This window comes from Pantoea sp. 22096, from assembly GCF_052045955.1.
Lineage (GTDB): Bacteria > Pseudomonadota > Gammaproteobacteria > Enterobacterales > Enterobacteriaceae > Pantoea > Pantoea alfalfae.
On sequence record NZ_JBQEPW010000009.1, the window covers coordinates 1 to 56,588 of the forward strand.

Genomic DNA, 56,588 nt, shown 5'->3' on the forward strand with positions numbered 1-56,588 from the left:
TGGCGTAAAAGATTCGTTTCGTGCACCAAGATTTGCCTGGCGGCTTTAGCGCGGTGGTCCCACCTGACCCCATGCCGAACTCAGAAGTGAAACGCCGTAGCGCCGATGGTAGTGTGGGGTCTCCCCATGCGAGAGTAGGGAACTGCCAGGCATTATATAAGTGAAGAAGCCCCGCACGCGAGTGCGGGGCTTTTTTACGTCTGCAGATCGTGAAAAACACGAAAACCTCTCTGCTTCAGCGCTTTTGCAGCCAGTCAGCAATAAAATCTGCAACGTTGTCCGGACTGTTTATATCCAGAACCGGCACATTTAGCGCTAATTTCTGGTCGCTGGCGACAGCGATCACTTGCCCATCAAGCAGTTCCTCGATCTCACCCTTGATCCCGGCACGCCAGACAACAATTTTAGGCACCGATTCCTCTTTAAAGCCCTCAACCAGCACTATCTCCAGCACAGAGTGATCCATGCGGCTGAGCAGATAAGGCAGATCAATCGACGGCTTTTCCGGTGTCTCACACATCAATGCCCATCGCTCTCTGTTAGCTACAATCACCTGACTGGCTCCTGCTTTTCTGAGCAGATAGCTATCTTTGCCTGGTGTATCTACGTCCATCTCATGATGCGTGTGCTTAATCAGCCCGGCGCGAATCTCTTTATTAAGAAGAATCGGTATCACCTGCTGTAATAGTGTCGTTTTGCCGGTTCCACTCCAGCCGACAATCGCGAGTAAAGGTAATGACATATCAACCGCTCTACTTCAGGTCATCAGGTGTATTGATATTGCGGAAAGCAGATTCATCATCATCCAGCTGAACAGCATGGCCGCCGTGGTCGCGCAGGAAGTGCATCAGACGTCGTTCACCGGCGTGAAGATAGTCATGAAGAGGTGCTGCCATCTCCCGATGAATCAGCGCCAGCGTCGGGTGGTCGCGTGATTGTGAGCGAACCCAGACTGCAGGGGCGTTTCCCCGTTGTTCAGCCAGTTTTTCAACGAAGTTAAGAGGAACGGCAGGCGTATCACAGGAGCAAAACGCAGCCCATTCACCGTCGATGGTTATTAATGCACTGTAGATACCAGCCAGCGGACCCGGATAGCCATCAAAAACATCCTGCACAACCCGACACCCGCTTAACTGATAGCGATCAATATTACGATTGGCATTAATCATGACAATGTCGACTTGTGGCCTGAGCCGTTCAAGGACATGCTGATAAAGCGGCCTGCCATCCAGTTGCACTAATCCTTTGTCCTGACCACCCATACGACGGCCCTGACCTCCGGCCAGAATGATGCCGGTCAATCTTGTCATGACTGTGCCCTCGCTGATGACGCACTGTGAATAACGGAGAAACCTCAATGAAATGCCATCGTTTAAACGAGTTGATCGAACTGCTGCAACCCGCCTGGCAAAAAGAGCCTGACCTGAATCTGGTCACATTTTTGCAGAAACTGGCGCAGGAATCTGGTTTCCGTGGCCCGTTAAGTGAATTAACTGACGATGTATTAATTTACCATCTCAAAATGCGTGACTCCGCCAGCGATGATGCGATCCCAGGCCTGAAAAAAGACTATGAAGTTGATTTCAAAACTGCACTGCTCCGCGCACGGGGTGTCATTAAACAGGACGAGTAATGTTATCCTTGGCAGCTAAATGTTAGGGCAACTACAGGTAATATGATGAGCGACGCTGCTTTCAACTTCCAGACATTAAATCCCGACGTATTGCTTGATGCGCTCTGGGATACAGGAATTCGCGTCGAATCAGGTCTGACAGCCCTGAACAGCTATGAGAACCGGGTTTACCAATTCAGCGATGATGAAAAACGTCGCTATGTTGCGAAGTTTTATCGCCCACAGCGCTGGCGTGCTGAACAGATTGATGAAGAGCATCAGTATGCGCTCGATCTGCTGGCTGACGAGGTGCCCATCGCAGCACCACTGCGGTTAAAGGGTGAGACCCTGCACAGTCACGCTGGCTTCTTCTTTGCCGTATTCCCCAGCCTGGGCGGACGACAATATGAGACAGACAACGAAGATCAGATGGAGTGGGTAGGCCGCTTCCTGGGCCGCATTCATCAGACCGGGCGTAAAGCGCTGTTCAGGCATCGGCCTGCCATCGGTCTGGATGAATATCTGCATGAACCCCGGCAGGTGCTGGAGCACTCTCTGTTAGTGCCTGCATCGCTTAAAGTCGCACTGCTACAGGCTATCGATAAGCTGGGAAACACGTTGCAACAACAGTGGCACACCACGTGGCAGCCGCTACGATTACATGGCGACTGCCATCCGGGTAATATCCTGTGGCGCGATGGACCGCTGTTTGTGGATCTGGATGATGCCCGTAATGGCCCGGCCGTGCAGGATCTCTGGATGCTGATCAGCGGCGATCGTCAGGAACAGCGTATTCAATGGGATATACTGCTGGAGGCGTACAGTGAGTTCAGTGATTTTGATATTAATGAATTGTCACTGATTGAACCTTTACGCGCCATGCGCATGGTTTATTATCTGGCCTGGGTTGTCCGACGCTGGCAGGATCCCGCTTTTCCGCGCGCTTTCCCCTGGATGACAGATGAAGATTTCTGGCGCAGGCAAATTTCACTCTTTACCGAGCAGGAGAAGCTGTTGCAGGAACCTCCTCTGCAGCTGACACCGCAATATTAACGACGTAGTCAGGAGAAGTTTTCACGATGAAAAAAATTTGGTTTGCACTGATGGGTTTAGTGCTGGCATTCAGCGCGTCTGCTGCCCAGTTCACTGAAGGTAAACAATATGTGAGTCTGCCAAAACCTGTGGCCAGTGAACCTCAGGTGTTGGAGTTCTTTTCCTTCTTCTGCCCGCACTGCTATCAGTTTGAGCGTATTTATCACGTCAATGACGCGGTGAAAAACAACCTGCCTGCTGACACCAAAATGGTGAAATACCACGTCGATTTCCTCGGTGGTGATATGGGGCCGGTTGTGACCCAGGCCTGGGCTGTTGCAATGGCGCTGGGTGTTGAAGATAAGGTGACAGCCCCGATCTTCGATGGCATTCAGAAAACGCAGACAATCACCGATCCTGCCAGTCTGAAAGAAACTTTTGTCAAAGCAGCCGGTATCTCCGCTGCTGAATACGATGCTGCGTGGAACAGCTTCGCCGTAAAAGCGCTGGTTGCGCAGCAGCAGAAAGCGGCTGCGGATGTTGACCTGCGTGGCGTGCCAGCGATGTTCGTGAATGGCAAATATATGGTGAACAACGGCGGTCTGGATCTCAGCTCTATGGATAATATGGTCGCAGACTATGCGAACGTCGTGAAATTCCTTTTAAGCCAGAAGTAATCTGCTTTACCACCCCATCTGACGCCAGCTCTGCTGGCGTTTTTTTATGCCATTGAACAGCGGCGCAAATTTTGTCCATCTCCAGGGCATAAATTTAATATCCACACAAGGGATCGCGTAATTAAAAATGGCGATCGGGTCACGGAAATTAAATAAGCCAATGAAAATTATGGATTTTATTAAAGGCTAAATCCTTTGAGATCCTGAATAACAGCGCGTTATAATTTTTACGCACAAAGTTATCCACAGAACGATCGTTGCGATCTTCCCTCCAGAACCGTCAAAAACGTGACATATCCTACGCCTTAGTTCACCATTTCCGCCAGCTTGTGGCATCCTTATAGACCAACCCATAGCAACGAAGACAACACAGACTTATGGCGCAAATAGCAGAAAATCCCCTCATTCTGGTCGATGGCTCATCCTATCTTTATCGCGCATATCATGCGTTTCCGCCGCTGACCAATAGTGCAGGTGAACCCACTGGCGCCATGTACGGCGTGCTCAACATGCTGAAAAGCCTGCTGGCGCAATATAATCCTAGTCACGTTGCTGTGGTGTTCGATGCCAAGGGCAAAACCTTCAGGGACGAGCTGTTCGAGCATTATAAATCTCATCGTCCGCCGATGCCTGACGAACTGCGTGCGCAAATCGAGCCGCTGCATGAGATGGTGCGGGCGATGGGTCTGCCGTTGCTGGCTGTGAGCGGCGTTGAAGCCGATGATGTCATCGGTACACTGGCGCTGGAAGCGGAGAGAAAAGGCCTTTCAGTACTAATCAGCACAGGTGACAAAGATATGGCGCAGCTGGTCACGCCAGCCATCACGCTGATTAACACCATGAGCAATACCATTCTGGGACCGGAAGAGGTTGAGCAGAAATATGGTGTGCCGCCAGCTTTGATCATCGATTTTCTGGCCATGATGGGCGACAGCTCAGATAACATCCCTGGCGTTCCCGGCGTGGGTGAGAAAACGGCACAGGCTCTGCTGCAGGGCCTGGGCAGCATGCAGACCATTTATGACAATCTGGACAAGGTAGCCGATCTCGGCTTTCGTGGTGCCAAAACCATGGCGACTAAACTTGAGCAGAATCGTGATGTAGCCTTTCTCTCTTATCAGCTGGCGACAATTAAAACCGACGTTGAGCTGGCGCTGCCCTGTGAAGAGCTTACGGTCACTGAACCCGATGTCGAAGCATTGCAGGCACTGTTCAGCCGGTACGAATTCAAACGCTGGCTGAGCGACCTGCAGGATGGGAAATGGCTGCAGGGCAAGAAGAGCAATACTCAGGCGCAGAAATCGCTCTCCGATGAGCCGGTTCCTGTGGCTGAAACCAGCAGCGTATTACCGACCGAGAATTATGTCACCATTCTGGATCAGGATCTTTTCGACAGCTGGCTGGAGAAGCTGAAAAACAGCGAGGTTTTTGCCTTTGATCTGGAGACCGACGCGCTGGATACCCTGAGCGCTAACATCGTGGGCATCAGCTTTGCGGTTGCGCCCGGCGAAGCCGCCTATCTGCCGGTTGCACACGACTATCTCGATGCGCCTGATCAGCTGGATCGCGCGGCCGTTCTGGCACAGCTCAAGCCCCTGCTGGAAGATGACAGCGCCTGGAAAGTGGGCCAGAACCTGAAATACGATCGTGGCGTGCTGAAGAATTACGACATTGAACTGGCCGGTATCAAATTCGACACCATGCTTGAGTCCTATATTCTTAACAGCGTGGTGGGCAAACATGACATGGATAGCCTGGCTGCTCGCTGGCTTAACCACAAAACGGTCACCTTCCAGGAGATCGCTGGTAAAGGCAAAAATCAGCTGACGTTCAATCAAATCGCATTGGAGCAGGCATCCCATTATGCTGCCGAAGATGCCGATGTGACCCTGCAATTGCATCTGAAAATGTGGCCAGAGCTGGAGAAAGAAGCGGGCCCGAGAAAAGTCTTCGAGCAGATTGAGATGCCGTTACTGACGGTAATTTCCAGGATTGAGCGCAATGGCGTGTTAATCGATCAGGCTATTCTGGCGCAACACTCGAAAGAGCTGACTGCCCGACTCGCTGAGCTTGAATTAAAAGCGCATGAGCTGGCGGGAGAACCCTTTAACCTCTCATCCACCAAACAGCTTCAGGTGATTCTGTTTGAAAAACAGGGTATCAAGCCCACTAAGAAAACACCGGGTGGGGCACCGTCAACCAGCGAAGAAGTGTTAGCTGAGCTGGCACTCGACTATCCGCTGCCCAAAGTGATTCTGGAGCATCGCGGCTTATCCAAACTTAAGTCGACCTATACGGATAAATTACCGCTGATGATCAACCCGCTGAGCGGGCGCGTACATACCTCTTATCATCAGGCCGTTACCGCCACCGGTCGCTTGTCATCTGCCGACCCGAATCTTCAAAACATTCCGGTACGTAATGACGAAGGACGCCGAATCCGTCAGGCCTTTGTGGCGGCCAAAGGCTATCGCATTGTGGCGGCAGACTATTCGCAAATCGAACTGCGTATCATGGCGCATCTTTCTCAGGATAAAGGATTACTGGACGCTTTTGCCCAGGGCGAAGATATTCACCGTGCCACGGCATCCGAAGTGTTTGGTGTACCACTGGATAAGGTCAGTGCAGAACAGCGCCGTAGTGCGAAAGCGATCAACTTTGGTCTGATCTATGGCATGAGCGCATTTGGTCTGTCGCGCCAGCTGAACATTGGCGCAGGCGAAGCGAAAAAGTATATGGATCTCTACTTTGAACGCTATCCGGGCGTACTGCGCTATATGGAGAACACCCGCCAGCTGGCGGCAAGTAAAGGCTATGTCGAAACGATTGAAGGCCGTCGGCTGTGGCTGCCCGATATTAAATCCAGCAACGCGATTCGCCGGAAAGCTGCAGAACGTGCCGCGATCAATGCGCCAATGCAGGGAACGGCAGCGGATATTATCAAGCGGGCGATGATTGCTGTTGATGAGTGGCTGGAACAGCAAAACGACAATAGTGTCAGAATGATCATGCAGGTTCACGATGAACTGGTGTTCGAAGTGAAAGCGGAGGCCGTTGAAGCAGCCAGCCAGAAAATCCGTGCGTTGATGGAAGGTAGCGTGCAGCTCGACGTGCCTTTACTGGTTGAAGTCGGTGTGGGTGACAACTGGGATGAAGCCCACTGATTCACGGCTTCAGGTCGGTTCCACAGAGCGGAATCGACCCTTATTCAGGTATAAGTAAATCGTTTAATTCCCTGGTTTAGACCGGCCAGCGCTGGTACTGAGATTAAGCGTTTTTATAACTGCTTATCGGCTAAACACTTTTTTCGTTATTTAACTACATCGCAACGCTATTTTTGTGATGTGTATGGTAAAAAAAGCCCTGCCTGATGTAAGTAAGCAACAAAAAAGCCTTTGTCACGCACAGAAAATCAGGTAAAGTTCGTCGCGTAGGGTACAGAGGTAAGATGTTCTATCTTTCAGACCTTTTACTTCACGTAATCGGATTTGGCTGAATTTAGCCGCCCCAGTCATTCTGTGACTGGGGCGTTTTTTATTGGGCTTTTTGCACCGCCAGCTTCAGCGGCACCGGGTTGCCAGTTACTCTTCCCCGTCCGGATCCTCAACCGCCGGTTCAAGCGTATTAAACCAGCTGTCCAGCTTCTGACGAACCTTATCCACGCCGATTTTCTTCAGCGAGGAGAAGAGCTCTACCTGCACATCACCAGCGAATTCGAGTGCAGCTTCACGCACGACATTGAGCTGCGCTTTACGGGCACCTGAGGCCAGTTTGTCTGCTTTAGTCAGAAGTAACAGCACCGGAATACCGCTTTCCACTGACCACTGAATCATCTGTCGATCAAGGTCTTTCAGCGGGTGACGGATATCCATCAACACGACCAGTCCTTTCAATGCCTGACGTTTTTGCAGGTATTCCCCTAACGCACGTTGCCACTTGAGCTTCATCTCTTCCGGCACTTCGGCATAACCGTAACCGGGCAGGTCGACCAGACGCTTACCCTCTTTCACTTCGAAAAGGTTAATCAGCTGCGTACGTCCCGGCGTTTTACTGGTACGTGCCAGACCCTTCTGATTGGTTAACGTATTCAGCGCACTCGATTTTCCCGCGTTCGAACGGCCAGCAAAAGCCACTTCAATTCCGGTATCGGCAGGCAGATGACGGATATCCGGCGCGCTCATGACAAAGTGGGTAACGTGATAATTCAATTCAGACAAGGTAACACTCCAGAAAACGCATTAAGGCAATGGCGGCGATTATACGCGTTATGGCGCGAAAGTGCTCAATCACATCTCGATAACAAAGTGTGTAAGAGATTTGCCATTCAGGCTGCGGGTTATTTCGCTTTTTACTTTAATTACTAAAAATAAAAAGCATTAAAATTCATGGTTTTGACTGTTATTGTTCTTTTTTTGAACTAACTATTTTTGCCATCGACTTGAGGCTTTTACCAGTTGGTCTACATTATTGTGCAGTGAACGGCAGCACACATCAGGATGATGCGCTCAGGGATGTCAGGAAGGCAACGAGCGGTGGAATGGAAACGGTCAGGGATACGGCCAGACAGGGATAAGGAAAAGCTCAGGAGTTGAGCAGGCGCGGGATTAACCGGGATGTTACGAGCCGAAAAGGACTTAAAACATGATTCCTTCTTACGAAGGTATGAAATAAGGCGACAGCTTGAGCTGTCGCCTTTTTTCTTTGCCTGGTTTCTGCTAGATTTCGCCGCAATTCTATACTGAATAAAAAAGCCGGGACTGAATACTATGAAGCAACCTGCACGAGCTGCTAACGGCAAACCTGCCGTCAAAGCCAAACGCAAATCGCGTGACGATATCAACCATGAAGCACGCGATCGCAAACGTGATAAAAAGCATCGCGGACACGCATCTGGCAGCCGTGCTAATCCGGCTGCGTCCGAAAGCAACGGCGGACGCCAGGAGAGCAGCGTAAAAGATCCGCGTATCGGAAGTAAAAAACCGGTAGCTCTGATTGCTGAGGGGAAAACCGCAGCCGTTAAACCAAAGAAAAGCGTGGCAAAACCGGCATCTGAGAAGAAAGTGCGTCTGACACCCGAAGAAGAGCTGGCGAAGCTGGAAAATGACGAGCGTCTGGATGCGCTGCTGGATCGTCTGGAAAATGGCGAAACGCTGTCGGCAGAAGATCAGGGCTGGCTGGATGCTTCGCTGGACCGTATCGACGAACTGATGGAGCAGTTAGGCATTGTGATGGATGATGCCGACGATGAGCAGGCTGAAGAAGATATGTACCGTCTGCTGAAGGGCAACTAAGCAGATTTGATCGGCATGCGGTTTCCGCGTGCCGTACTTATCAGGTAAACAACAATGTTTTGGCCTGGATCAATTTTCGCGCTACTGGCGACATGTTATCTGCTGTGGTTATTGTTTAAACTACGACGCCTGTCGCGGCTGAAGCAACGTTTACGTCGGGTCTCGACCCGCTCACCTTTCATCTCCTCTTCTTCGCGACCTTCTCTCAGACGACGTCACCGGAAGGAGTGAGCATGCCATCGCAGCAGATTGAGTGGGATCAGGCGTTAATTGAAAAGTACAATTATGCCGGCCCGCGTTACACCTCTTATCCCACCGCGCTGGAGTTCAGCGAGCACTATGCACAAGGCGATTTTCAGCGAGCCGTGACGCGCTACCCTGATCGTCCGCTCTCGCTCTACGTCCATATTCCCTTCTGCCATCGTCTCTGCTACTTCTGCGGCTGTAATAAGATTGTGACCCGTCAGCGCCACAAAGCGGACCGTTATCTGGATGTGCTTGAGCAGGAGATTATTCAGCGTGCGCCGCTATTTCGTCAGCGTCAGGTCACGCAGCTTCACTGGGGCGGCGGCACGCCAACCTTTCTCGACAATGCGCAGATTTCGCGGCTGGTGGGTTTGCTCAAGCAGCATTTCAGCGTGGCTGATGAGGCCGAAATGTCGATCGAAGTTGATCCCCGGGAAATAGAGCTGGATGTGATTGATCACCTGCGATCGCTGGGATTCAATCGTCTGAGCATGGGAGTACAGGACTTCAATAAATCGGTGCAGGAACGGGTTAACCGGGTGCAGGACGAAGAGGTAATTTTTGGCCTGATGGCGCGCGCCCGTGAACAGGGCTTCAGCTCTGTCAGCATCGACCTGATCTATGGCTTACCCCTGCAGTCGCCAGCCAGCTTTGCCTGGACGCTGGAGCGGGTACTGGCACTCAATCCCGATCGCCTTAGCGTGTTTAACTATGCGCATCTGCCAGCGATGTTCGCGGCACAGCGTAAAATCAAAGAGGACGAACTGCCATCTGCTCAGCAAAAGCTGGATATCTTACAGCAGACCATCGCGACGCTGACTCAGCAGGGCTACCAGTTTATCGGGATGGATCACTTTGCAAAGCCGCAGGATGAGCTGGCCATCGCGCAGCGAAAAGGGCAGCTGCATCGCAATTTTCAGGGATACACGACACAGGGCGACAGCGATTTGCTGGGGCTTGGCGTTTCAGCCATCAGCATGATTGGCGACAGTTATGCGCAGAACCAGAAAGACCTCAACACCTGGTACAAGAGTGTTGAACAGCAGGGGAATGGCCTGTGGCGCGGCATCGCCTTAACCGACGATGATTGCCTGCGTCGTGACGTGATTAAAACGCTGATCTGTAACTTCTCGCTGGATTTTGCCGCGACAGAAGCGCAATGGGGAATCTGCTTCAGCGACTATTTTGCTGAGGATCTGGCGTTGCTGAAACCGTTAATTGCCGACGGGCTGGTAGTACAAACGGCTGGCGGGCTGGAGGTGACGGGGATTGGCCGCTTACTGATTCGTAATATCTGCATGTGTTTTGATCGTTATCTGCGTCAGAAAGCGCGTCAGCAGCAGTTCTCACGCGTTATCTGAAGAAACGGGCTGGCAACCACTCCAGCCCGTACTGAACCGCTTATTCCATGCCAAGCTCTTTCAGCTTGCGCGTCAGCGTGTTTCGTCCCCAGCCCAGCAGACGTGCTGCTTCCTGCTTATGGCCTTGCGTATGACGCAGCGCAGTAGTGAGCAGCGTACGCTCCATCTCTGGCTGGGCTTCTGACAGCAGATTCTGATGACCGGAACGCAGGGCGCGGTCGGCCCACTGTGCCAGCAGGGTTGCCCAGCTGTCAGGCAGCGACTGCACCGGATTTTCCGGGGTACTGGATTCAAACAGTTCCCCGGGCAGATCCTGAATCAGTACTTCCTGGCCCGCCGCCATCACGGTCAGCCAGCGACAGGTGTTCTCCAGCTGACGGACGTTACCGGACCAGTGAAGCCGGGTTAAGGCGGTCTCGGTTTCCGGATGCAGAATCTTCGCTTCCACTCCCAGCTCTCGGGCCGCCACCTGCAGGAAGTAACGTGCCAGACGCGGGATGTCCTCACGACGCTCACGCAGCGGTGGCAGATGCACGCGAATCACATTCAGGCGGTGAAAAAGATCCTCACGGAACTTGCCTTCCTGTACGCGTAATTCCAGATTCTGGTGGGTCGCCGCGATAATACGCACATCCACTTTGACCGGTGCATAGCCACCAACGCGATAGAACTGACCATCGGCCAGCACGCGCAGCAGACGGGTCTGCACATCCAGCGGCATATCACCGATCTCATCCAGAAACAGCGTGCCGCCATCCGCCTGCTCAAAACGGCCCTGACGGATCTGGTTTGCGCCGGTAAAGGCACCTTTCTCGTGACCGAACAGTTCGGACTCAATCAAATCTTTGGGAATCGCCGCCATGTTCAGCGCAATAAAAGGCGCTTTGGTACGCGGACTGTGGCGATGCAGCGCATGAGCTACCAGCTCTTTACCGGTACCGGATTCGCCGTTGATCAGCACACTGATCGACGAGCGCGATAACCGGCCGATGATACGAAACACATCCTGCATCGCCGGCGCTTCACCAATGATATCGGTGGTGGGTCCGCTGACAGGCTGATTACGCGGCTGCTGCTGCTCCTGATAGTGACTGATAGCACGCTCGACCAGCGCAACGGCTTCATCGATATCAAACGGTTTAGGCAGGTAATCAAAGGCCCCCTGCTGATAAGCGCTGACGGCTGCGTCCAGATCCGAATGCGCCGTCATTATGATGACCGGAAGCATCGGATGACGCTGTTTAATCTGTTTCAGCAGCGCCAGGCCATCCATACCGGGCATGCGAATATCTGACAGTAAAACGTCCGGGGTCTTGGTTGAGAGGGCATCCAGCACCTCGCTTGCGCTGTCAAACGTCGCGCAGCTCAAACCGGCTCCAGTGAGCGCGCGTTCAAGCACCCAGCGGATGGAGCTATCGTCATCGACGATCCAGACTATCCCTCGTTGCATAGAAACCTCACTGGCGAATAGGCAGGTAAACCGAAAATTCGGTGTGTCCCGGCCAACTGTTAAATTCTATTTTTCCTGAATGTTGATCAATCAGGCTACGGGCGATGGAGAGGCCTAAACCGGTTCCGCCTTCACGTCCGCTGACCATCGGATAAAACAGCGTATCCTGCAGCTGGGCCGGAATGCCGGGGCCATCATCTTCAATATCAATACGTGCCACCAGGCGATAACGCGTGCCGTGCAGCGTCAACTGAAAAGCGGTGCGGGTGCGGATAACAATGGTGCCACCGTCGTCGCCCAGCGCCTGAAGTGCGTTGCGAACCACGTTAAGCAGCACCTGTTCTATCTGGTCAGGGTCATGCGGCAGTTCCGGCAGGCTGGGGTCGTAATCCCGTACCAGCGAAACATTCTCCGGCAGCTCCATCGACACCAGATTGACCACCCGTTCGGCCACCTGATGAATGCTCTGCGTGATGTGCATGCCTGGCTGCTGCGGTCCTAACAGACGATCCACCAGATTTCGCAACCGGTCGGCCTGTTCAATAATCACTTTGGTGTATTCATTTAGTGACGGATCGGGCAGGGCGCGGGATAGAAGCTGTGCCGCGCCGCGTAATCCGCCCAGCGGATTTTTAATCTCATGGGCCAGACCGCGAACCAGGTCGCGAGCAGCCACCTGCTGCGCATGCTGTAACTGCTCCTGACTGAGGCGACGCTGATTATCCATCGGCGCCATTTCCATCAAAATTAAGCCATCGGGTAACCGCTGGGCGGTCAGCGACATAATATGTGCGCGACCATCTACCACCAGCGTGACCTCACTGTCAGTAAATCCCTGGCCAGCTTCAAGACTCTCGCGCATCACCTCAATATTCAGCGAAAAGTAGCCGGTTAATTCCGGTAATGGTGTGCCGAACAATTTGCGTGAGCTTTGCGCCAGTAATTGCTGCGCCGCCGGATTGGCGTAATGAATAACCAGATCGTTATCCACTAACAAAATACTGTTGATTAACGCGTTGAGAATCTGCCCTGCATCGGGCAGAGAGCCAGTTGCCATACAACGTTCCTCTGCACCAGTCAGGTGCATTTTAGTCTTTAAGCCGAAAAGAGGGCGAATGAACGGTGAATTCGCGGAGAAAAAAGCCCATCCGAAGATGGGCTAAAAGTTTCCACGGCAACAAAAACGTCTGACCAGTTAAACGCTGTAGTAAAGCTCGAACTCAACCGGGTGTGGCGTCATGCGAACGCGATCCATCTCGGCTTTACGCAGTTCGATGTAAGCATCGATCGATTCGTCTGTGAATACACCGCCACGGGTCAGGAACTCGCGGTCTTCGTTCAGTGCATTCAGCGCTTCTTCCAGAGAGCCTGCAACTTTTGGAATCTCAGCTTCTTCTTCCGGTGGCAGGTCATACAGGTTCTTATCCATCGCGTCACCAGGATGGATTTTGTTGATGATGCCATCCAGGCCAGCCATCAGCAGCGCGGTGAACGCCAGGTATGGGTTAGCTGCTGGATCCGGGAAGCGCGCTTCAATACGACGGGCTTTCGGGCTGGCAACAACCGGGATACGGATTGAGGCAGAACGGTTACGGGCAGAGTAAGCCAGCATAACCGGTGCTTCATAACCCGGGACCAGACGCTTGTAAGAGTTGGTTGTCGGGTTCGCCAGGGCGTTGATCGCTTTCGCGTGCTTGATGATACCGCCGATATAGAACAGCGCCATTTCAGACAGGCCGCCGTACTTATCGCCGGCAAACAGGTTCTGGCCGCCTTTAGAGAGTGACATGTGGCAGTGCATGCCTGAACCGTTGTCGCCAAACATTGGCTTCGGCATGAAGGTCGCCGTTTTGCCGTAAGCGTGCGCAACGTTGTGAACGACATATTTGTAGATCTGAATTTCGTCCGCTTTTTTGGTCATGGTATTGAAGCGGGTTGCCACTTCGTTCTGACCTGCGGTCGCCACTTCGTGGTGATGCGCTTCAACAACCAGGCCCATCTGCTCCATGGTCAGACACATGGCAGAACGGATGTCCTGGGATGAGTCAACCGGTGGAACCGGGAAGTAGCCGCCTTTCAGACCTGGACGGTGACCTTTGTTACCGCCTTCGTACTCTTTACCTGTGTTCCATGCCGCTTCGATATCGTCGATAGCCACATGTGAGCCGGACGTTGATGAACCGAAACGGATGTCATCGAACAGGAAGAATTCGGGTTCTGGTCCAAACAGCACGGTGTCCGCGATGCCGGAAGAGCGCAGGTAATCTTCAGCGCGCTTGGCGATAGAGCGTGGATCGCGATCGTAGCCCTGCATGGTGCCTGGCTCAAGAATGTCACAACGGATGATCAGCGTAGAATCTTCGAAGAAAGGATCCATGACTGCCGTGGTGGCGTCAGGCATCAGCACCATGTCTGATTCGTTAATGCCTTTCCAGCCGCCAATAGACGAACCATCGAACATTTTGCCTTCTTCGAAGAAGTCAGCGTTAACCTGGTGAGCAGGGATCGTAACGTGCTGTTCTTTACCTTTGGTATCGGTAAAACGCAGGTCAACAAACTTAACTTCATGCTCGTTCATCATCGAGAGAACGTGTTCAGCGGACATACTCAACTCTCCTGGAAATGGTCTTTCATTATCTACATGGCGAGGAAACGTCGTTTCCGGAATGCGTTTGGGAAAACCACTCCCTGACTCATCTCTTCCGGCACGCTCTTCAACCGACATCTGACTGGCGTTTACGCTTGTATCAGACAAAGCGAATTCTGTGCCAACTTTTTTGATGTTGCTTAAATCGCCTTGTGATGCACCTTTTTGTCATAAAGCGCCTGCACCACGATGGTCTTAGCGCACCATTATGGTGCTTAACAGTGATTTGATAGCACTGTTTTGGTGCACAGGACCAACTTAGTGCATTTTCTGCACCGGGAACAGGGCAAATTTGCGTCGATGCAATAAACTTTCAGTGAAAAGTGTGATCCTGTTCAGTCTTCCGCTTAATCCGTGTACAATACCGCGCTATTTCTAATGCCTGAGGCAAAGCTGTGATCGAAAATTTGCGTAACATCGCCATCATCGCGCACGTTGACCATGGAAAGACCACCCTGGTTGACAAACTGCTGCAACAATCCGGTACTTTTGATGCCCGTACCGAAGCAACCGAGCGCGTGATGGACTCCAATGATTTGGAGAAAGAGCGTGGGATTACCATCCTCGCAAAAAACACCGCCATTAAGTGGAATGACTACCGTATCAACATCGTTGATACCCCAGGACACGCCGACTTCGGTGGTGAAGTTGAGCGCGTCATGTCCATGGTGGACTCGGTGCTGCTGGTTGTAGATGCGATGGATGGCCCTATGCCGCAAACCCGCTTCGTGACCAAAAAAGCGTTCGCGCATGGTCTGAAGCCGATTGTGGTTATCAACAAAGTAGACCGCCCGGGTGCGCGTCCGGATTGGGTTGTGGATCAGGTATTTGACCTGTTCGTAAACCTGGATGCCACTGACGAGCAGCTCGACTTCCCTATCATTTTCGCCTCTGCGCTGAATGGTATTGCGGGTCTTGAGCACACCGACATGGCTGACGATATGACCCCGCTGTATCAGGCGATCGTTGACCACGTTGCGCCTCCGCAGGTTGAGGCTGATGCCCCACTGCAGATGCAAATCTCTCAGCTGGACTACAACAACTACCTGGGCGTGATCGGCATCGGCCGTATCAAGCGCGGTAAAGTTAAGCCTAACCAGCAAGTCACTATCATCGATAGCGAAGGCAAAACCCGTAACGCTAAAGTCGGTAAAGTCCTGACTCATCTGGGTCTTGAGCGTATCGACAGCGACCTGGCAGAAGCGGGCGATATCATTGCTATCACCGGTCTGGGCGAGCTGAACATCTCTGACACTATCTGTGACACGCAGAATGTGGAAGCGCTGCCAGCCCTGAGCGTCGATGAACCAACCGTAACCATGTTCTTTAACGTCAACACCTCACCGTTCTGCGGTAAAGAAGGTAAATACGTGACTTCACGTCAGATCCTTGAGCGTCTGAACAAAGAACTGGTTCACAACGTGGCATTGCGTGTTGAAGAAACTGAAGATTCTGACGCCTTCCGCGTATCAGGTCGTGGTGAGCTGCACCTGTCAGTTCTGATCGAAAACATGCGTCGTGAAGGTTTCGAACTGGCGGTATCCCGTCCGAAAGTTATCTTCCGCGAATTCGAAGGCCGTAAACAGGAGCCATTTGAGAACGTCACGCTGGATATCGAAGAAACGCATCAGGGTTCCGTTATGCAAGCCATGGGTGAGCGTAAAGGCGATCTGAAAAACATGGATCCGGATGGCAAAGGCCGCGTACGTCTCGACTACGTGATCCCAAGCCGTGGCCTGATTGGCTTCCGTAACGAATTCATGACCATGACGTCCGGTACCGGTCTGCTCTACTCTACCTTCAGCCACTACGACGATATCCGTCCAGGTGAAGTGGGCCAGCGTCAGAACGGCGTACTGATCTCTAACGGTCAGGGTAAAGCCGTAGCGTTCGCTCTGTTCGGTCTGCAGGATCGCGGTAAGCTGTTCCTGGGTCACGGTGCAGAAGTCTATGAAGGCCAGATCATCGGTATTCACAGCCGTTCTAACGACCTGACCGTAAACTGTCTGACCGGTAAGAAGCTGACCAACATGCGTGCTTCCGGTACTGATGAAGCAACGACACTGGTTCCACCGCAGAAAATGACGCTGGAACAGGCGATCGAGTTCATCGATGATGACGAACTGGTTGAAGTAACACCGCTGTCAGTGCGTATCCGTAAACGTCACCTGACGGAAAACGACCGTAAACGTGCTTCACGTGGTCCTAAAGACGCATAAATGCGCCTTTAACAGATAAAAAGCCCCGCATGCGGGGCTTTTTTTTGCCTGAAACTCCGGCTTCTTCAGTCGGGCCAGTAAATATTTGGGTGCGTTTTATCCATCTTCTGGCGTTTACGCTTTTCTCTCCACGCGTGCCTGTTCAGCCTGCACTTTTGCCGCTAGAGTGAATACTCCAGGGAACAGAAGGAGACACACCATGCTGTATATCTTTGATTTGGGCAATGTGATTATTGATATCGACTTTAACCGCGTGCTGGGTGTCTGGAGTGACCTTAGCCGTGTGCCACTGGCCTCGCTGCAAAGCCATTTCCAGATGGACGAAGCGTTTGAACAACACGAACGTGGTGAGCTCAGCGACGAAAACTTCGCGCTTGCACTGTGTGAAAAGCTGGAAATCGCGCTGAGTTATGAACAGTTTACTGCTGGCTGGCAGGCGGTCTTCGTGGACGTACGTCCTGAAACCCTGGCGCTGATGAACCGGCTGCGACTTGAAGGTCATCGGGTGGTGATCCTCTCTAACACGAATAAGCTGCATTGCGAATTCTGGCCGACGCAGTATCCCGACGTACAGCAGGCGGCAGACAAACTCTATCTCTCGCAGGAGCTGGGTATGCGTAAACCGGAAGCCCGGATTTATCAGCATGTGCTGGACGCGGAGGGTGTGACTGCCGATCAAACGGTGTTTTTCGACGATAACCCGGATAACATTGAGGCGGCGCGCGCCCTGGGCATTGAAAGTGTACTGGTTACTGACAGTAAAACGGTACCTGACTGGTTTGCAGGTCAATCTTAACCCATGATGTCAGGTAAATTTCGTCCCGGGCTGCATGCGTTCTGGTTGTGGCTCAGGCTGTTATGGAAACGCATTGATGAGGATGGCATGACGACTCAGGCCGGTAATCTGGCTTATGTCTCATTGCTGGCGCTGGTTCCGCTGATTGCGGTGGTGTTTGCCCTGTTTGCGGCGTTCCCGGTCTTCTCTGATATCAGCGTGCAGTTGAAACAGTTTGTCTTTAACAATCTGATGCCGGCTGCAGGCAACACGTTGCAACGCTATCTTGAGCAGTTTGTGGCTAACGTAAACCGGATGACGGCGGTCGGGGCTGTCGGCCTGATCGTGACGGCCTTGCTGCTGATGCATTCGGTTGATACCGCGTTAAATACCATCTGGCGCAGCAACAAGAAGCGGCCAATGGTTTACTCCTTTGCGGTCTACTGGATGATTCTGACGCTCGGCCCGCTGCTGGCGGGTGCCAGCCTGGCGATCAGCTCCTATCTGCTGTCACTGCGCTGGATTAATGCGACCGGCGTCACCAGCCTGGTCGATCAGATGCTGCGCATTTTCCCGCTTCTGCTGTCGTGGCTCGCCTTCTGGTTGCTCTACAGCATTGTGCCTACCCAGCGGGTACCGCCACGCGATGCGCTGATTGGCGCGCTGGTTGCAGGTGCGCTGTTTGAGCTGGGTAAAAAGGGCTTTGCGCTCTATGTTACTATGTTCCCCTCTTATCAGCTGATCTACGGCGTACTGGCCGTGATCCCGATTCTGTTTCTCTGGGTCTACTGGACCTGGTGTATTGTGTTGTTAGGCGCTGAAATTACCGTCGCGTTAGCCGACTATCGGCAGTTAAAACAGCAGCACAAAGAAGAACAACGCGAGGAAACATGATTGCATTGATCCAACGCGTGCAGCGCGCCAGCGTCAGCGTCGATCAGAACGTTATCGGCGAAATCGGTGCCGGTTTACTGGTTTTGCTGGGCGTGGAAAAGGGTGATGACAACGCGCGTGCGGAACGTCTCGCAGAACGCGTACTGGGCTATCGCATCTTTAGTGATGAACAGGGCAAAATGAACCTGAGTGTCCGCCAGGCGGGCGGAAGCGTGCTGGTGGTATCGCAGTTTACGCTGGCCGCAGATACGCAAAAAGGGATGCGCCCCTCCTTTTCAGGCGGTGCGGAGCCTGCTGAGGCCGAACGCCTGTATGAATACTTCAGCGACTGCTGTCGTCAGCAGGGCATGACCACGGCAAATGGCCGTTTTGCTGCGGATATGCAGGTCTCGCTGGTGAATGATGGTCCTGTGACGTTCTGGTTACAGGTTTGAGATCGCAAGCGGAGCGGCAGGGAACAGGCCACCTGGCCGAGCGGGAGAAACATTACATGTATCACCTTCGCGTGCCACAGACGGCGGAAGAGCTGGATATCTATTATCAGTTCCGCTGGGAGATGTTGCGTAAACCACTGCGTCAGCCGCAGGGGTCGGAACGTGACGCCTGGGATGCCCTGGCACATCATCAGATGGTGGTTGATGAGCAGGGAAATCCGGTCGCCATTGGCCGTCTCTACATCAACGCCGATAATGAGGCCGCTATCCGCTTCATGGCTGTTCATCCGTCTGTGCAGGGGAAAGGGCTGGGTACGCTGATGGCCATGACCCTGGAGTCGGTAGCGCGTCAGGAAGGCGCGAAGCGGGTAACCTGCAGTGCCCGTGAAGATGCGGTCGCTTTCTTCGCCAAGCTCGGCTACATCAATCAGGGTGAGATTACCGCGCCGCAGACGACGCCGGTACGCCACTTTCTGATGATCAAGCCGGTTGTTACGCTCGATGATATCCTGCATCGCGCCGACTGGTGCGGTCAGCTACAACAGGCCTGGTATGATCATATTCCGCTCAGCGAGAAGATGGGTGTGCGTATCCTGCAGTTTACCGGGCAGAAATTTATCACCACCATGCCTGAAGCGGGCAACCAGAATCCACATCACACCCTGTTCGCTGGCAGCCTTTTCTCGCTGGCCACGCTGACCGGCTGGGGATTGATCTGGCTGCTACTGCGCGAACGCCATCTCGGCGGCACCATTATTCTGGCAGATGCGCACATCCGCTATAGCCGCCCTATCAGCGGACGACCTGGCGCGATTGCCGATCTCGGCTCACTAAGCGGCGACCTTGACCGTCTGGCTCGCGGACGTAAAGCACGCGTTCAGCTTGAAGTGGAGCTGTTTGGCGATGATGAATGTGGCGCGGTGTTTGAGGGAGTTTATATCGTCCTGCCCGCCGATCCGGATGGGCCGCTGGAAGAGGGCGGTTCCGGCGCACGTATCAACTAACCATAAGGGCCGCATCTGCGGCCCTTAAGTTATTAACGAACCTCGCCAGCCTGCATGGTCTGCTGCACCTGCTGACTATCCGTTGTCACCGACAGCGTGCCATTGACCGTTGGGCGTAATGGCTGGCCTGCGGCTAAAGCGCCACTCAATTGCAGCTGCATATTGCTGTCACCGGTTAACGGCAAGGCGGGCCATCCCCAGTTCTGCAACACATTCACCGGCACTGCACGCCCCGTCAATTGCAGCGTCAGCGGGCGCGCTGGCTGCTGGCCGACGGTAGCCGTCCCTTCAAGCAGCCCCTTGTTACTGAACGCACTCAGCTCGGTCACCTGAATCTGCTGCGTGTCTGCATTCAGCGTAATGGATGGGTGACGCAGATCGGTACGGTTAAAAGTCGACTCTGCCGCATTCAGGCTAAGCTTACCCGACCAGATCCCCCACTGATGCTGCTGCGCCAGCAGCAGGTTCTCGCCGGATCCGTCCAGTGAGGTCAGCTGGAAGGGAAACGCCGGATTGATGTCGATAATCAGGTTACGATTAGAGGTGAAACGCGTCACCGCTACGCTATCCAGCCACGCGGGCAGTGCCGCCTGCCAGCGGTCACGCCAGTCCTGCGGCAGGGTATATTCCAGTCCGGCAATAGCCAGATTTTTCAGCGTCAGGCGTTTATCACTGCGTGACCAGTCACCGTCAGCCCGAATCACCCCGTTCGCCCAGCGTGAACTGAACTGCGTTAGCGCCAGACCCTGCGGCGAGAAATCCAGGTTAACGATAGGGTCATTAAGCTCGAATCCACCGTTGATAAAATTGCTGGCATTCAGCGCCAGCGAACCATCATTACTCTGCCAGTCATCGCCCTGCCAGTTAACGTTTCTCAGCGTCAGGTCAAGATCTGTCACCGCCCAGTCAGGCCCCTGCAGGCGGGCATCGGTCATGTCGAGGCGCGTAATGGCAATCGAGGGAACCACCTGCAGGCGATGCAGGAAATCTTTCAGGCTGCTGGCAGTCTGCAGACGAATATCATTCAGTCGTAGCTGATTGATTTTCCAGTTCCCCTGGGCATCGCGCTCACCGCTGCCGGTCATGGATCCACGCGCCAGGTCGGCACCAATATTATCAAAGCGCATCCGGTTCTGGGAAACACTGCCCTGAATCAGGACGTTTTCAGCGGGCACCTTATTCAGCGTCATGCTGCCTGCACTCATCTGGAAACGGGCATCGCGACCCAGCATATTGAGGGATGTGGGTTTCCACGGCAGAATGCCGCCATTAACCTGCTGAGCAAACAGCGGTAACGTGCTGTTGGGGCTGTCGATACGCATGTTATTGAGCTGCAGGCGATCGGCCTGAATGGGTAGCGCACTGCCTGGCGTCAGATTGGCCAGATTCACTTCCCCGTCGCGCAATTCAAGGCTACTGAAATGCAGTGGATCGCTAAACTGAATCAGAGCCAGACCGAGATCGACCCGTTTCGCTACCAGAACCGCAGGCTGCCCATCATGACCAAAGCTGAAGTCATCCAGAATGATATGAGAGGGAGAAGAGAAATTGTGTTCAATTTTACTCAGGGAGAGATGCCATTCGGTTTTGTCGCTCACCCAACGGCTAAACCAGCCTGCACCCCACTGTGTCTGCAGCAATACATAGATCACCACAAGGGTGAAAAGCAGCAGCAAAAGTAAGGTGAGGAAAAACTTTCCAAGAAATTTCATAGCATCCTTCCCGAGTTAAATCCGGTGAGAGGTTGTTATGCCTGAATTACCGTTACAGCTCAACAGCCTGGATGTAAATCCGAATAATTAGCAGGCAGGCCGAAGCCTGCCTGTGGACTTACTTCTCTTGCGGGAAAATCAGGTTGAGCACAATGGCGGTAATGCCGCCCGCCGCAATGCCGGAAGAGAGCAGGGTTTTCAGCCAGTCAGGCGCAAACTGCAGGATCAGCGGCTGCTGGGAAACGCCAAGGCCCACCGCCAGCGATAGTGCGATGATCATGATGGCACGACGGTTAAGCGGCTCGCGTGACACGATGCGAACACCCGAGGCGGCGATGGTGCCGAACATCACAATGGTTGCACCGCCGAGCACCGGTTCAGGAATGAGCTGAACCAGACCACTGACCGCCGGGAACAACCCCAGCACAATCAGCATCAGCGCGACAACAAAGCCCACGTAGCGGCTGGCTACGCCGGTTAACTGAATGACGCCATTGTTCTGGCCGAAACAGGAGTTAGGGAAGGTATTAAACAGCGCGGAGACAAAGGAGTTAAGACCATTCGCCAGCACGCCACCTTTCAGACGTTTCATATAGAGTGGGCCGCTCACCGGCTGTTCTGAAACATCCGAGGTGGCGGTGATATCGCCGATGGTCTCCAGAGAGGTAACCATAAATACCAGCATCAGCGGGATAAGCAGATTCCAGTCGAAGCCCAGCCCATAGTAGAGCGGGGTGGGTACCATGATTAGCGGCTGATCAGCGGGAATACCTGCCGCAGGCAGCATACCCATCGTCCAGGCCAGCAGATAGCCTACCGCCATGGCAATCACCAGAGAGGCGACGCGCAGGTAGGGATTCTTCTGTCGGTTCAGCAGCACGATCACCAGCAGCACGGCTCCGGCCAGCATCAGATTTTTCGGCGCGCCAAAGGTATGGTCATTCATCGCACTGAAACCACCGCCAATGGAGGTTAGGCCGACCTGAATCAGCGACAGGCCAATAATCATCACCACGATACCGGAAACCAGCGGCGTAATGATCCGGCGCGCCAGATGCAATACGCGCGACAGCACCATTTCGGTACAGGAGGCTACCATCAGCGTGCCAAACAGTGCCGCCATCATGGTGGGCACGTCAGCGCCGCCATTTTTCAGCGCCATCCCGCCCATAATCAGAGGCGTCACGAAGTTGAAGCTGGTGCCCTGAATCGACAGCAGGCCCGAACCTACTGGTCCCCAGGTTTTGATTTGCAGCAGTGATGCCACGCCCGATGCAAACAGCGACATGCTGATCACGTGCCGGGTATCTTCTGCAGGCAGGCCCAGCGCCTGACAAATCAGAATCGCAGGCGTAATAACCGCGACAAACATGGCCAGCAGGTGCTGACCGGCGGCAAACAGCGTTTGCGGCAGGGGTGGACGATCTTCAAGGCGATAAATCAGTTCACTTTTCGTGGCGGAAGGCTGGTCTGGCTGAGGAGTGGTGGACATCTTCTGTTCTTCCCAAAAAATAGTGTGGCGATTGTAATCATCCGCAGGCTAAAAGCAATCGTTTGCCCGGTGAAGATAAAAAAGGCCGTACCAGAATGGAACGCACTCAGACATTGGTATAGCGGGTGGTCTCTGGCAGCCAGCGTTCAATCAGGGCGCTGGCCTGCTCGGGATAGTGCTGGTGGATGTGGCGCGCCACGCGCTGCACTTCCGGCACCATCGCGGCATCACGTAGCAGGTCGGCTACTTTGAATTCGGCGTTGCCGGTCTGACGCGTGCCCAGTAGTTCACCCGGCCCGCGAATCTCCAGATCGAACTGGGCAATGACAAAGCCATCATTGCTGTCGCGCAGCACCTGAAGACGCTTTTGCGCCGTCTTGCTCAGTGGCGCTTTATAGAGCAGCACACAGTGCGATGCTACAGCACCACGACCTACACGACCACGCAGCTGATGCAGCTGCGCCAGCCCTAACCGCTCCGGGTTTTCGATAATCATCAGGCTGGCATTCGGCACGTCAACGCCGACCTCGATGACTGTCGTCGCCACCAGCAGCTGCAGCTCATTCGCTTTAAAGGCCTGCATCACCGCCTGCTTTTCCGCGGGCTTCATCCGGCCATGTACCAGTCCGATGTTTAAGTCGGGAAGCGCCGTTTTCAGGGATTCCCAGCTGGCTTCTGCCGCCTGCGCTTCCAGCAATTCGGACTCTTCAATCAGGGTGCAGACCCAGTAGGCCTGACGGCCCTCGCGGCAGGCATGCTCAACCCGCGCCACAATCTCATCGCGTCGCGTATCGGGGATAGCGACGGTGGTCACCGGTGTTCGTCCCGGCGGCAGCTCATCGATAGTTGAGGTATCAAGATCGGCATAAGCCGTCATCGCCAGGGTGCGCGGAATGGGAGTGGCGGTCATGATCAGCTGATGCGGATGGAAACCCTGTTCCTCGCCTTTTTCCCATAAGGCCAGTCGCTGGTGGACGCCGAATCGGTGCTGCTCATCAATAATCACCAGCGCCAGACCATTAAACTGTACCTGCTCCTGAAACAGCGCGTGTGTGCCCACGACCATCGCCACCTGACCACTGGCTATCGCTTCCTGCTGGGCCTGGCGGGCTTTGCCTTTCTGTTTTCCGGCCAGCCAGCCCACTTCTATCCCCAGCGGCGCAAACCACTGACGGAAGTTACTGGCGTGCTGTTCAGCCAGCAGTTCGGTCGGCGCCATCAGCGCAACCTGCTTGCCATGGGCGATAACGTTCAGCGCAGAGAGCGCAGCAACCAGTGTCTTGCCCGAGCCGACATCGCCCTGCACCAGCCGCATCATCGGAAAATCATTGGCCAGATCTTTCTCTATCTCCGCCACCACGCGTTTCTGCGCATTGGTCGGTGAGAAGGGCAGCGCGGCCAGCAGCTGATCGCTAAGGTTGTGTCGCGGCGGCATCGGTAACGCGTAATAGCGCTGAGCACCGGCGCGTACCGCCAGCATGCTGAGGTTGTGCGCCAGCAGCTCTTCCAGAATCAACCTGCGTTGCGCCGGATGACGGCCACTTTCCAGCTCACTGAGCCGGAGATCGGGCGGCGGACGATGCAGTGTGCGCAGTGCATCAGGCAGGCTGATCAAGCCGCCGCTCAGTTCCTTCGGCAGCAACTCGGCAATCGGGCAGCTCTCCAGCAGCGTCAACGCCTGATCGGTAAGATTACGCAGTGTAGCCTGTCGGATGCCTTCAGTGGTGGGATAAACTGGTGTTAAGGTCTCTTCCAGCGCTACATTGCTCTGTTCGCCCTGGATGCGGTATTCGGGATGAATAATCTCGGCACCGCGCTGACCGCGTTTAATCTCGCCATAGGCGGTGACGCGTCGGCCCGGCGACAGGTTGTTCTTCATCCCGGCATTGAAGTTGAAGAAGCGCATCGTCAGGACACCACTACCATCGCTGATCTGGCACACCATCATCCGGCGGCGACCAAAGGTGATGTCGGTATGCAGCACTTCGCCTTCTACGGTGGCCCAGATACCGGGCAGCAGATCGTCAATGGCATAAAGCTGGGTGCGATCTTCGTAGCGTAGCGGGAGATGAAGCAGGAGATCCTGAATGGTGTGCAGGTCAATTTTGGCCAGTTTTGCTGCCTGGCTGGCACCGACGCCGGTCAGGGTACTGAGCGGGATGGCATCCAGCAGACGGCCCTTCATCTTTTTTTACCGGTCGACTGCATGGTTGCCCACCAGCTGGGATCGGCGTCCACTTCGCCCTGAGCATTGATGCGCGGATAGGGTAAACCTTTCTGCTTTGCGACCCGCGCCAGCACCGGGAATCCGCCTTCGAACAGCAGGCGTTGCTGCTCATCATCATCCAGCAGGCTGTAATCGCGCAGGTAAAGACCGGCATTCTGCCGCTGCCGTTGTGCTTCGTAGAGGATCAGCGCACAGGCAACCGAGACATTCAGCGACTGCACCATTCCCACCATAGGAATTACGATCTTCCGGTCAGCCAGCGCCAGTGCTTCTTCAGTGATGCCGGTTTTTTCCTGTCCCATCAGGATGCAGGTGGGAAGGGTATAATCGATCTCACGGAAATCTACGGCATCGTCAGAAAGATGGGTCGCCAGAACCTGCATCTTCTGCTGTTTAAGCCGTGTTACGGCATCGCCAATGGTGGGATGGGTGACCACTTTCACCCAGCTGTTGCTTCCGGCAGACGCGGAAGCCTGGGTGCGCATCCGCTGGCTGGGCCAGACAGCATGTACTTCGTGGATGCCGACAGCGTCGGCCGTGCGGATCACCGCCGACACATTGTGCGGCTTATGCACCTGCTCCATACAGACCGTAAGGTCGTGCTGGCGCAGTGCCAGCATCGCCTGAATCCGGGCAAAACGTTGATCGTTCATGCCTAATTACGGTTACGGTGGACTTTGATCACATCCGGCATCACGCGAATTTTACGCATGATATTCGCCAGATGGACACGGTCGCGTGCGGTCAGGCGGATAAAGGCGCTGTAGACGCGGCCATCACGCTCTTCGGTATTCAGGCTCTGAATATTGGAACCGGCCGTATTGATTGCTGCCGTCAGGTTCGCCAGTGCGCCCTGATGGTTAAACATGTCGACTTTGATTTCCGCCACGAACTCCTGCTCAGTGACTTTATCCCACTCGACCGGCATGAATTTTTCCGGCTCTTTCTGGTAGCCGCGAATATTTCGACAGGACTCATGATGCACCACCAGTCCTTTGCCAGGGCTGACATGAGCAACAATCGGGTCACCGGGAATTGGTCGGCAGCATTTGGCGAACGTAATCAACACGCCATCAGCGCCTTTGATCGGCAGCTTACCGCGCTTGCTGTTACTGCTGATGGTCTTGCTGTCCGCCTGCAGCAGGTTCTTCGCCACGACCACGCTCATCGCATTGCCCAGACCAATTTCCGCCAGCAGATCGTCAAGCGAGGTCAGCTTCATACGGTCCAGTTCCTGACGGATATTCTCAGCCGGGATCTCAGCCAGCTTACGACTGCCGCCCAGCGCATGGCTGAGCAGGCGGCGGCCCAGATTAACCGAGTCTTCACGCTTGAGGTTTTTCAGCAGCTGGCGAATTTTGGCGCGGGCTTTGGAGCTGACGACAAAGTTGAGCCAGGCGGCGTTGGGACGGGCGCCTGGCGCGGTGATGATCTCAATCGTCTGGCCGCTGGTCAGGGTTTGCGACAGCGGATAAGGCTGGCGGTCAACGCGTGCGCCGACGCAGGCATGGCCAATGTCGGTGTGAACCGCATAGGCGAAGTCCACCGGCGTCGCGCCGGTTGGCAGCTCAACAATGCGGCCTTCAGGCGTAAAGACGTAGATCTCATCGGGAAAGAGATCGGACTTCACGCTTTCGATAAACTCAAACGAACTGCCCGCACTCTGCTGCAGCTCCAGCAGGCTTTGCAGCCAGCGCTGAGCGCGAATCTGTGCGGTGGTGCCACTTTCGCCCGCCTGTTTATAGGCCCAGTGCGCAGCGACCCCCATTTCTGCCATCTGATCCATATCCTCGGTGCGAATCTGCACTTCAACCGGCACGCCGTGCGGACCGATCATGGAGGTATGGAGCGATTGATAGCCGTTGGCCTTGGGGATGGCGATGTAATCTTTCACGCGGCCCGGACGCGGCTTATACAAGCTGTGCATCTGGCCAAGAACGCGATAGCAGGTATCCAGATCTTTCACGATGACGCGAAAGGCATAGATATCCATGATGGAGTGAAAACGCTGCTCTTTCAGCGTCATTTTGCGGTAGATCGAGTAAAGATGCTTTTCACGACCGCTGACGCGGCAGGGAATGCCCGCTTCCTGTAAACGGCCATCAATCTCAGAAAGAATCTTCTGGATCATCTCTTTACGATTACCGCGCGCGGCTTTCACCACCTCTTTAATTACCCGATAACGGTTCGGGTAGAGAGCCTCAAAACCGAGCTCTTCCAGCTCCGTTTTAAGATGGTGAATACCCAGGCGATGCGCAAGCGGACTGTAAATCTCTAACGTTTCCAGCGCGATGCGGCGACGTTTGTCCGGGCGTAACGACCCGAGGGTGCGCATATTGTGGGTGCGGTCAGCCAGCTTGATGAGAATGACGCGGATATCCTGCACCATCGCCATAATCATCTTGCGGAAGTTCTCTGCCTGCGCTTCTTTCTTGTCGCGGAATTTCAGCTTATCCAGCTTGGAAACGCCTTCGACCAGCTCCGCCACGCTTTTACCAAACAGCTGTTCCATGTCCTGGTAAGTGGCAGGCGTATCTTCGATCACGTCATGCAGCAGCGCGGCCATGAGGGTTTCATGGTCGAGCTTCATTTCCGCCAGAATACAGGCCACGGCAACCGGATGGGTGATATAAGGCTCACCGCTGGAGCGTGTCTGTCCCTCGTGGGCATCACGTGCGACAAGGTAGGCTTGCTGGAGGCGCTTGATCTGCTCCTCTGGCAAGTATTTTTCAATCAGTTGATTGAGACTTTCAAACAGATACAAGGGTGACCTGCAGGTGGCTGTTAACGACGACCTTCAGCGATAGCGGTAACGGCCTGTAACTCAGCGGCTTCCTGCTCTTGCTGTTCCTGACGATCACGCACATCTAAAATCTGATTGGTGACCAGACCTTCTTCGATTTCGCGCAGAGCGATAACGGTAGGCTTATCGTTCTCTTCCGGAACCAGCGGATCTTTGCCGCCAACCTGCATCTGACGTGCACGACGTGCAGCGACCAACACCAGGTCAAAACGATTACCAACTTTTTCTACTGCGTCCTGAACGGTTACGCGTGCCATAGGTGTGCTACTCCACAGATGAAGAAATGACTGCGCATCATACTGAAACTGTATTCAGACTGCCAACAGTTTGCTGATTAAAGCATCGTGACGCGCCTTCTGGCGCGCCATACGCAGACGTTCGGCGCGAATAATGGTTTTCAGATCGGACAGCGCCAGATCGAAATCATCATTCACAATTAAATAGTCATACTCGGCGTAGTGGCTCATTTCCGCTACCGCCTGCGCCATGCGACGCGTGATGACCTCTTCGCTATCCTGACCACGACCACGCAGACGGCGATCGAGCTCTTCTTTCGACGGCGGTAAAACGAAGATGCTGCGTGCGCCTGGCATTCTGGCGCGAATTTGCTGCGCACCCTGCCAGTCGATGTCGAGAAACACATCAACGCCGGTTGCCAGCACCTGCTCAATAGCATGGCGCGACGTACCGTAATAGTTGTCGAAAACTTTAGCGTGTTCGAGGAAGGCATCTTCCGCGATCATCTGCTCAAATTCGTGTTTCTCAACGAAAAAGTAATGTTCGCCATGGGCTTCACCCGGACGCATGCCGCGTGTCGTGTGCGAAACAGAGACCTGCGTATCATACAACGGCTGGGTCTTTAACAGTGCCTGAATCAGGCTGGATTTACCTGCGCCGCTGGGTGCAGAAACAATATAGAGCGTGCCTTGAGCCATGGTTTTCTTGAATTGATTAAAAGCGGAGTCGATTTCCTGCACAGTATACACAGCTTCCCGCTGCCACGCAGCGTTTGCGCAGCGGCAACAGCCAACTTTTGCTTATCTTCGCGCAAATGTCTGTCAGGCCGCTGCAATTAATCCTTTATTGTTACGGCATCTCTTCCGCAACCGGACATCGTCTCTGGCTGACGCCAGGGCATTGATATTGAATACCGTAAAACGTCAGGGGAGAGAATATGAAAGGATTCGGCTGGCCGCTGTTGGCGGCTGTTTTGTGGATCGTCATATGGCCTGCGCATAGCGCCGTTTGTCCGGTCTGGACACCGATTCGGGCGACTGAAGAGATCCGCCGCCTGCAACAGCAACTACAACACTGGGATGACGCTTACTATCGTCAGGGGCAGAGTCCGGTGGTGGATGCGGATTATGACGCTCTTCAGCAGCGACTGATTCAGTGGCAGCACTGCTTTAGCCCTTATCAGCCGGTTTACACCCCGCAACTGCCGGGTAATGGCAAGTCATTGCATCCGGTCGCCCACACAGGTGTAAAAAAGATACGCGACAAGCTGGCGCTGGCTTACTGGATGCAGGGGCGTGGCGATCTCTGGGTGCAGCCCAAAGTTGATGGCATCGCCGTTTCACTGGTATATCGCCACGGCAGGCTGGTCTCCCTGTTAAGCCGTGGCGATGGATTACGTGGTGAGGAGTGGCTGGCTAAAGCCGCCTGGATCCCGGCGATTCCGCTGAATATCGACACCCGTCTCGACGAGGTGGTGTTGCAGGGTGAGCTATTCCTGACGATGACCGGTCATCAACAGGCCGTTGATGGTGGTAAAAATGCGCGCTCACAGGTGGCCGGGGCCATGATGAGCAAGCAACGGATTCCTCTGCTGAATTCGCTCAATGTTTTCATCTGGGCCTGGCCAGATGGTCCCGCCAAAATGACAGAACGGCTTGAGCAACTCAGCCGCTGGGGACTGGGCGTTGCCGCAAAATGGAGTTACCGCGTCAAAGATGAAGAGGAGGTCGCCACCTGGCGGGAGCGCTGGTTCCATGCTGCGCTACCTTTTGTCACTGATGGCGTGGTGGTTCATCAGAGCCTTCGTCCTGCGGGAAAAAACTGGCTGCCGGGAGAGGGCACCTGGGCTGTTGCCTGGAAGTATCAGCCTCCTGAAGTCAGCGCTGAAGTGCTCTCCGTTGATTTTCCGGTTGGCCGAACCGGGAAAATAGCTGCCGTCCTTAATCTGCAGCCGGTGCAGCTGGATGACAAGACTGTCAGGCGGGTCAATGTCGGATCCCTGCGTCGCTGGCAGGAGAGCGATATTGTGGCGGGTGATGTGATTACGCTGAGTCTGGCGGGTCAGGGGATCCCCCGGCTGGAGCGGGTGATCTGGCGCGTGGCAGAGCGCGACTATCCTCAGCCTCCCGACGCGTCGCATTACACGCCGCTAAGCTGTTACACCTTCAGTGCGGAGTGCCAGAAGCAGTTACTGGCAAAATTACGCTGGCTCAGTCAGAAAACGGTGCTGAATATTCCGGGCGTTGAGCGCAGCACCTGGCTGCGCTTACTGGAAACCGGCAGTATGACGCATCTGTTCGGCTGGCTGACGTTAACACCGGAACAGATCACTGCCGCAACGGGCTTCTCTCCGGAACGGGCGGGTCAGCTCTGGCATCGTTTTAATCTCACCCGTCAGCAGCCGTTTCGTCGCTGGGTGGATGCCTTAGGTATTTCACTGCCGCGGAAGGCCCTGAAGTCACTGCCCGATCAGCAGTGGGAGAGCTTAATGCAGCGGGATATTGCGGGCTGGCAGGCGTTACCGGGTGTTGGGGCTGCGCTGGCAAAGCGCCTGGTTGCGCAGTTCCATGATGCCCGTGTGCAGAGGCTGATCGCGTTCCTGCAGCAGCAAGGCATACCTTCTTCCTTAATGCTCGGGATGGGGATAGTTGAAAATCGGCAAACCGAGGCGGAAGCGCAGCGCCAGTAAACGGGCAAAGAAGCCGAACAGCAGGGTAATGATTATCACCGCTTCATGTGCCAGCGTAGTTTTCAGCAGCAGGATATAGAGCCAGCCTGAGGCGAAGGCGATACCAGCGTAAAGTTCCTTCTGAAACACCAGCGGAATGCGATTACAGAACATGTCACGCAGCACGCCACCGAAGACGCCGGTAATGACCGCGCTTATGGCGGCAATAATCATGGCATGTCCGGAATCAAGCGCAACCTGCGCGCCGATAATGGAAAAAACCACCAGTCCCAGTGCATCAAGCACCAGGAACACTTTGCGCAGGTGTGTCATCAGGGGTGCCAGGAACGTGGTGATGACCGCTGCTGCCGCCACAATCATGATGTATTCGGGATTTTTTACCCAGCCCAGCGGATAGTGACCCAGCAGGATGTCGCGCACCGAACCACCGCCGATGGCAGTCACTGAGGCGATAATAATAACACCGAACAGATCCATTTTGCGGCGGCCCGCCGCCAGCGCCCCCGTCATGGCTTCAGCAGTAATACCAATGATGTAGAGAACGGTCAGTAACATAGCAGACTCCGGTAAAACGGGGGCAAGGCGATATCCTTGCCTGAAAGACGGCGACAGAGATTTTCAGGCGATCGGCGTCCGGGATAAGCGCAGTGTATACCAGCCAGCCAAGGCGTCCGTATAGAAAGACTTTTCTGCGCAGAGCCTGCGGTGAGTGCCTGTGTAAATCTGAGAAGACACAGTCTGCAGAAGGTTTGTGCGTTGCGGCCCGCTGTTTTACGGTTCCGGACTAGCGGATATTAACCGACCATGAACGCCAGACAACGGCTGGAGGTAAGTCAGTTTATAAAGGAGGTAGAAAGGCTGGATGCGGCAGATAAAGAAAGAATTAGAGAAATAAAGCAACAGGCTTAATGAAAAGAAAAGGCGTGCTGGTTAACAGCACGCCAACGCATCGTTTCAGATGCTCAGAGCCCACCAAACAGACTTATTTTATTATTTGTTTCTTGCACGAATTTTAGAAAAGGCTTTCAGGCTAAAATGATATTCTGGCTGGAACCATGAACGACCATAGTAGCAGTAAATCAGCATGCGAATGGATGCCATCGCCAGGTAACCCCAGATCGCACACAGTACTGAAGGGGTCAGCCAGACGGTAAATAAAGTGACGGCAAGGCCGGCTAATACTGCTGAGGTTTCAGCAAAGGCGATACGGGTATATTGTTTTTCGCGCTGTAATATCGCACGGTAATGCTGACCCTGTGGGATGATAATAAACACCACTGAGACCATCTGCAGCATTAACGCCAGTTCAGGTTGACCAAACAGACTGTTCAGCAGGTGACTGCCCGTAAATAACAGACCAAACACTACGACACCCATCAACATATTACCCCAGTAAATCGTGGAGAGGTCGTTGATAGAGAGCATACAGCGGCGGATCAGCTTATTTGAGAAGCCGCGATCGGCCAGCGTATCGATAGCCAGTAATGCTATCACGGCGATCGCCAGCAGGTTCAGTTCATTCGCCTGCAGGATTTGCGCCAGCAACGAGAGCTGCAGTACGCCGATGCCAATAATTTTGATTGAAGAGAGCAGAGACCATTTTGCGCTATTAAGACTGCTTTCACGTATTGCCATAATATACTCGTTAGAGTTCATTGACTCTGTGAGAATTAAATCGTTGTGTAACAGCAATGAGAAGTTGCTGTCACACCGTTAGTTAGTGCAATTTTTCTGGCCGGAGTCCTGAAATACCTTTCCAGGCTTGCCATGTTATTATGGATTCAATCAAATGGTGCTCGGATAAAAAATAGATATCCCTGGTAAATTCTCTGTTTCGTGTCATGGCGGAATCCCCTGCAGCTAATAAGAATTCCGCCAGATCACGAATAAATCCTGTTGTAGTTTTATATTCTCCTGCCAGCATCCTTGCGGCAATCTCAACGAATTCTTTTTCTGATAACAAAGGATACGCAGAGCGGTCCATGACTTTTCCTGCTTTATCATTATGGGTATTGCTGTGTGTGGAATGATTTATACATTGTTTTATTTAATTTAACACCATAAGAAAAGTCTGATTACGCGACCGCAGAAATAAATGGTTTCACTCTATGCATGATAAATATTAAATCCCCAGCAGGGCAGTAATAAACGATTGTTGATGATTAATGTATACGTCAGAGAGAAAGTGTTCGTGCAGAAGATGAAGAGGCCTGTAATCAGGGAAGATCGCCAGCCTGTCGGGGGGTGTTGCCAGGAATTTTCCTGGCAACAATGCTTAAGCAGGGTTGGTGATAAATGTGTAAAAGAGGCATGCAATCAGATAAACGCTTTATGCTTTATCATCGGAAGTTTTTCTGTTTTTTTTTCATAAACAGCCAGTGATAAGTACAGAGAAAAAATCGAGCTAAGTCATTGATTTACTGTGTCAGAAGCTGGTTAAGCTTCTCAAGATCGTTGCTAACCCATTCAATATCCTGCTTAAATCTCTCATCTGAAGTAAATGGCTGGCGGTAAACCGTCACCATCACCTCGGCACCCTGCTCGTTGGCTATCACGCGCATCGGCACATAGATTTCCTTTCCTGACCCACTATCAAGCCAGTGATCCATTACGCCAAACGGATTATGTGGCGAGAACCGGAGCTTTACATTTCCCTTAGGGCCTTTAGCACGCCAGCGATTGCCATCAGGTTCTAATGCACTATTCGTCAGCCCGGACGCCCACTTTGGAAAAAATTCCGGCTTCCAGATGGTTTCATAAAGATCTAACCAGTGACGCGGAATTGTCAGGCTCAGCGTGCGCGAGGAGAGCATATAACCTCCGGAGGATAAGCTAAAAAAGCATTAAAGCATGGGGTCAGGCTCGTTGATACGTTGTAACAGCAGAAGTGTGGTGTTGAGAGGGTTTCGTACAAACGGCAGACAACGGATGAGGCTGTCTGCCGCTGACTCAGATAAAATTGCCGCGTGCAGAAACTGCGTGCTCTTCGCTATGCCCACTGGCGCGACGCAGAACAAAGCCATCCGACTGTGCCATCACTGCGCAGCTGTGATTCGGAAAGATACGAAGCAGCATGCCGACTTCAGGACGGCGATCCTGATAAAGCAGAAAACCATGCTCCTCAGATAACTTTGTCACCTCATACGTGTGGCCCGCTTCGTCGGCTGCAACACCAAAGCCGCTGGCATTGGTGCCGTGTGGCCCTTTATCTGAACTCAGCATTTTCGATCCGGCATCCACAATTGCGAAATGCTCGTTTACCGCTACCACACGTGTAATGACGCTCATTGCCAGCTGATCGACGTAACTTAGCCCGAGGCGACAGGCGGTAAGGTCCAGCAGTGCATAGTTGCCGGGCCGGATTTCACTGATGCAGGGCGCAACCTCGGCTGCCAGGGCCGTAGGCGTTGACCCCACAGAGAGCGGGCAGTCGGTAAATCCCGCAGCCTGCAGTTTTGCCTGAAGCTGCTGCATCAATACCGTTTCCTGCCTGGCAACATCAACAATAGCCGCAGCATTACCGGCACCATAAGCGTGGCCGGCATGCGACACTAATCCGGCAAAGCGTACGCCTCTGTCCCGCAGCGCCTGAGCAATCAGCACGGCGTCATCACTATCAGGACTAACACCAATCCGGTGTAATCCAACATCCACCTTAATCGCCACCGCCAGCTCGCAGTCTGGTTGTTGCTGCCACGCATCCGCAATCGCTGCCACACCCTGCAGCCTGTCCGCAATCAGGGTAAGTTTTGCCTGATGAAGCACGGCGAGACGCAGCAACTCAGCCACGCTTTGCGGTTGCACAACCGGATAGGCTAAAAGCAGATCGCGAACGCCCCCCTGAATAAAGCTGATACCTTCGCTGGGTTTAGAGACCGTGACACCCTGAGCACCATATTCAAGCTGACGCTGAGCAATCCAGACGCTTTTATGTGTTTTGATATGCGGACGCAATGCGACGCCTGCCGCACTGGCTTTGCGCTGCATATGCTGCAGATTCTGCTCCAGGCGTTCTGCATCGACTTCAATATAGGGCGTAAGGCGGTCATCAATCAGCGGTCTCTGCCACTGCTGTGTATCGTTGATATCCATAAGATTATCCGGCTTTAACGAGGTAAGAGGATTCATCATTCCTTAATTAACTTTCTGATACCAGCCTGGTGGCTGTGGAGGAGGCGCTGAACAGCAAAAATTAAAGTGGGTGTTAACCCGGGATAGAGCATGCTGTACACGGACAAACCGGAGAGGATACTAAGCAGGCGTGGATTAGCAGAATAAAAAAGCAGGCGCGGTGCCTGCTTTATGCGGTTACTCAGACGTAGAGTGACTGTTCACCCGGCGGTCGGGTTTTGAATCGGCGATGCAGCCAGAGGTATTGTTCCGGTGCGCGCAGAATCTGATTCTCGATCACTTTATTCATATAGGCTGCAGCAGCAGCTTCGTCCGTGTGAGGATAATTTTCCAGCATCGGCTCAATGATCAGATGATAGCCATCATTATCTGCATTACGAATCAGCATAATCGGCACCATCGCCGGCTTCGCCAGACGCGACAGCACAAAAGTGCCGTTGGTGGTGGCCGCTTTTTCTACCGCAAACAGCGGCGCAAAGGTGCTGCCTTTCGGGCCGTAATCCTGGTCTGGTGCAAACCAGACCGATTCACCCTGTTTCAGAGCATTAACCATGCCGCGCAGATCGCGGCGGTCGATCATCGCTTTGTTCGAGCGCATCCGGCCTTTGGTCTGCACATATTCCATTGCCTGATTGTTGTGCGGACGGTACATCGCCATCATCGGCTGACAGAGACCGCTGATGCGGCCGCCCAGCTCCAGTGACATGAAATGCACACCAATCAGCATCACACCGCGCTTTTCATTCTGCGCAGCGTGGAGATTATCCATACCTGACACTTTAAACAGACGTTTAACCGCACGGTCAGACCAGAACCAGGCAATACCGGTTTCAGCCAGCGCCATGCCTAACGACGCAAAATTACCGGCGATCATATGTTCTGTTTTTTCTTCACTGATGCCAGGAAAACAGAGCTCAATGTTACGACGGGTGATTCGCTCACGGCGCTGCAGAAAATGGCGGGAAATTTTGCCCGCACCGGCACCGAGACGCATAAGAACAGGATAGGGAAGCTGGACCAGAAGCCAGAGTACACCAAGACCAAACCAGGTAAACCAATAACGCGGATGCAGCAGCGAGCTGCTAAATTTTCCGGTGTTTTTCATTAAAACCTTCATGAGATAAATGGATGCATCGCATAAAGAACACTTCCATAAAGTCTCCAGGCGCTACAGCTGTACTGATTTCGACCAGCACTTTATCAAAAAGTGCCTTCAAAGAAAGGGAAACTACTGACTCTACAGGATTGACCTGTTTCATGGAGCCAGCGTTTCGGGTGCGAAAAAAGGGTTCGCAACAGAAAAAAGATATTAAATTCAGAATATTAAAAAAGACAGGCCTGATAAGGAAAACGTGACAGACACGCATTACAGAAGAGTCCGGAAATGATTATTTATCCATCTTTACGTAATAATGAGGCCAGCCACACGCTTAGAACACCCTGCACGCTGATGCAGAAGAGAGGTCATTACTCAGAGAATGAACAAAGCGCCATCGCTGACGCTTCATCTCAGACCTGAGGAAAAGATCTTACTCAATATTTTGAATCTGCTCGCGCATCTGTTCAATCAGCACTTTCAGTTCGATAGCAGAAGTGGTGATGTCGGCGTTGATCGACTTCGATGCCAGCGTATTCGATTCACGATTGAACTCCTGCATCATGAAATCGAGCCGACGGCCAACCGCTTCTTTCTTTTTCAGGATGTTGTAGGTCTCTTTAACGTGCGCATCCAGGCGATCCAGCTCTTCGGAGACGTCAACACGCTGCGCCATCATCACCAGTTCCTGCTCCAGGCGATTGTTTTCCAGCTGGACTTCAGCATCTTCCAGTTTGGCGACCAGACGCTCACGCTGCCATTTGATGACTTCAGGCATCTGCGCCCGCACTTTGCTGACTTCCTGCGAAACCCCTTCCAGACGCTGCTCAATCATCGCTTTCAATGCGGTGCCTTCGCTTTCGCGTGCCGCAATAAAATCATCCAGCGCACTATCCAGCGCCTTCAACAACTGCGTGTTAATGGCATCCAGATCCTGCTCCTGTGCAGACATCACACCGGGCCAGCGCAGGATATCCAGCGGATTAATCGCGCCTTCATCGCTCTGCATTTTCACCCAGTTGGCCGCCTGCACCAGCTGTTTCGCCAGCGTTTCATTGAGCATCAGCTCGCCCTGCGCGCTGGGGTCGGCATCAAAACGCAGGTTGCACTCAATTTTACCGCGCGTCAGACGCTGGCGAATGCGTTCGCGGATAACCGGCTCCAGCCCACGAAACTGTTCCGGCAGACGGATGTAGGTTTCCAGATAACGCTGGTTAACAGAACGCAGCTCCCAGGCGGCGCTGCCCCATTCGCCTTTGGCTTCGCTGCGGGCATAAGCGGTCATACTGCGGATCATAAGCGGTACTCATTTGCGGAAAGATGGGTGAAGTATAGCGAGGCGAGCCACGGCATAACAGGCATAAGCGTCTCACCGGAAAATAACGAACCATTTCCGCTTTCCGCGAGAGCCACTTATGATGACCACTGACCCCTTGTGAGGATGACCGATCTATGTCACGCGTTATTGCCCTTCCTGTTGTGATGGCTCTGTTGCTGGCGGGTTGCCAGACGCGCCATGCGCCGCCCACGAAACCGCAACCCATCTGTGCGGGTGGCGACATGATGATGCAGACCACGCTGTGGTTTGGACTAAGCAAGCCAGATGGCGGCAGGGTGAGTTCACTCGACTGGATGAACTTTGTGGACAATGAGGTCACGCCACGCTTCAAATCGGGACTGTCGATTTATGACGCTAAAGGGCAATGGCTGGGCGAGAACGGCAAACTGGCACGGGAGAACAGTAAAGCGCTGATGCTGATCCACGGTATCGATCCTGCCACCAATCAGGGTATTGAGGCGCTACGCACACTCTATAAGAAACGCTTTGCTCAGGAGTCGGTGATGCGGGTAGATGCACCCGTCTGCGTCGGATTCTAGAATGAACGCGGGCGGCAGCGAGGCCGCCCGCTGAATAGTCAGATAAACAGACCGGCAAAAGCTGCAGAGAGCAGGCTCACCAGCGTGGAGCCATAGACCAGCTTCCAGCCAAACCGGGAAACCACATTCCCCTGTTTTTCGTTCAGACCTTTTATGGCACCCGCCACAATGCCGATCGAGGCAAAGTTAGCAAAGGAGACCAGGAACACAGACAGAATACCCAGCCCGCGCGCACTCATGCCCGCCGCGACTTTCTGCAGCTCAATCATCGCCACAAACTCATTTGCCACCAGCTTGGTCGCCATGATGCTGGCCGCCTGCAGGGCATCCGCTTTGGGAATGCCGATCAGCCATGCCAGAGGATAGAACAGGTAGCCGAGCAGTTGCTGGAAGCTATAGCCAAAGACCGCCGCAAACACGGCATTCACGGCAGCAATCAGGGCAATAAAGCCAATCAGCATCGCCAGAATGATCATCGCCACTTTGAAACCAGCCAGGATGTACTCGCCCAGCATTTCAAAGAAGCTCTGCTCTTCATGCAGCTTTTCCAGCGCGATAGGCTGCTCATCCTGGCTTTTCATCGGGTTGATGATCGACAGGATAATAAAGGTGCTGAACATGTTAAGCAGCAGTGCGGCAACCACATACTTCGGTTCAATCATCGACATATAAGCACCGACAATCGACAGCGAAACGGTGGACATAGCGGTCGCTGCCATGGTGTAGAGCCGACGCGGCGGGATATCACCCAGAATCCCTTTATAGGCGATGAAGTTTTCCGACTGACCCAGAATCAGCGTGCTGACGGCGTTAAACGACTCCAGTTTGCCCATGCCATTAATTTTCGACAGCAGCGTCCCGAAAATACGGATCAGCAGCGGCAGGATGCGCCAGTGCTGCAATATGCCGATCAGTGCGGAAATAAAGACAATCGGGCAGAGTACGCCAAGGAAGATAAATGCCAGCCCCTGTTTGCTCATTCCGCCAAACACGAATTCTGTACCCTGTGCGGCAAAGCCCAGCAGCGTCTCAAAGAATCCCGCAAACGAGCCGACCAGCGCCAGCCCCCCGGCAGAGTGAAGGAAGAACCAACCCAGCGCGGCTTCTGCCACAATCAGTTGAACAATAAAGCGCAGGCGAATCTGTTTACGGTCATGACTGACCAGCAGCGCAAGGGCAAAAATCACCACCAGCGCCAGCAGGAAATGAAGAATGGCGGCCATATGTCTTTTTTTATCAGAGAGAAAGGAAAGCGCATTTAGCCACAGCTGGCAGGGAATTTCATCTGATGCCTGCGTCAGACCGGCGCAAGAGACAGCGGGCAAGGAAGTCCGTATAATGCGCAGCCAATCATTAGCAAGCCGGAGAATACCCATGCGTCCAGCAGGCCGTAGCGCACAACAGGTGCGTCCAGTCACATTGACCCGCAATTACACCAAACACGCAGAGGGTTCCGTTCTGGTGGAATTCGGCGAAACGAAAGTGCTTTGCACTGCCTCCGTAGACGAAGGGGTTCCGCGTTTCCTCAAAGGCCAGGGCCAGGGCTGGGTCACGGCTGAATATGGCATGCTGCCGCGTTCGACCCACAGCCGTATGGCGCGTGAAGCTGCAAAAGGCAAGCAGGGCGGACGTACGCTGGAGATTCAGCGTCTGATCGCCCGTTCACTGCGCGCCGCGGTTGATCTTAAAGCGCTGGGTGAATTTACCATTACGCTCGACTGTGACGTAATTCAGGCCGATGGCGGCACCCGTACCGCCTCAATCACCGGTGCCTGCGTGGCGCTGGCTGATGCGCTGAACAAGCTGGTGGCCAGCGGTAAACTGAAAGCGAACCCGATGAAGGGCATGGTCGCGGCGATTTCAGTAGGTATCGTTAAAGGCGAAGCGCTGTGCGATCTGGAGTACGTTGAGGACTCCGCGGCAGAAACCGACATGAACGTCGTGATGCTGGAAGATGGTCGCATGATCGAGGTGCAGGGCACTGCCGAGGGCGAACCGTTCAGCCATGAAGAGCTGCTGACGCTACTGGCGCTGGCACGCGGCGGCATTGAGGAATTGATTCAGGCGCAGAAAGCAGCGCTGGAAAATTGATGTAACAGGCGACCTCAGGGTCGCCTTTTCTTTATTTGAGGAGTGAGAAATGAAAGCCTGGCAGCGTCAGTTTATTGAATTCGCCCTGAACAAACAGGTGCTGAAGTTCGGTGAGTTCACTTTGAAGTCAGGGCGTAAAAGTCCCTATTTCTTTAATGCCGGTCTGTTCAACAGCGGACGGGATTTAGCGCTGCTGGGACGCTTCTACGCGCAGGCGCTGGTGGATGGCGCTGTCGACTTCGATCTGCTGTTCGGTCCGGCCTATAAAGGCATTCCGATTGCGACCACCACGGCGGTGGCGCTGGCGGATCATCATGACCGCGATGTGCCTTACTGCTTCAACCGCAAAGAAGCCAAAGATCACGGTGAAGGTGGCCTGCTGGTGGGCAGCCCGCTGCAGGGCAAAGTGATGCTGGTGGACGATGTGATCACGGCAGGCACAGCGATTCGTGAGTCGATGGATATTATCGGCGCGCATAACGCTACCCTGGCAGGCGTGCTGGTGTCGCTTGATCGTCAGGAGCGTGGACGTGGAGAGATGTCGGCGATTCAGGAAGTGGAACGTGATTACGGCTGCAAAGTGACCGCAATTATCACACTGGCCGATCTGATTAGCTGGCTGGAAGAGAAGCCGGAGATGGCCGATCATCTGGCTCAGGTTCGTGCCTATCAGAAAGCGTACGGGATTTAACAGAGGCGGGCGCAATGCCCGCCTTCTTTTACGCTTTACGCCAGCTGCGCGGCAATCAGCGGCCAGCGAGCCTCAAAGTCTGCGGTAGGACTGAAACGAAACTCAGAACGGACATAGCGCGATAGTAAACCTTCACAGAATGCCAGCAGCTGGCTTGCCAGCAGCGCCTCATCAGCCTGAAAGGCTTCGCCCTCGCGCATTTTCCGTTCCCGCATCACCTGTCGCAGCTGCACTTCAATCCGCTCAAACAGCTGATTGATGCGTCCCTGCAGTCGGTCCTGCTCAAACATGAGCGCATGGCCGGTCAGGATGCGCGTCAGTCCCGGATTACGCTCACCAAATCCCAGAATCAGTTGCACGATCAGACGCAGACGCGTCATGGTCTCTTTTTCATCTTTGAGGATCAGATTGATGCGGGTAATCAGACTGTCTTCGATAAACTCAATCAGGCTATCGAACATGCGTGTCTTACTGGGGAAGTGACGATACAACGCCGCTTCGGAAACGCCTACCGTGGCTGCCAGTTTGGCGGTGGTAATGCGCTGACTGCCATCACCCGACTCCAGCATCTGTGCCAGCGCCTGCAAAATCTCTTCGCGACGGTTTCGCTTCGCGACTTTTTTTTCTGCCATGACCTTAAAGACCCCTGAAATTCACCTAAAAACAGGCAACACCTACGCATCTGCCACAGGAACGCGTCCCATGGCGATGAGGAAAAATAACGGGCGTAAGTGAAAGTCGGTAATGCGGGTTACTGGCGACCTGAATGGCCGAAGCCGCCTTCGCCGCGCAGGCTGGCGTCGAAATCGTCGACCAGGTTAAATTCCGCCTGTACCACCGGTACAAAGACCAGTTGTGCCATGCGATCGCCGGGTTGCAGAGAGAAACTTTCCTGGCCGCGATTCCAGACCGAGACCATCAGCTGTCCCTGATAGTCGGAGTCAATCAGCCCGACCAGGTTGCCCAGCACGATGCCGTGTTTATGGCCAAGACCTGAGCGCGGCAGGATCACAGCGGCCAGATCGGGGTCGGCAATATGAATCGCCAGGCCGGTCGGGACCAGCGTTGTGGTGCCTGGTGCGATGTCGAGAACATCATCAATGCAGGCGCGTAAATCTAACCCAGCGGAACCTGAAGTCGCGTAGGTCGGCAGTGGAAACTCTTTGCCGACGCGCGGGTCCAGGATTTTAACGTCTATTTTTTTCATCATAACGGCTGACAATCTCGTCTATTAATTGTTGGCCAAGGAGAGACTTATCGCTGAGCGGTAAGCGTTTTTCTCCATCCTGCCAAAAAAGGTGAAGAGCATTGGTGTCGCTATTAAATCCCTGTCCGGCTTTAGCGACATCGTTAGCGCAGATCAGGTCCAGATTCTTGCGCACCCGTTTTTGCCGGGCGTATTCTTCCACATTCTGTGTTTCAGCAGCAAATCCAACCACAAATGGCCGGTTTTCCTGAAGTGCGGCGACCCCGGCAACAATATCGGGATTCTTTACCAGGTTCAGCGTGACGTTATCATCGCCGCCCTGTTTCTTGATTTTATCGGTCGCAATATCGGCTGCCCGGTAGTCTGCCACGGCTGCGCTTGCAATGAAAATATGTTGTTTAGCTATCTCGCTCATGACGGCGGCCTGCATCTCCAGCGCGCTGGTAACGTCAACGCGTTGCACACCCGCTGGTGCCGCCAGGCTGACCGGACCACTGACCAGCGTGACCTGTGCGCCGCGTCTGGCAGCGGCAGCGGCAATCGCAAAACCCATTTTGCCGGAGCTGTGATTCGTGATGTAGCGCACCGGATCCAGCGCCTCACGTGTCGGACCGGCGGTTATCATAATGTTGAGATGTTGCAGATCGTTGACGGGTGCAGCCCACTGCACCGCATGGTCAACAATCGCCAGCGGATCAAGCATCCGGCCCGGCCCGACGTCGCCGCAGGCCTGGCTGCCGCTGTCTGGCCCCCAGATCAGCACGCCACGCTCATGCAGCGTCTGCAGATTATGCCGGGTCACCGCCGCACGATACATCTGCTGATTCATAGCGGGCACCACCGCCACGGGTGAGGCCGTCGCTAATACAGCAGTGGTCACCAGATCGTTTGCCATACCGGCAGCTATACGGGCAATCAGGTCGGCAGTGGCCGGTGCCAGTACAATCAGGTCGGCCCACTTTGCCAGTTCAATATGACCCATTGCGGCTTCCGCTGCCGGATCAAGCAGATCGTCAAACACCGGATAGCCGGAGACGGCCTGCAGGCTGAGCGGAGTAATAAAGGCCTTTGCCCCCTCCGTCATCATTACGCGAACATCAGCGCCGCGATCGCGCAGGCGACGTACCAGCTCAGGTGCTTTATAAGCGGCAATACCGCCACTTACGCCAAGAAGAATTTTTTTGCCGGCTAATCCCATCATGATGTTGGCCTCACTAAGCTCTCTGCCGCTCGCGGCGGCGAATGCACGGACTTTATCACAAAAGCGTGGATGCGCCTTTTCACCAACTGCGTTTGCGAGCCGTCTCGAAGATTGATACGCCACTGATAGCGGCATGCTTCAGGATGGGCCACTCTGAGGTTCATCTCAGGGAGAGCAAAGATGAAAATCAAGGGACCACGGGAAAAACTGCAGAAACTGGGCGCGCATTCGCTCAGCGATACCGAACTGCTGGCCATCTTTCTCCGCACTGGCTCGCCGGGGCAGAACGTCCTTGAACTGGCCGGGCAGATGCTGGAGGGATTTGGCTCGCTTTATCAGCTCATGACGTCAGACAAAGCGGCATTTTGCAAAATTAAAGGTGTCGGCGATGCCAAGCTGGCCCAACTGCACGCGATTGCCGAACTGGCGAAGCGCTTTTTCGCCAGTAAGCTGGCGCGCGAAAGCGTCATGGAAAATCCACAAATCACGCGCCAGTATCTGCAAAGTCTGTTAGCCCATCAGGAGCGTGAGATCTTTATGGCACTGTTTCTGGATAATCAGCATCGGGTGCTGCGTGCACAAAATATGTTCTCGGGTTCCATTAACAGCGTGGAAGTTCACCCCCGCGAGATTGTCCGGGAAGCGCTGAAGCTCAATGCCGCCGCCCTGATACTGGCGCATAATCACCCGTCGGGCATGGCGGAGCCGAGCCGTGCAGACCGTGAAGTAACCCATAAAGTCAGCGAAGCCTGTCAGCTACTCGACATCCGTCTGCTCGATCATCTGGTGATTGGTCATGGCGAATATGTCTCCTTTGCGGAGCGGGGATGGCTCTGACAGCGGGAAATTTCACGCCAGGTGGCGGCTTTTTGCCCGATCATTCGGGATCTTTATCTGTTCGGGACTTGAGCACTTGGGCTGAGCGGCGTATACTACGCCACCTTTGAGAATCTCGGGTTTGGCGGTTAGGCCAGCTTAGCGGGTTCCATGGAACTCGCCTGGCGGGCTGCAAGCCTGACGAGGCGGCCAAAACCTAATTTTTAAAGCTCGAGCTGATTTGATTTTTGGAGATATAGACATGTCACGAGTCTGCCAGGTAACTGGAAAGCGTCCGGTAACGGGTAACAACCGTTCCCACGCAATGAACGCGACGAAACGCCGTTTCCTTCCGAACCTGCACTCACACCGTTTTTGGGTTGAGAGCGAGAAGCGCTTCGTTACTCTGCGTGTATCTGTTAAAGGTATGCGCATTATTGATAAAAAGGGCATTGATACGGTTTTATCCGACATGCGTGCCCGTGGTGAGAAGTACTAAGGTACTAAGGAACTGAATCATGGCTAAAGGTATTCGTGAGAAGATCAAGCTGGTTTCCTCTGCTGGTACAGGTCACTTCTATACCACCACGAAGAACAAACGTACTAAACCAGAGAAGCTGGAACTGAAAAAGTTCGATCCGGTTGTACGTCAGCATGTGATCTACAAAGAAGCTAAAATTAAGTAATTTTAGTGTTCTGCTAAAAACCCGGCTCCGGCCGGGTTTTTTGTTTGTGTAAAACGCTGAGGAGAGGGTATGCCAGAGTTGCCAGAGGTTGAGACCAGCCGCCGCGGTATCGAGCCGCATTTGGTTGGTGAAACCATTCTTCACGCCGTGGTGCGTAATTCACGTTTGCGCTGGCCTGTTTCGCAGGAGATCCTGGCGCTGAGCGATCAGCCGGTGCTCAGCGTGCAGCGTCGGGCAAAATATCTGCTGCTGGAACTGCCGCATGGCTGGATCATTATCCACCTTGGCATGTCGGGCAGCCTGCGCGTGCTGTCAGAAGAGCTGCCAGCAGCGAAGCATGACCATGTTGATTTAGTGATGAGCAACGGCAAAGTACTGCGCTACACCGACCCGCGTCGCTTTGGTGCCTGGCTCTGGAGCAGCGATCTGGCGGGCAGCAGCGTGCTGGCACATCTCGGGCCGGAGCCGCTCAGCGAGGCATTTGACGGGGCTTACCTGTTCGATAAGTCACGCGGCAAGCGGACGCTCATCAAGCAATGGCTGATGGATAACAAAGTGGTGGTGGGCGTGGGCAACATTTACGCCAGCGAGTCACTGTTTACCGCCGGGATCCTTCCCGATCGTGCCGCAGTAAGTCTGTCGCAGGCTGAAGCGGAGCTGCTGGTCAACACTATTAAAGCGGTGCTGTTACGTTCAATTGAGCAGGGCGGTACTACGCTGCGTGACTTCTTACAGACCGACGGCAAGCCTGGCTATTTTGCCCAGCAACTGCAGGTTTATGGCCGGGCAGGTGAACCCTGCCGGGCATGCGGTACGCCGATTGTCAGCGGCAGGCATGGGCAGCGCAGCACCTACTGGTGCCCGAGCTGCCAGCATTAAGCCAGTTTAGCCAGCAGTGCCTGATGCACCGGCGCGGGCAGAAAGGCGGAAACATCGCCGCCGTGACGCGCCACCTCTTTGACCAGCGAAGAGGAGATAAACGAGAAGCCTTCAGACGGCATCAGGAAGACACTCTCCAGCGTGGGCAGCAGGTGACGATTCATCTGCGCCAGCTGCATTTCATATTCAAAGTCTGACACCGCACGCAAGCCACGGACCAGCACATTCGCCTGCTGGTCACGGGCGAAATTCGCCATCAGGTCGCTGAAGCCGACCACCTCAACGTTCGGCAGATGGGCAACCACCTGACCGGCCAGCGCCACGCGTTCATCCAGGCTGAACATCGGTTTTTTACTGGGGCTGGCAGCAATGGCCAGAATCAGCTGATCAAACATCTGCGCTGCCCGCGTCACGATGTCGAGATGACCGAGCGTTACAGGATCAAACGTACCGGGATAGATGGCTTTAGTGGTCATACTCGCCCTTTTGCCGAAGCGTGATTCAGCGCCCAGAGGGCTGAATATTTATTGAAGGTATATTGCGCGTTGACTACCGCCAGAATCCAGCCCTGTTTGCCGTCGAGAAAACCGGCACGCAGCAGCAACGTTTTCACAAACGCGCCCAGCGTATGGCTGAACACAGAAAAGAGGCCGCAACGCTTACCGCGCTGATGACGTTCCGTGGCCCAGGCTTCTGCATAGGCCAGTTGCTTACGCTGAAAGGCGATTAAATCGCGGCAGGTCAGATGTTCCAGATCGCCAGGCAACGCCACCACCGGCGCACCGTCACTCTGCAGTGATTCATGCACCAGATTGTCATTGTAACGGAAGGTGCGTGGATAGAGGCGCATCACGCGGTCAGGATACCAGCCACTGTGGCGCATAAAGCGGCCGAGGAACAGATTACTGCGGCCCAGGCTGTAAATCGTGCGGCTGGGTGGGGCGACCAGAACCTGCTCAATCGCGGCGCGCAGTTCGGGTGAAACGCGCTCATCCGCATCGATCATCAGAATCATATCGCCAGTGGCATAGTGCTGCGCACGCTGGCGCTGAATGCCATAGCCTTGCCAGTCATCACTGCGATAGACCTGCGCCCCGGCCTGCGTGGCGATCTCAACAGTGTCGTCACTGCTGCCAGAATCCAGCACAATAATTTCGTCGGCCCAGCTGACTGAGGCCAGACAATCCGGTAACAGCTCCGCTTCATTTTTGGCGATCATTACCACGGAAAGACGCTGGCGTGCTGACATTAGTGGGCCCGTGGTGGCAGATGCGGTTCGAGTAACTGTAGCAGACGCTGAAGCGCACCCTGGTTCTGGTGCAGTACGTCTACCGCATGGCGTCCGTAATAACGGCGATAATCATCATCCTGTAACAGGTTGGTGACCTCTTTTTCCAGTGAAATTACGTCGGTGACGGTAATCAGACCCTGGCCTTCCTGCAACTTACTGCAGATATCTTTGAAGTTCCAGATGTGAGGCCCCATCAGCACCGGAAGCGCATGGGCAGCGGGTTCCAGCGGGTTATGTCCGCCCCGCTCAACCAGGCTGCCGCCGACAAACGCCAGATCGGCGATGCCGTAAAGCAGCATCAGTTCACCCATTGAGTCGCCGATGACCACCTGCGTGGAACCCGAAGGGATCTCACCGCTGCTGCGCAGGATAAAGCTGAAGCCGCGTTCCTGCGTCAGTTCGCGCGCATCGTTAAAGCGTTCAGGATGGCGGGGAACCAGAATCAGCAGCAGATCCGGAAACGTCTGCAGCAGGCGACGATGGGTATCCAGCACGATGGCCTCTTCGCCTTCGTGCGTGCTGGTGGCGATCCACACCGGGCGACGCGGCGCCCACTGGCGACGCAGCGTTACCGCTCTGGCGGCCAGCTCTGGCGTCACAGAAATATCAAACTTCAGGCTGCCGGTAATCGCCAGCTGTGAACGTTTCAGGCCCAGACTCAGGAAGCGGTCGCCATCTTCCGTATTCTGTGCCGCAATCAGCGTGATGCTCTGCAACAGCTGGCGCATGAATTTCCCCAGCTTGCGATAGCCTTTGGCGGAGCGGGCCGAGAGGCGGGCATTGGCGATCACCAACGGAATGTTACGCTGGTGCAGAATGCGGATAATATTTGGCCACAGCTCCGTTTCCATGATGATCACCAGCCGTGGATTAACCGTATCCAGAAAACGATTAATCGAACCTGGCAGATCATAAGGCAGATAGACGTGATGCACATCTTTGCCAAAAGCAGATTGCGCCCGCTCAGAGCCGGTCGGCGTCATGGTAGTGACGGTAATCGGCAGGGTGGGGTAACGATGACGCAGTGCGCGCACCAGCGGAATCGCGGCCAGCGTTTCACCCACAGAAACCGAGTGCAGCACAATGCCGTCGGGCTTCACTTTGCCGACACAATAGCCATAGCGTTCTGCCCAGCGTTTGCGATAGGCAGGCGCTTTACGACCGCGCAGCCACAGGCGCAGCCAGATCAGTGGCTGAATGAAGTAGAGCAATGCGGTGTAAATGGTCGTCATAGTTACCGTTACGGCAGGTTCGCGTCTAAAAACAGATTAAAATGAGATGGCGGCATGTTATCAGAAACCCCGCATGCACTCATCCCGGATTGTCAGTTGCTACTCAGTACCTGCTGATAAAGCGAAGTCAGCGCCTGCGCCAGCTGTTGTGGACCATAAGGTTCAATTTTGCGCCGCGCTGCGTCACCCATTCGTGAATCGACAGAAAGCGGCGGTATTGCATTAACCGCCTGATTCAATCCATCGATATCCAGGGCATCACAGACGAAGCCCTCCTGACCAGCGGTAATAAATTCCGCGCCACCGCAACCGGTACTGGTAATTACCGGTAAACCGCAGGCCATTGCCTCCAGCACCACATTCGGAAAGGGATCATAGAGCGTGGGCAGCAGCAGGCCATCCGCCGCGTGATAGAACGGCTGCACATCCTGCTGTACGCCGACAAAGCGCAGGCGGTCCAGGCAGTGAAGCTGGTTTGCCAGCTGCTGGTAACGTTGTAATTGTTTATCCTGACCCACCACAATCAGATAACGATCGCTGGCAGCCAGCGCCTGTATCGCCGCTTTCAGCCCCTTGCGCTCAAAGCCGGAGCCGACATAAATCAGTACGGTAGCGGCATCGGGCAGCGCCAGCTGCTGACGGGTGGCGCGACGTGCAGCTTCCGTGGCGGGCTGGAAACGGCTGGCGTCGATAGCATTATGAATAACGTGGATTTTTCCGGCGTCGAGCGAGAAACAGCGCAGGATATCGCGCTTAACCATCTCTGAATTACAGATCACCGCTTTCAGCGTTGGAGAGTTAAACATCTCCGCTTCCGCCTGCAGAACATAGCGATGGTAAGGACTAAGCACAGCACTCAGCCGTTGCCATGATGAGACGATGCGGGCGCGCTGTTCCAGCCACACGCGATGCACGCCATCACCCGCACGGAAAATGTCACAGCCGGCGATGCGCTCATGGCTTTGTACAATATCGAACTTTTCGCGCTCCCAGCAGGCGCGTGCTGCCCGGGCAAAACCGCGCTCACGTGAGACCCGGCCCAGCTTTGCCGGATTACAGATATGCAGATGCCAGTCTGGATTGGGCGTGCCCTGCCAGCTGCGGGTAATGATGTTGAGATCGAGTCTTTCGCTGCCCAGCGCTTCCAGCGCGCGTGAGATAAAACGTTCAGCACCGCCATCCGGACGATATTTCTGCCGGACAATCGCCAGCCGTAACTTACTCATTCAGGTAGCTCCTCGCTGCCGCGACCACATCCTTTACCGGAATGGCCGAGAGATAACGCTGGTCAGTTTTGGTGTCGATGGAATCAGGTGAGGGCAGCGGGCCATAATCACCCGCCCAGATAACATGATTGTTATCACCCCAGGGCCGCCAGTGCTGCAGCTTGGTCGGACCAAAAAGTGCGATACAGGGTGTTTCAAGCGCGGCAGCCATATGCATTGGCGCAGAGTCGACACCAATAAACAGCCGGGCATGATCGATCAATGCCGCCAGCTGCGGTAGCGTGAACTGACCCGCCAGCGAAACCACGTCAGGCGACGCACAGCGCGCGCGAATGCGGTTAATCATTGCCAGCTCCTGTTTGTCCGGCCCGGCGGTCAGCACCACTTTGCGGCCCGGTTGCGCCAGCTGCTCAAGTGTGGCCGCAACGCTCTCTTCTTCCCAGCATTTAAAGCCCCAGCGCGAAGTCGGCTGCACCACAATATAGGGCGCGGCAATATGATGTTCTGCCAGTCGGGCCAGCACGATTTGCCGATCAGCGTCGCTGTAGTGCATGGAGACACGTGCGCCATCGCTGCTGATGCCGAGGGGGGCCAGCGCCGACATGTTCTGTTCAACGGTATGCAGTTTGCTGTGATTGTGTGTGGGGACCAGCCGGTTGTGACACCAGCGCCACAGGGCGTTATCGCGTTTTTTGAACGCAAAACCGATACGGACGGGTGCCCCGGACAACCGCGTAATCAGGGCCGCGCGCCACTGATCGGCCAGGTTAATCACCAGATCATAATGCGCGTCACGTACGGCGCGAATCAATGCACGCTCATGGCCCAGCTTGCGCCAGGTTCCCTCCTGTTTCCATTTGCGATCGATGACGTGCAAATGGCGGATGGCCGGATGCGCTTCCAGCATCGGACGCGTTTCCTGATAGAGCAATACGTCGATGCTGGCCTGCGGGTAACGCTGACGAAGCGCATTAATGGCGGGCGTTGTGAGCAGCATGTCACCATGGTGGCGCAGCTTAATCAGTAATATATTTTTTGGAGAGATGTTTGCTGGAGTCAGGCTGGCCATAAACAAGAGTTCTCAGAATTCAGTGAACCGATTGTAGGGCAAACCCTTTTTAGGATAAAGCCAGCCTCAAAGGTTATTTATCACGCCAGCGATAGAGCCGTGCCAGCCATAACAGCAGCTGATACCACTGCTTAATTCCCCGGGCATTCCGTAGCATGCGCAGGTGCGTCCCGGTCGTGAACAGATCGGCAATGATCGCCTGACGTGCGCGGGCATCAGGCTCACGCCTCACACTGTGACAAACGCTCAGGGCTTCATGGGTTACCTGATAGTGAAACGACGGGTAGATTTTCACGCGGTCACGATAGCGGGTGTTGAGCTCTTCAAGCAGCCGCGCAATCTTCAGGTAGTGACGCTGATATTCAACGTTACGCTCGCCGGTACGTTTGCGGTTGCTGATTGAAGCATCGTGCATATAGTAGCGATAGAGCACTGCTTCAGTATACCGCACGCGTTTTGCCAGCAGCATAAACTCGGTGGTCCAGGGAATATCCTGATGATGCAGGCCCGGCTCAAACTGTAAATGATGCTGCTCAATCAGTTCCCGGCGATAGATGCCCAGCCAGACCACATGCATATAACGATGCGTTTTCAGCGCGGTATTGAGCCAGTCGGCACCGCTCAGTACCGGTGTGCTGCGCAGGCGATCCAGCGGAATCAGCGGTTTTACCCGCTGACTGTGTTTAAAGAACCACTCGGCGTTGCACTGGGCAGCATCCAGATTGTCCGCTTCTGCCATCGTCACCAGCGTCTGATACATATCGGGCTGCATGGTGTCATCTGCATCCGGAAAGGTGACATATTTCCCGTGGGCTATCGCCAGACCAGCGTTACGGGCGCGCGACACGCCGCCGTTTTCCTGATGAATCACACGAATATGAGAGTGCTGCTGTGCATACTGGTCAGCGCGCTCACCTGAGCCATCGGTTGAACCGTCATCGACAATGATGATCTCCAGCGAGGTCAGCGTCTGCGCCAGCAGTGACTGCATGAACTCATCAAACATGCTGCCCGCATTGAACATCGGCGTAATGATACTCAGCAAAGGAGAAGTACTCATCACGCTATCTGCACCCGCGTTGAATCCATTGCGAAAGGGCGTTGCCTCGTCATAAATCATTTCCAAATCAGCAGAGTGGAATCAGGAAGTTCACGATTATAAGACGGTGTGGCTTTCCTGCTTTACTAAAAACCACGTCCGCCAGTAATAATGCGATATAGGCGCTTTTTTTACGCAACGTGGTCGTGCAGGTAAACAGATTATTATGTCGGCCTGCTGTCAGCGTCGTTATTACAGAGGTCATGGCAAACAGCCAGCGGGATAAATGACGGGAAAGTCAGGCGCTGAAATAACAGCGCCCGCATCAATCTGATAAACCTGAGCGCGCTACTGCTCGCTCTTTTTAAAAAACTTGAGACTGACATACTTCATCATCCAGTTCAGGCTTTCGCCATACTGTTTCTGATGCCATTTTACGCGGGCGAATCGCTTCATCTCTTTATAATGTTTTGGCGTATCAAGCGGTTGTGAAGCCCAGGGTGAGCGCTGGTAATAGCTATAGTAGCGCTCGGAAAGATCGCTGCCAGCCCATGCATGCCAGGGTTTGCATTTACCGGTGTAGTGAATCATCACCGTCTCTTCAGGCACGCCCGAGTGATCCCAGACTTTATTGGCGATGATGTCGTAAATATGGTTATAGCGGTCCGGCAGGATCAGAATCTCACTCTCCAGCACAATATTCAGCGCATCCTGATCCGGGAAACCAAACGCTGCGCCTCGCGTCACCAGCACGTCGGTAATGCGCGCGGTGGTCTGCCTTTCGAGCCAGCGTGGAATATTGATCAGCATAAAGCCGGAGTTAAAATAGTGGTGATGCTTCAGTCCCAGCCTTGCGCACTGGTTCTGCCGCGCCCGTGGTGTGTCGTTACAGGCCGCCAGCGTATAATCCGTGATATCCAGGGCGAACAGAGGAGAGTAATCGCCCACCACCAGGGTATCCGCATCAATATAGATCACCCGATCGCTATAGCTTGCCACAGTTTCAGGGATCAGAAAGCGGTAGTGGATGCTTTTAGGATAGCGGCCCACAGCAGGCAACTGATCAACCCAGGCACGGTTAAAGATATGCAGCGTGATCGCCAGACGATGGCCCGTGGCCAGCGATCGCAGTTTTTCCACATCCTCTTCGCAAAGCGAGTCTGAAAAAACATGAGCGTGGAAAGCAGTATCAGGATGATGGCTGAGAAGTGAAAACAACGTAATGCCCAGGCCACGCGCGTAGGCGTAGTTGATGCCAAACGCAACATGAACCGGATTATCATCCGTGTCAGCAAGCGTGTTAACCAGCAGCTGACTTTGCTGAACGGCCTCAGCAAGAGGGGTAATTGCCATTACGCTTCACTATTCCAGATTATGAGTAATAAACGTTTGTATTCTAGTCAGTTTATCGTGATCCAGCCCGAATAATTTTTCAGCAGGCTGATCAAACTGAAAACGGGTGGCAAAAACGAACGTCGACGCAGCAATATTATCCGGTCCGATAAACAAAACGTTATTGACCGGACGCTGTTCCCGGACTTCACACGGGCCATAAAGCATGATCACCGGTATCTGCTGCGCATCCGCAATATAAGCATTGCCAGAGTCAGAGGAGATGTAGAAATCCATCTGTGCAATGGCCCACGGAACCTCTTCCAGTTTTAGCTCACCAATCAGACTGACGATATTCTCTTTCGGGCCGGTCAGGCTCAGTAACTCATCCAGCCACGGCTGCTCAGCCGGTGGGCCAAACACATAAAAGGTGCAGGGCAGGTCAGCCAGCGACGCCATCAGCTGCTGCCAGATGCTGGCAGGAATGGTTTTAGCCCGATTACCGGCAGAAATACTGATGCCAATTTTAATGCCGCTGCGCGGATTAAGCAGCGCGGCGGGCGGCGCAGGCGGCTGCCAGAGCGGTGAGGTCGCATGCTTGGGGAAATCGGTGTAGCGGTAGTCCCGATTAATCAGCTTCAGGTAGCTGTCGAGCGTTAAATCCGTTTTGGTGTGGTCGACAATACCGCTGGCGCTGCGATAGAAGGTCTTATGGTAGGACTTACGCACATAGGTGCGCAGAAACTGCTTGTTCGGTGCGTTGCATAACGCGGCAAAGAACAGGTTTACGCTGTTTGGCTGCACCAGATAGACGTTGTCATAGCGATTCATCAGCGTGAACGCGAGCTTCAGTTTGGCAAAAAAGCTGCGCTTCGCCTCTTCAATCAGGAAATAGCGGCTGACCGTGTCATCGTGACGCGCCAGCGGCTCCACTGCTTTGCTGATCAGCAGCTCAGACTGACCCAGCGCACGCAGCATCGGGGTGATATTGATGAAATCACCAATCTTCGCCGTCTGAATGATCAGGTTGCGTCCCGTTGGCCGATAAAACAGCCGCATTATGGCCCGGAAAGGCAGCAACAGCAGGTAGATCAGCACATAGTTCATGGCATGTTTTCCGTAATAACGGCACGCAGTTTCTCTGCCACCGTGTCAGCAGTCAGCTCCGCCAGATTATGATTCGGGGCGCTCAGTGCCTGTTGGTTCTGCCCGTAACCGCCAATCAATCCGGGATCGGTCGGACCATACAGCGTGAGGTTGGGGCGATCCAGTGCCGCCGTCAGATGGCTTAATCCGGTATCCACTGAGACCACCGCCTGTGCGCCCGCCAGCTGTTGTGCTATCGCTTCCAGCGTCAGCTTAGGCAGTACATCGACATGCTCAAATCCTTCTGCAAGGCGCTGCGCACGCTGATGCTCATGTTCAGCCCCCCAGGGCAATTTCACCCGCAGCCCGCTGGGCTGCATCTGCTCAATCAGCTCTCGCCAGTGTGATTCCGGCCAGTGCTTGTTGTCACGCGTCGTGGCATGCAGAAAGACCAGGTAATGATGTGCGTCAGCGGGCAGATGATGCAGAAAGTGTCCGGCAATCGCGTAGTCACCCTGGTTTTGCGGTTTTTCATAGCCCAGGCTTTTAGCGAACAGTTCGCGTGTCCGCTCAACCGCATGTTGGTGCTTACTGATTTCATGGCGGACGTCATACCACCAGCTGGCAAACGGCTCACGCGCGCTGCGGCTGTCCTGCCCATGCTTCACCCCTTTCGATAAGCGGGTAACCAGTGCGGCACTTTTGATTAGCCCCTGCGCATCAATGACGACGTCGTACTCACGCGACTGTAACGCGCGCTTAAACAGCACACGCTCTTCACGCTGCTGACTGCCAAACCAGTGTTTGCGCCAGCGGCGGATTGCGACCGGTAGCACTTTATCGACCGCAGGATGCCAGCCAGGGATCTGCGCGAAGTTCTCTTCCACCACCCAGTCGAAACGGATGCCGGGGATAGCATGCATCGCATCGGTCAGTGCCGGCAGTGAATGCAGCACATCACCCATTGAAGAGGTTTTAACAATCAGGACGTGCATGGCACCTCCTGTGGCGCGAGCAGTTCGCTCAGCGTCTGATGTACGCGCTCAGGCTGAATATCGATCAGGCTCTGGTGATAGCCCTGTCCGGCATCGCCTTTTCGCACTTTGTGATAGCCGGTAATCAGGCGAATAATACGTGCCTGACGCGCCAGCGGCGGCGTAAAGTCAGGGCTGCTCGGCCCATAGAGTGCCACCAGCGGACGGTCCAGCGCCGCAGCGATATGCATCAGGCCGGAGTCGTTGCTGACCACGGCGCGGCATTGCGCCAGCAGAATCACTGCCTGTTCCAGCTGGGTTTCACCGGCCAGATTACGACAGTGGCCACGCGCCTCTTCGGGCAGCGTAGCAATAATCTCGTCGCCGGTCGGGCGATCTTTGGCGGAGCCAAACAGCACAATCTGGAAGCCGTCAGCAATCAGCTGACGGGCCAGCGTGGCGTAGTGATAGTGCGGCCAGCGCTTGGCGGGGCCAAATTCAGCGCCCGGACAAAAACCGATGATCGGACGGGTCGCCGCGAGCTGAAACTGTGCGGCGGTCTCAATCTTTTCCTGCTCTTCAACCTGCAGTTTTGGCCACAACAGCGGCTGTGGCAGCTGCGCCGCCGAGGCAACAGGGGTGTCATAGCCCAGCGCAACGTAGCGCTCAACCATGAGTGGAAACGCGGCTTTATCCAGCACCCGCAAATCGTTCAGCAGGCCATAGCGCATTTCACCGCGCCAGCCGACGCGGCGTTTTATTCCGGCAAAGAAGGGGACCAGTGCCGACTTAAAGGAGTTAGGCAGCACATAAGCACGGTCGTAGTGACTGGCGCGCAGTACTTTTCCCAGCCGGCGACGCTCACCAATCTCCAGTGCGCCATGCCCGAGCGGCATCGCCAGCGCCTGATTTACCTCCGGCATGCGTGACAGTAATGGACGGCACCACGCGGGTGCCATCACATCAATCACTGCATCCGGATGTTCGGCCTTGAGTGTGCGATAGAGACTTTGCGACATCATCATATCGCCGACCCACGACGGGCCGATTACCAGAATTTTCATCGCCGGAGCAGCTTCCTTTATGCGTTGCGGTTCAGCCAGACCATATATTCAGCGACGCCCTGCGCCACCGTTTTAAATGGCTTGTCGTAACCGGCAGCACGCAATTTAGTGAGATCGGCCTGCGTATAGGCCTGATAGCGTCCTTTGAGTTTCTCCGGGAACGGGATGTACTCGATCTGACCTTTCTGATGGAATTTCAGAACCGCATCAGCCACTTCCTGGAAGGATTCGGCGCGGCCTGTACCACAGTTATAAATCCCGGAGACGCCATTTTCCCAGCACCACAGGTTCACTTCTGCCACGTCATCAACGTGGATGAAATCACGCTTAAAGCCATCGCTGCCTTCAAACAATTTTGGATTTTCATCGTTGCTGATCTGTGTGTTCAGATGGAAAGCAACGCTGGCCATGCTGCCTTTGTGGCCTTCGCGCGGTCCGTAGACGTTGAAATAGCGGAAGCCGCACACCGGCGAGTTCGCTTCCGGCAGCATCTGGCGGACGTAGTGGTCGAACAACATCTTGGAGTAGCCATAGACATTCAGCGGCTGCTCATACTGACGCTCTTCGATGAAACTCTCGTTGCGTCCGCCGTAGGTGGCTGCGGAAGAGGCGTAAAGGAACGGGATCTCGCGCTCAAGACAGAAATGCAGCAGCTCTTTGGAGTACTGATAGTTGTTCTCCATCATGTACTTGCCATCCCACTCAGTGGTGGAGGAGCAGGCGCCCTGATGGAAGACCGCTTCGATCGGGCCTAAATCGTCGCCTGCGATCACGCTCATCAGGAACTCTTCTTTGTC

General features: G+C 54.3%; 55 protein-coding genes and 1 rRNA gene (1 of these 56 running past the window's edge). 21 read left to right on the forward strand and 35 right to left on the reverse strand.

Annotated elements, in window-relative coordinates; translation table 11 throughout:
- The first annotated feature begins 35 nt into the window (after positions 1-35).
- Positions 36-151, forward strand: a 5S ribosomal RNA gene (gene rrf / locus ACTJKZ_RS19710).
- Positions 152-235: 84 nt separating this feature from the next.
- On the opposite strand, the gene mobB is transcribed toward rrf, so the two are convergent.
- Positions 236-742, reverse strand: coding sequence for a molybdopterin-guanine dinucleotide biosynthesis protein MobB (gene mobB / locus ACTJKZ_RS19715; protein ID WP_161732893.1), 507 nt, complete (start codon positions 740-742; stop codon positions 236-238).
- A gap of 10 nt (positions 743-752) precedes the next feature.
- Complete coding sequence (gene mobA, locus ACTJKZ_RS19720) at positions 753-1,310, reverse strand: molybdenum cofactor guanylyltransferase MobA (RefSeq protein ID WP_161732895.1); 558 nt, start codon at positions 1,308-1,310, stop codon at positions 753-755.
- 47 nt (positions 1,311-1,357) lie between these two features.
- Between mobA and ACTJKZ_RS19725 the strand changes: the two genes are divergently transcribed.
- The 5 genes from ACTJKZ_RS19725 (at position 1,358) to ACTJKZ_RS19745 (ending at position 6,817) form a co-directional block, all read left to right on the forward strand.
- Complete coding sequence (locus tag ACTJKZ_RS19725; RefSeq protein WP_033734564.1) at positions 1,358-1,633, forward strand: YihD family protein; 276 nt, start codon at positions 1,358-1,360, stop codon at positions 1,631-1,633.
- A 45-nt stretch (positions 1,634-1,678) separates the two neighbouring features.
- A complete protein-coding gene (locus tag ACTJKZ_RS19730) occupies positions 1,679-2,665 on the forward strand; it encodes a serine/threonine protein kinase (RefSeq protein WP_161733042.1) in 987 nt (328 codons plus the stop codon).
- Between the two features lie 26 nt (positions 2,666-2,691).
- Positions 2,692-3,321, forward strand: a complete 630-nt coding sequence (gene dsbA / locus ACTJKZ_RS19735) for a thiol:disulfide interchange protein DsbA (protein ID WP_161732898.1) — start codon at positions 2,692-2,694, stop codon at positions 3,319-3,321.
- Between the two features lie 377 nt (positions 3,322-3,698).
- Positions 3,699-6,485, forward strand: coding sequence for a DNA polymerase I (gene polA, locus ACTJKZ_RS19740; RefSeq protein WP_222924817.1), 2,787 nt, complete (start codon positions 3,699-3,701; stop codon positions 6,483-6,485).
- Positions 6,486-6,769: 284 nt separating this feature from the next.
- Complete coding sequence (locus ACTJKZ_RS19745; RefSeq protein ID WP_071892919.1) at positions 6,770-6,817, forward strand: spot 42 RNA, inhibition of DNA synthesis; 48 nt, start codon at positions 6,770-6,772, stop codon at positions 6,815-6,817.
- Positions 6,818-6,902: 85 nt separating this feature from the next.
- Here the strand turns inward: ACTJKZ_RS19745 and yihA are convergent, their stop codons facing one another.
- A complete protein-coding gene (gene yihA, locus ACTJKZ_RS19750) occupies positions 6,903-7,538 on the reverse strand; it encodes a ribosome biogenesis GTP-binding protein YihA/YsxC (RefSeq protein WP_161732902.1) in 636 nt (211 codons plus the stop codon).
- A gap of 549 nt (positions 7,539-8,087) precedes the next feature.
- On the opposite strand from yihA, the gene yihI reads away from it, so the two are divergent.
- Both yihI and hemN read left to right on the forward strand, forming a co-directional pair.
- Positions 8,088-8,612, forward strand: coding sequence for a Der GTPase-activating protein YihI (gene yihI / locus ACTJKZ_RS19755; protein WP_161732904.1), 525 nt, complete (start codon positions 8,088-8,090; stop codon positions 8,610-8,612).
- A gap of 233 nt (positions 8,613-8,845) precedes the next feature.
- Entirely contained in the window at positions 8,846-10,219 is a 1,374-nt protein-coding gene (gene hemN, locus ACTJKZ_RS19760; protein WP_440829973.1) for an oxygen-independent coproporphyrinogen III oxidase, read from the forward strand.
- Positions 10,220-10,259: 40 nt separating this feature from the next.
- Here the strand turns inward: hemN and glnG are convergent, their stop codons facing one another.
- From glnG to glnA, 3 genes are all read right to left on the reverse strand, one after another.
- Positions 10,260-11,669, reverse strand: coding sequence for a nitrogen regulation protein NR(I) (gene glnG, locus ACTJKZ_RS19765; RefSeq protein WP_010258440.1), 1,410 nt, complete (start codon positions 11,667-11,669; stop codon positions 10,260-10,262).
- Between the two features lie 7 nt (positions 11,670-11,676).
- The gene (gene glnL / locus ACTJKZ_RS19770) at positions 11,677-12,726 is read right to left on the reverse strand and encodes a nitrogen regulation protein NR(II) (protein ID WP_013359534.1); all 1,050 of its coding nucleotides are present in this window, start codon (positions 12,724-12,726) and stop codon (positions 11,677-11,679) included.
- A gap of 138 nt (positions 12,727-12,864) precedes the next feature.
- A complete protein-coding gene (gene glnA / locus ACTJKZ_RS19775; protein WP_013359533.1) occupies positions 12,865-14,274 on the reverse strand; it encodes a glutamate--ammonia ligase in 1,410 nt (469 codons plus the stop codon).
- Between the two features lie 437 nt (positions 14,275-14,711).
- On the opposite strand from glnA, the gene typA reads away from it, so the two are divergent.
- The 5 genes from typA (at position 14,712) to fabY (ending at position 19,642) form a co-directional block, all read left to right on the forward strand.
- On the forward strand, positions 14,712-16,535 hold the full coding sequence (typA, locus tag ACTJKZ_RS19780) for a ribosome-dependent GTPase TypA (RefSeq protein ID WP_033734551.1): 1,824 nt from the start codon (positions 14,712-14,714) through the stop codon (positions 16,533-16,535).
- Positions 16,536-16,734: 199 nt separating this feature from the next.
- Positions 16,735-17,331, forward strand: coding sequence for a glucose-1-phosphatase (yihX, locus tag ACTJKZ_RS19785; RefSeq protein WP_161732907.1), 597 nt, complete (start codon positions 16,735-16,737; stop codon positions 17,329-17,331).
- A 3-nt stretch (positions 17,332-17,334) separates the two neighbouring features.
- Positions 17,335-18,204 (forward strand): virulence factor BrkB family protein, encoded by an 870-nt coding sequence (locus ACTJKZ_RS19790; RefSeq protein ID WP_161732909.1) that lies wholly within the window; start codon positions 17,335-17,337, stop codon positions 18,202-18,204.
- Complete coding sequence (gene dtd, locus ACTJKZ_RS19795; protein WP_222924819.1) at positions 18,201-18,638, forward strand: D-aminoacyl-tRNA deacylase; 438 nt, start codon at positions 18,201-18,203, stop codon at positions 18,636-18,638. The genes ACTJKZ_RS19790 and dtd overlap by 4 nt, the downstream gene beginning before the upstream one ends.
- 56 nt (positions 18,639-18,694) lie before the next feature.
- Positions 18,695-19,642 (forward strand): fatty acid biosynthesis protein FabY, encoded by a 948-nt coding sequence (gene fabY, locus ACTJKZ_RS19800; RefSeq protein WP_013359528.1) that lies wholly within the window; start codon positions 18,695-18,697, stop codon positions 19,640-19,642.
- Positions 19,643-19,674: 32 nt separating this feature from the next.
- Here fabY and ACTJKZ_RS19805 read toward each other — a convergent pair whose 3' ends face one another.
- The 7 genes from ACTJKZ_RS19805 to gmk all read right to left on the reverse strand — a co-directional run bounded on the left by ACTJKZ_RS19805 (position 19,675) and on the right by gmk (position 28,811).
- Positions 19,675-21,354: an AsmA family protein gene (locus ACTJKZ_RS19805; RefSeq protein WP_260060033.1), complete on the reverse strand. Its 1,680-nt coding sequence runs from the start codon at positions 21,352-21,354 to the stop codon at positions 19,675-19,677.
- Positions 21,355-21,472: 118 nt separating this feature from the next.
- Positions 21,473-22,846: a nucleobase:cation symporter-2 family protein gene (locus tag ACTJKZ_RS19810; protein WP_161732915.1), complete on the reverse strand. Its 1,374-nt coding sequence runs from the start codon at positions 22,844-22,846 to the stop codon at positions 21,473-21,475.
- Between the two features lie 106 nt (positions 22,847-22,952).
- Positions 22,953-25,031 (reverse strand): ATP-dependent DNA helicase RecG, encoded by a 2,079-nt coding sequence (recG, locus tag ACTJKZ_RS19815; protein ID WP_161732917.1) that lies wholly within the window; start codon positions 25,029-25,031, stop codon positions 22,953-22,955.
- Positions 25,028-25,726, reverse strand: coding sequence for a tRNA (guanosine(18)-2'-O)-methyltransferase TrmH (gene trmH, locus ACTJKZ_RS19820; protein WP_161732919.1), 699 nt, complete (start codon positions 25,724-25,726; stop codon positions 25,028-25,030). Before trmH ends, recG begins: the two co-directional genes overlap by 4 nt.
- A gap of 2 nt (positions 25,727-25,728) precedes the next feature.
- Positions 25,729-27,837, reverse strand: a complete 2,109-nt coding sequence (gene spoT, locus ACTJKZ_RS19825) for a bifunctional GTP diphosphokinase/guanosine-3',5'-bis pyrophosphate 3'-pyrophosphohydrolase (protein WP_161732921.1) — start codon at positions 27,835-27,837, stop codon at positions 25,729-25,731.
- Between the two features lie 20 nt (positions 27,838-27,857).
- Entirely contained in the window at positions 27,858-28,133 is a 276-nt protein-coding gene (gene rpoZ, locus ACTJKZ_RS19830) for a DNA-directed RNA polymerase subunit omega (protein ID WP_003851346.1), read from the reverse strand.
- A gap of 54 nt (positions 28,134-28,187) precedes the next feature.
- Positions 28,188-28,811: a guanylate kinase gene (gmk, locus tag ACTJKZ_RS19835; RefSeq protein WP_161732923.1), complete on the reverse strand. Its 624-nt coding sequence runs from the start codon at positions 28,809-28,811 to the stop codon at positions 28,188-28,190.
- A 239-nt stretch (positions 28,812-29,050) separates the two neighbouring features.
- On the opposite strand from gmk, the gene ligB reads away from it, so the two are divergent.
- The gene (gene ligB, locus ACTJKZ_RS19840) at positions 29,051-30,802 is read left to right on the forward strand and encodes an NAD-dependent DNA ligase LigB (RefSeq protein WP_440829974.1); all 1,752 of its coding nucleotides are present in this window, start codon (positions 29,051-29,053) and stop codon (positions 30,800-30,802) included.
- Here the strand turns inward: ligB and ACTJKZ_RS19845 are convergent.
- From ACTJKZ_RS19845 to ACTJKZ_RS19875, 7 genes are all read right to left on the reverse strand, one after another.
- Complete coding sequence (locus ACTJKZ_RS19845; protein WP_161732927.1) at positions 30,740-31,357, reverse strand: trimeric intracellular cation channel family protein; 618 nt, start codon at positions 31,355-31,357, stop codon at positions 30,740-30,742. The two genes, ligB and ACTJKZ_RS19845, sit on opposite strands and share 63 nt — an antisense overlap.
- Positions 31,358-31,792: 435 nt before the next feature.
- The gene (locus ACTJKZ_RS19850; RefSeq protein ID WP_161732929.1) at positions 31,793-32,437 is read right to left on the reverse strand and encodes an oligosaccharide flippase family protein; all 645 of its coding nucleotides are present in this window, start codon (positions 32,435-32,437) and stop codon (positions 31,793-31,795) included.
- 82 nt (positions 32,438-32,519) lie between these two features.
- Positions 32,520-32,786 (reverse strand): hypothetical protein, encoded by a 267-nt coding sequence (locus tag ACTJKZ_RS19855; RefSeq protein ID WP_161732931.1) that lies wholly within the window; start codon positions 32,784-32,786, stop codon positions 32,520-32,522.
- A 433-nt stretch (positions 32,787-33,219) separates the two neighbouring features.
- Positions 33,220-33,615: a polyketide cyclase gene (locus ACTJKZ_RS19860; protein ID WP_440829975.1), complete on the reverse strand. Its 396-nt coding sequence runs from the start codon at positions 33,613-33,615 to the stop codon at positions 33,220-33,222.
- A gap of 136 nt (positions 33,616-33,751) precedes the next feature.
- Complete coding sequence (locus ACTJKZ_RS19865; protein ID WP_253420515.1) at positions 33,752-34,894, reverse strand: alanine racemase; 1,143 nt, start codon at positions 34,892-34,894, stop codon at positions 33,752-33,754.
- Positions 34,895-35,114: 220 nt separating this feature from the next.
- Entirely contained in the window at positions 35,115-36,038 is a 924-nt protein-coding gene (gene lpxP / locus ACTJKZ_RS19870) for a kdo(2)-lipid IV(A) palmitoleoyltransferase (RefSeq protein WP_033734527.1), read from the reverse strand.
- A 424-nt stretch (positions 36,039-36,462) separates the two neighbouring features.
- A complete protein-coding gene (locus ACTJKZ_RS19875; protein ID WP_161732937.1) occupies positions 36,463-37,326 on the reverse strand; it encodes a YicC/YloC family endoribonuclease in 864 nt (287 codons plus the stop codon).
- Positions 37,327-37,481: 155 nt separating this feature from the next.
- Between ACTJKZ_RS19875 and ACTJKZ_RS19880 the strand changes: the two genes are divergently transcribed.
- Positions 37,482-37,907, forward strand: a complete 426-nt coding sequence (locus ACTJKZ_RS19880) for a DUF3574 domain-containing protein (RefSeq protein ID WP_440829976.1) — start codon at positions 37,482-37,484, stop codon at positions 37,905-37,907.
- Between the two features lie 38 nt (positions 37,908-37,945).
- Here the strand turns inward: ACTJKZ_RS19880 and ACTJKZ_RS19885 are convergent, their stop codons facing one another.
- Positions 37,946-39,130 carry a NupC/NupG family nucleoside CNT transporter gene (locus ACTJKZ_RS19885; protein ID WP_150013916.1) on the reverse strand — a complete coding sequence of 395 codons (1,185 nt, stop codon included), beginning with the start codon at positions 39,128-39,130 and terminating at the stop codon, positions 37,946-37,948.
- Positions 39,131-39,281: 151 nt separating this feature from the next.
- On the opposite strand from ACTJKZ_RS19885, the gene rph reads away from it, so the two are divergent.
- Together rph and pyrE are read left to right on the forward strand one after the other, a co-directional pair.
- Positions 39,282-39,998, forward strand: coding sequence for a ribonuclease PH (gene rph / locus ACTJKZ_RS19890; protein WP_010258378.1), 717 nt, complete (start codon positions 39,282-39,284; stop codon positions 39,996-39,998).
- A 49-nt stretch (positions 39,999-40,047) separates the two neighbouring features.
- A complete protein-coding gene (gene pyrE / locus ACTJKZ_RS19895; RefSeq protein WP_003851333.1) occupies positions 40,048-40,689 on the forward strand; it encodes an orotate phosphoribosyltransferase in 642 nt (213 codons plus the stop codon).
- A 35-nt stretch (positions 40,690-40,724) separates the two neighbouring features.
- On the opposite strand, the gene slmA is transcribed toward pyrE, so the two are convergent.
- From slmA to coaBC, 3 genes are all read right to left on the reverse strand, one after another.
- Positions 40,725-41,321, reverse strand: a complete 597-nt coding sequence (gene slmA, locus ACTJKZ_RS19900; RefSeq protein WP_010258372.1) for a nucleoid occlusion factor SlmA — start codon at positions 41,319-41,321, stop codon at positions 40,725-40,727.
- Positions 41,322-41,440: 119 nt separating this feature from the next.
- On the reverse strand, positions 41,441-41,899 hold the full coding sequence (gene dut, locus ACTJKZ_RS19905) for a dUTP diphosphatase (RefSeq protein ID WP_161732941.1): 459 nt from the start codon (positions 41,897-41,899) through the stop codon (positions 41,441-41,443).
- Positions 41,877-43,097, reverse strand: coding sequence for a bifunctional phosphopantothenoylcysteine decarboxylase/phosphopantothenate--cysteine ligase CoaBC (coaBC, locus tag ACTJKZ_RS19910; RefSeq protein WP_222924828.1), 1,221 nt, complete (start codon positions 43,095-43,097; stop codon positions 41,877-41,879). The genes dut and coaBC overlap by 23 nt, the downstream gene beginning before the upstream one ends.
- Positions 43,098-43,277: 180 nt before the next feature.
- Between coaBC and radC the strand changes: the two genes are divergently transcribed.
- The 4 genes from radC to mutM all read left to right on the forward strand — a co-directional run bounded on the left by radC (position 43,278) and on the right by mutM (position 45,478).
- On the forward strand, positions 43,278-43,934 hold the full coding sequence (gene radC, locus ACTJKZ_RS19915; RefSeq protein ID WP_161732945.1) for a RadC family protein: 657 nt from the start codon (positions 43,278-43,280) through the stop codon (positions 43,932-43,934).
- A gap of 241 nt (positions 43,935-44,175) precedes the next feature.
- Complete coding sequence (gene rpmB, locus ACTJKZ_RS19920; protein WP_013359508.1) at positions 44,176-44,412, forward strand: 50S ribosomal protein L28; 237 nt, start codon at positions 44,176-44,178, stop codon at positions 44,410-44,412.
- Positions 44,413-44,431: 19 nt separating this feature from the next.
- The gene (gene rpmG, locus ACTJKZ_RS19925; RefSeq protein ID WP_001051798.1) at positions 44,432-44,599 is read left to right on the forward strand and encodes a 50S ribosomal protein L33; all 168 of its coding nucleotides are present in this window, start codon (positions 44,432-44,434) and stop codon (positions 44,597-44,599) included.
- 69 nt (positions 44,600-44,668) lie between these two features.
- Positions 44,669-45,478 (forward strand): bifunctional DNA-formamidopyrimidine glycosylase/DNA-(apurinic or apyrimidinic site) lyase, encoded by an 810-nt coding sequence (mutM, locus tag ACTJKZ_RS19930; RefSeq protein WP_161732947.1) that lies wholly within the window; start codon positions 44,669-44,671, stop codon positions 45,476-45,478.
- Here the strand turns inward: mutM and coaD are convergent.
- The 11 genes from coaD to rfaD all read right to left on the reverse strand — a co-directional run.
- Complete coding sequence (coaD, locus tag ACTJKZ_RS19935; RefSeq protein ID WP_161732949.1) at positions 45,475-45,954, reverse strand: pantetheine-phosphate adenylyltransferase; 480 nt, start codon at positions 45,952-45,954, stop codon at positions 45,475-45,477. The two genes, mutM and coaD, sit on opposite strands and share 4 nt — an antisense overlap.
- The gene (locus ACTJKZ_RS19940; RefSeq protein WP_253420500.1) at positions 45,951-46,727 is read right to left on the reverse strand and encodes a glycosyltransferase family 2 protein; all 777 of its coding nucleotides are present in this window, start codon (positions 46,725-46,727) and stop codon (positions 45,951-45,953) included. Before ACTJKZ_RS19940 ends, coaD begins: the two co-directional genes overlap by 4 nt.
- Entirely contained in the window at positions 46,727-48,001 is a 1,275-nt protein-coding gene (gene waaA, locus ACTJKZ_RS19945) for a lipid IV(A) 3-deoxy-D-manno-octulosonic acid transferase (RefSeq protein ID WP_013359504.1), read from the reverse strand. Before waaA ends, ACTJKZ_RS19940 begins: the two co-directional genes overlap by 1 nt.
- 92 nt (positions 48,002-48,093) lie before the next feature.
- Positions 48,094-49,227 (reverse strand): glycosyltransferase family 4 protein, encoded by a 1,134-nt coding sequence (locus tag ACTJKZ_RS19950; protein ID WP_222924830.1) that lies wholly within the window; start codon positions 49,225-49,227, stop codon positions 48,094-48,096.
- Positions 49,220-50,296 (reverse strand): putative lipopolysaccharide heptosyltransferase III, encoded by a 1,077-nt coding sequence (gene rfaQ, locus ACTJKZ_RS19955; protein ID WP_161732955.1) that lies wholly within the window; start codon positions 50,294-50,296, stop codon positions 49,220-49,222. Before rfaQ ends, ACTJKZ_RS19950 begins: the two co-directional genes overlap by 8 nt.
- A 73-nt stretch (positions 50,297-50,369) precedes the next feature.
- The gene (locus tag ACTJKZ_RS19960; protein ID WP_309568526.1) at positions 50,370-51,416 is read right to left on the reverse strand and encodes a glycosyltransferase; all 1,047 of its coding nucleotides are present in this window, start codon (positions 51,414-51,416) and stop codon (positions 50,370-50,372) included.
- A gap of 267 nt (positions 51,417-51,683) precedes the next feature.
- On the reverse strand, positions 51,684-52,688 hold the full coding sequence (locus ACTJKZ_RS19965) for a glycosyltransferase family 8 protein (protein ID WP_161732959.1): 1,005 nt from the start codon (positions 52,686-52,688) through the stop codon (positions 51,684-51,686).
- A gap of 9 nt (positions 52,689-52,697) precedes the next feature.
- On the reverse strand, positions 52,698-53,774 hold the full coding sequence (locus tag ACTJKZ_RS19970) for a glycosyltransferase family 9 protein (RefSeq protein WP_440829977.1): 1,077 nt from the start codon (positions 53,772-53,774) through the stop codon (positions 52,698-52,700).
- The gene (rfaC, locus tag ACTJKZ_RS19975) at positions 53,771-54,748 is read right to left on the reverse strand and encodes a lipopolysaccharide heptosyltransferase RfaC (protein ID WP_161732963.1); all 978 of its coding nucleotides are present in this window, start codon (positions 54,746-54,748) and stop codon (positions 53,771-53,773) included. Before rfaC ends, ACTJKZ_RS19970 begins: the two co-directional genes overlap by 4 nt.
- Positions 54,736-55,791, reverse strand: coding sequence for an ADP-heptose--LPS heptosyltransferase RfaF (rfaF, locus tag ACTJKZ_RS19980; protein WP_222924832.1), 1,056 nt, complete (start codon positions 55,789-55,791; stop codon positions 54,736-54,738). The genes rfaC and rfaF overlap by 13 nt, the downstream gene beginning before the upstream one ends.
- Positions 55,792-55,808: 17 nt before the next feature.
- Positions 55,809-56,588: the 3' portion of an ADP-glyceromanno-heptose 6-epimerase gene (gene rfaD / locus ACTJKZ_RS19985; RefSeq protein WP_161732967.1), read on the reverse strand. The gene runs 153 nt beyond the window's last position; 780 of the gene's 933 nt are visible here — the last part of the coding sequence; its start codon lies beyond the right edge, outside the window; the stop codon is at positions 55,809-55,811.

Coding starts and splice junctions, on each gene's coding strand:
- mobB (WP_161732893.1), bottom strand. CDS start 742: ATGTCATTACCTTTACTCGCGATTGTCGGCTGGAGTGGAACCGGCAAA.
- mobA (WP_161732895.1), bottom strand. CDS start 1,310: ATGACAAGATTGACCGGCATCATTCTGGCCGGAGGTCAGGGCCGTCGT.
- ACTJKZ_RS19725 (WP_033734564.1), top strand. CDS start 1,358: ATGAAATGCCATCGTTTAAACGAGTTGATCGAACTGCTGCAACCCGCC.
- ACTJKZ_RS19730 (WP_161733042.1), top strand. CDS start 1,679: ATGAGCGACGCTGCTTTCAACTTCCAGACATTAAATCCCGACGTATTG.
- dsbA (WP_161732898.1), top strand. CDS start 2,692: ATGAAAAAAATTTGGTTTGCACTGATGGGTTTAGTGCTGGCATTCAGC.
- polA (WP_222924817.1), top strand. CDS start 3,699: ATGGCGCAAATAGCAGAAAATCCCCTCATTCTGGTCGATGGCTCATCC.
- yihI (WP_161732904.1), top strand. CDS start 8,088: ATGAAGCAACCTGCACGAGCTGCTAACGGCAAACCTGCCGTCAAAGCC.
- hemN (WP_440829973.1), top strand. CDS start 8,846: ATGCCATCGCAGCAGATTGAGTGGGATCAGGCGTTAATTGAAAAGTAC.
- glnG (WP_010258440.1), bottom strand. CDS start 11,669: ATGCAACGAGGGATAGTCTGGATCGTCGATGACGATAGCTCCATCCGC.
- glnL (WP_013359534.1), bottom strand. CDS start 12,726: ATGGCAACTGGCTCTCTGCCCGATGCAGGGCAGATTCTCAACGCGTTA.
- glnA (WP_013359533.1), bottom strand. CDS start 14,274: ATGTCCGCTGAACACGTTCTCTCGATGATGAACGAGCATGAAGTTAAG.
- yihX (WP_161732907.1), top strand. CDS start 16,735: ATGCTGTATATCTTTGATTTGGGCAATGTGATTATTGATATCGACTTT.
- ACTJKZ_RS19790 (WP_161732909.1), top strand. CDS start 17,335: ATGATGTCAGGTAAATTTCGTCCCGGGCTGCATGCGTTCTGGTTGTGG.
- dtd (WP_222924819.1), top strand. CDS start 18,201: ATGATTGCATTGATCCAACGCGTGCAGCGCGCCAGCGTCAGCGTCGAT.
- fabY (WP_013359528.1), top strand. CDS start 18,695: ATGTATCACCTTCGCGTGCCACAGACGGCGGAAGAGCTGGATATCTAT.
- ACTJKZ_RS19805 (WP_260060033.1), bottom strand. CDS start 21,354: ATGAAATTTCTTGGAAAGTTTTTCCTCACCTTACTTTTGCTGCTGCTT.
- ACTJKZ_RS19810 (WP_161732915.1), bottom strand. CDS start 22,846: ATGTCCACCACTCCTCAGCCAGACCAGCCTTCCGCCACGAAAAGTGAA.
- recG (WP_161732917.1), bottom strand. CDS start 25,031: ATGAAGGGCCGTCTGCTGGATGCCATCCCGCTCAGTACCCTGACCGGC.
- trmH (WP_161732919.1), bottom strand. CDS start 25,726: ATGAACGATCAACGTTTTGCCCGGATTCAGGCGATGCTGGCACTGCGC.
- rpoZ (WP_003851346.1), bottom strand. CDS start 28,133: ATGGCACGCGTAACCGTTCAGGACGCAGTAGAAAAAGTTGGTAATCGT.
- gmk (WP_161732923.1), bottom strand. CDS start 28,811: ATGGCTCAAGGCACGCTCTATATTGTTTCTGCACCCAGCGGCGCAGGT.
- ligB (WP_440829974.1), top strand. CDS start 29,051: ATGAAAGGATTCGGCTGGCCGCTGTTGGCGGCTGTTTTGTGGATCGTC.
- ACTJKZ_RS19845 (WP_161732927.1), bottom strand. CDS start 31,357: ATGTTACTGACCGTTCTCTACATCATTGGTATTACTGCTGAAGCCATG.
- ACTJKZ_RS19850 (WP_161732929.1), bottom strand. CDS start 32,437: ATGGCAATACGTGAAAGCAGTCTTAATAGCGCAAAATGGTCTCTGCTC.
- ACTJKZ_RS19855 (WP_161732931.1), bottom strand. CDS start 32,786: ATGGACCGCTCTGCGTATCCTTTGTTATCAGAAAAAGAATTCGTTGAG.
- ACTJKZ_RS19860 (WP_440829975.1), bottom strand. CDS start 33,615: ATGCTCTCCTCGCGCACGCTGAGCCTGACAATTCCGCGTCACTGGTTA.
- ACTJKZ_RS19865 (WP_253420515.1), bottom strand. CDS start 34,894: ATGGATATCAACGATACACAGCAGTGGCAGAGACCGCTGATTGATGAC.
- lpxP (WP_033734527.1), bottom strand. CDS start 36,038: ATGAAAAACACCGGAAAATTTAGCAGCTCGCTGCTGCATCCGCGTTAT.
- ACTJKZ_RS19875 (WP_161732937.1), bottom strand. CDS start 37,326: ATGATCCGCAGTATGACCGCTTATGCCCGCAGCGAAGCCAAAGGCGAA.
- ACTJKZ_RS19880 (WP_440829976.1), top strand. CDS start 37,482: ATGTCACGCGTTATTGCCCTTCCTGTTGTGATGGCTCTGTTGCTGGCG.
- ACTJKZ_RS19885 (WP_150013916.1), bottom strand. CDS start 39,130: ATGGCCGCCATTCTTCATTTCCTGCTGGCGCTGGTGGTGATTTTTGCC.
- rph (WP_010258378.1), top strand. CDS start 39,282: ATGCGTCCAGCAGGCCGTAGCGCACAACAGGTGCGTCCAGTCACATTG.
- pyrE (WP_003851333.1), top strand. CDS start 40,048: ATGAAAGCCTGGCAGCGTCAGTTTATTGAATTCGCCCTGAACAAACAG.
- slmA (WP_010258372.1), bottom strand. CDS start 41,321: ATGGCAGAAAAAAAAGTCGCGAAGCGAAACCGTCGCGAAGAGATTTTG.
- dut (WP_161732941.1), bottom strand. CDS start 41,899: ATGATGAAAAAAATAGACGTTAAAATCCTGGACCCGCGCGTCGGCAAA.
- coaBC (WP_222924828.1), bottom strand. CDS start 43,097: ATGATGGGATTAGCCGGCAAAAAAATTCTTCTTGGCGTAAGTGGCGGT.
- radC (WP_161732945.1), top strand. CDS start 43,278: ATGAAAATCAAGGGACCACGGGAAAAACTGCAGAAACTGGGCGCGCAT.
- rpmB (WP_013359508.1), top strand. CDS start 44,176: ATGTCACGAGTCTGCCAGGTAACTGGAAAGCGTCCGGTAACGGGTAAC.
- rpmG (WP_001051798.1), top strand. CDS start 44,432: ATGGCTAAAGGTATTCGTGAGAAGATCAAGCTGGTTTCCTCTGCTGGT.
- mutM (WP_161732947.1), top strand. CDS start 44,669: ATGCCAGAGTTGCCAGAGGTTGAGACCAGCCGCCGCGGTATCGAGCCG.
- coaD (WP_161732949.1), bottom strand. CDS start 45,954: ATGACCACTAAAGCCATCTATCCCGGTACGTTTGATCCTGTAACGCTC.
- ACTJKZ_RS19940 (WP_253420500.1), bottom strand. CDS start 46,727: ATGTCAGCACGCCAGCGTCTTTCCGTGGTAATGATCGCCAAAAATGAA.
- waaA (WP_013359504.1), bottom strand. CDS start 48,001: ATGACGACCATTTACACCGCATTGCTCTACTTCATTCAGCCACTGATC.
- ACTJKZ_RS19950 (WP_222924830.1), bottom strand. CDS start 49,227: ATGAGTAAGTTACGGCTGGCGATTGTCCGGCAGAAATATCGTCCGGAT.
- rfaQ (WP_161732955.1), bottom strand. CDS start 50,296: ATGGCCAGCCTGACTCCAGCAAACATCTCTCCAAAAAATATATTACTG.
- ACTJKZ_RS19960 (WP_309568526.1), bottom strand. CDS start 51,416: ATGATTTATGACGAGGCAACGCCCTTTCGCAATGGATTCAACGCGGGT.
- ACTJKZ_RS19965 (WP_161732959.1), bottom strand. CDS start 52,688: ATGGCAATTACCCCTCTTGCTGAGGCCGTTCAGCAAAGTCAGCTGCTG.
- ACTJKZ_RS19970 (WP_440829977.1), bottom strand. CDS start 53,774: ATGAACTATGTGCTGATCTACCTGCTGTTGCTGCCTTTCCGGGCCATA.
- rfaC (WP_161732963.1), bottom strand. CDS start 54,748: ATGCACGTCCTGATTGTTAAAACCTCTTCAATGGGTGATGTGCTGCAT.
- rfaF (WP_222924832.1), bottom strand. CDS start 55,791: ATGAAAATTCTGGTAATCGGCCCGTCGTGGGTCGGCGATATGATGATG.